Source organism: Pseudomonas sp. 05T35, from assembly GCF_056396605.1.
Window position 1 is genome coordinate 1 of record NZ_JBFTLU010000018.1, and the last position, 56,206, is coordinate 56,206.

Here is a 56,206-nt window from a genome sequence, read left to right on the forward strand (position 1 = left end):
GTTCTGGCGTCAGTTGCGGGCTCGGGGCGATCTCGATCAGCTTCTGGTTGCGACGCTGGATCGAGCAATCACGCTCGAACAGGTGCACCACGCTGCCGAAACTGTCACCCAGGATCTGCGCTTCGATGTGCTTGGGATTGACGATGCATTTTTCGAGGAAGACTTCCGCCGAACCAAAGGCCTTGGTCGCTTCGGAAATCACCCGCGGGAAAGCTTGTTCGAGCTCATCGCGGCTGTTGCAGCGACGAATCCCGCGACCACCACCACCGGAGGTGGCCTTGAGCATCACCGGGTAACCGATGCGATCGCCTTCGGCCAGGGCTTCGGCGATGTCGGCGACGTTGCCTTCAGTGCCCGGAGTGACCGGCACGCCAGCCTTGATCATGCTGCGGCGGGCTTCGGTCTTGTCGCCCATGCGGCGAATGACTTCTGCCGACGGACCAATGAATTTGATACCGCGCTCGGCGCAGATATCCGCCAGCTCGGCGTTTTCCGAAAGAAAGCCGTAACCTGGGTGCAACGCGTCGCAACCGGTTTCCACCGCGAGGTTCACCAGCTTGCGCGGGTTCAGGTAACCGGCCAGTGGCTCGGCACCAATGCTGTGGGCTTCATCGGCACGTTTGACATGCAACGCATGGCGATCGGCGTCGGAATAGATCGCGACCGAACGAATGCCCATCTCGGCGCAGGCACGTACGATTCGTACGGCAATCTCACCACGGTTGGCAATCAGGATCTTTTTTATCACTTGGAGGTTCCCTTGAGCCGGTTGCTACCCACGACCTTGGACTGGGTCGGCGCGTGACTAAATGTTTCAAGCCAGTCGCGTAGTCACACTAGCCCGCTCAAGGGATTAACAAAAATCAATAATAATTGGGTTAGGCATAAGCAAAGGCTTATAGTTGAGAGACCCGCTTGTGACCAGAGTCTCTAGATTATGCGTAAGTCTTTGATGCGTATGACATTACGCCAGCTTCAGATCTTCAATGAAGTCTGCGATTTGCGTTCCTACAGCCGCGCAGCCGACGAAATGTCGCTCACACAACCGGCCGTCAGCCTACAGATTCGTCAGCTTGAAGAGCTGATTGGTCAGCCTTTGTTCGATTACGTCGGCAAAAAGCTCTACATGACCGAAGCGGCTGAAGCGTTACAGCGCGCCAGTCGGGATATTTTCGGGCGCCTGGAAAACCTCGATATGCAGCTCTCGGACATGCAAGGTTCATTGCAAGGTCAGCTGAAACTGGCAGTGGAATCCAGCGCCAAGTACTTCGTACCGCACTTGTTTGCCGCCTTCAAGCGCCAGCACCCGGAAGTGAACCTGCAGCTGACGGTGGTCAATCGGGGACAGGTGATCCGGCGCCTGTCCGACAACCGCGACGACCTGGTGATCATGTCCATGGTGCCGCAGGACATGGGCCTGGAGTTCCTGCCCTTCCTCAACAACCCGATCGTTGCCGTCGCGCCACCGGATCATCCGCTGTGCCACATGGGACCGCTGCGCTTGCAGGATCTTGAGCCCTACACACTGCTATTGCGCGAACCGGGCTCCGGGACACGGCTGGCGTGCGAGGAGTATTTCAAAGAGAAGCGCGTGCACTTCAACCAGACCCAGGAAGTCTCGTCGGCCGAAGCCCAGCGCGAATGCGTGGTGGCGGGTCTGGGCCTGGCCTTGTTGACGCGCCACGCCCTGAACCTGGAGTTGGCGACCGGCGGGCTCAAAGAGCTGCCGGTCGAAGAGCTGCCGTTGTACCGCAGCTGGTGCCTGGTGCAGGCCAAGGCCAAACGCCTGTCACCGGTAGCGCATGCGTTCCTGGCGTTTATCCGCAGTGAACGGGTGCAGATCAGCGCGCTGGTTGAGCGTTTCGACGCGAAGCTGCCGGTTTTGCCTGCCAGTAATTAAGTTCCAGATCCGGGTATTCACCGATCTCGGCCAGAAGCTGGCGGTGCTCGCAACGATCTTCAATCGCGCGGCGAAACGCCATGCGACGCTGGTCTTCTTGCTGACGGCGGGTTTTGACTGCGCTGTTGCGTTCTTCGTAGTGCTGGGCCATTTCGAGTCTCCCAAGGCGAGTACGGGAGTTTCAAGATAGGCGCGGGGGATGACGGTTTGGCGGCGCGGGGATTACAGGGATGTGAACTTTCGGCGCTTTCGAGGACGCCATCGCGAGCAGGCTCGCTCCCACAGGTTCTGTGGTGTACGCACGAATTGCGCAACACAGCCGATCTATTTGTGGGAGCGAGCCTGCTCGCGATTAAGGTCGGAACGACCTTCCAGCAATCTCGGATCAATCGTCGAGGGCTTTGACCGACTTGGGCGACAGACGCAAGCTGCRAAGGCTACGTTTGACGCTCTTGAGGTGGTTGACCAGGCTCGGCCCACGCGCCATGGCCACGCCCATGGCCAGCACGTCGATCACCACCAGGTGCGCGATACGCGAGGTCAGCGGCGTATAGATTTCGGTGTCTTCGTGCACATCGATAGCCAGGTTGACGGTCGACAGCTCGGCCAACGGGGTCTGGCTTGGGCACAACGTGATCAGCGAAGCACCGCTTTCACGCACCAGGTTGGCGGTGATCAACAGGTCCTTGGAGCGGCCGGACTGGGAAATGCAGATCGCCACGTCCGTCGGCTTCAGCGTGACCGCCGACATCGCCTGCATGTGCGGGTCAGAATAGGCCGCAGCCGTCAGCAGCAACCGGAAGAATTTATGCTGGGCATCCGCCGCCACCGCGCCGGACGCACCAAAACCATAGAACTCGACGCGCTGAGCCTGGGACATGAGGGTCACAGCCCTCTGCAACTCCAACGGGTCGAGCTTCTCGCGAACTTCCATCAGGGTGTGCAGGGTGGTGTCGAAAATTTTCAGGCTGTAGTCGGCGACCGAGTCGTCTTCGTGAATCGCGAATTGCCCGAAACTCGCCCCTGCTGCCAGGCTTTGCGCCAGTTTCAGCTTCAAGTCCTGAAAGCCCGAACAACCGATGGCCCGACAGAAGCGCACGATGGTCGGCTCGCTGATGCCGACACTGTGGGCAAGATCGGCCATGGAACTGTGCATCACAGCCGCAGGATCAAGCAGCACATGATCGGCGACCTTGAGCTCCGACTTGCGTAACAGATGGCGTGACTGGGCGATGTGCTGCAACAGGTTCAAAGGGCAGGACTCATTGTTATTGGCTGACGCCGGGGATGTAGCAATTTTGTAGTTATACTACAAGAATTCGCTTTTTGCCTGTTCAATCCGTAACTCAATGCCTGTGCTGCCCATGGTTTTGGCCATGCATACGGGATGTAGCTGCCTTCGYACGTGACCCCACCTGCAAGCAGTCACTGCCGTTTTCAACCCCCCCGAAGCGCCTTCATCCCCATCACAGCTTGAAACAAAAACTATCACCCCTCCTCGGCCTTCACTGCTGGCACCTGCACTTACACCAAACTAACAAAGTCAACCAAGACCAAACCAACCCTCGACACACGAACACACTTACAACTTGAATAGATATACCACTCCACAAATAAAACACTTCACGCTAATAATGATCGGGCAGGAAGCACTCAAACTTTAACTTATGGAATACTAAATATGACTATTAAAAACAGTGACTGGGTAGCACAAATCAACCGTATGCCGAAGGACCTCTTCTTCCGCACTTACGGGACCGTGACCGTGGCGCATCCCGGCATTATACCGACGTTGATACTGAGCCCAATGCAGGACAAGTCTTTCAATCTGAGACTTGACCTGGAACTTAAAAACTCTGGCGACATTACAACTCAGGTCGAAACAGAAAAAGCCGTCACCTATAAAAGCCTGGGTGACTCACATGTTACCGGTGTAAGCATTTTCTTCGAAGGCAAACTTCTGCACCATATCAAAGACGTCATGATCACCCATTAAGATAAAAAGACACTCATTATCCCCAAGTCTTTTCCTGCCAGGCTAATCATATTAACTGGCAGGCTTTTTCCGTACATAAAGAAATAAAACTCACTCCGGGCGCTCCCCCCTTAACAAGTTCGCAAGCTTGAACGCCTCCACCGGACGGCTGATCAGATAGCCCTGCACCTCATCGCAGGACTCAGCCTCAAGGAATGCCAGCTGCTCCGCGGTTTCCACACCTTCCGCCACCACTTTCAGCGAAAGCCCATGCGCCATGGCAATGATTGCCCGGGTGATCGCCGCGTCTTCACCGCCCTCACCCAACCCACGGATAAACGCCTGATCGATCTTCACGTAGTCCACGGGAATGCGCTTGAGGTAGCTCAGCGACGAATASCCCGTGCCRAAGTCGTCGATCGCCAGCTTCACACCCAGATCGCGCAACTGCTGGAAGGTCGCGATGATGTGTTCGACGCTGTCCAGCAATTGGCTTTCCGTCAGCTCCAGTTCGAGGTAGTGCGGCGCCAGGCCGGTTTCTTCAAGCACCTGGCGCACCAGGCTGACCAGCTTGCCCTGACGCAACTGGTGGACCGACAGATTGACCGAAACCCGAATCGGCTCCAGTCCCTGACGCTGCCACTCGCACGCTTGCCAACAGGCCTGGCGCAGCACGAATTCGCCAATGGCGCCGATCAACCCGACTTCCTCTGCCAGACCGATAAAATCCCCCGGCGGAACCCGCCCCATGGTCGGATGATCCCAGCGCACCAACGCTTCGGCGGCGTTCAGCCGGCCAGTCGCGAGGCAGAGTTTCGGTTGGTAAAACACTTTCAACTGCTTCTCTTCGATGGCCTTGCGCAGTTGGTTCTCCAGCTGCAAGCGCTCAAGGGTGCTGGCCTGCAGGCTGTCGGTGTAAAACTGGAAATTGTTCCCGCCCAGATGCTTGGCATGTTGCATGGCCATGTTTGACTGGCTGACCAGCGCGGAAATTTCCCGCGCGTTGTCCGGCAACATGCTGATGCCCATCGACGCACTGACCACCAGCTCATGCCCTTCAACAGTCAGCGGCAAGCGCAACTTGGCCGACAATCGGGTGGCGACCCGCGCCAGGCTCGACAGGTTGCCATAAGCGTCGAACAGCACCGCGAACTCGTCGCCGGACAAACGCGCAATGGTGTCGGCCTCCGGCAGCGCATTGACCAGACGCCGAGCCATTTTCTGCAGCATCTGATCGGCGACTTCATGGCCGAGGCTGTCGTTGAGCAATTTGAAGCGGTCCAGGTTGATGTGCAGCAGCGCCAGGCTCCGGCCGCCCTGGCGCACGCGTTGATGGGCTTCATGCAGGCGCTCGCGGAACAATGAGCGGTTGGCCAGCCCGGTCAGTTCGTCGTAGTGGGTCAGGTAGCGCATGCGCTCTTCGGATTCACGGCGGGCTGACAGATCGGCGAAAAAGCCCACGATATGACTGACATTTCCCCGAGAATCGCGCACCACGTTCAGTTGCAGCCATTGTGGATAGAGCTCGCCGTTTTTGCGCGCCTCCACCAACTCACCCTGCCAACTGCCCTGCTGTTCCAGCGCCTGATGGATCACCGAGTAGTGCCGCCGGGCGTCACGACTGCACGGCAGCTCGACCACATTGCGCCCCAGCAAATCTTCAATCTGATACCCGGTGACCCGGCTGAACGCCTGATTGACCGCGATCAGGGCGTAATCCGGGTCGAAAATCACAATGCCTTCGCTGGCGGCTTCAAATACCGTCGCCGCCAGTTGTCGCTGCTCTTCAAGCCCTTTACTGACGCTGATGTCACGCCGAGTGCCGACCATCCGGATCACCCGACCATTGGCCCCCCTCTCCACTGCCCGCCCGCGGTCTTCGATCCAGACCCAGTGGCCATCGCCATGGCGCACGCGGTATTCGATCTGATAATCCTCGGTGCGGCCCTTCAAATGCTCGACCAGCGCCCGCCGCAGCGGCGGCAAGTCCTGCGGGTGCAGGCGCGGTTTCAAATGACTGAGCATCGCCGTGACGAATTCCGGCTCAATGCCGAACAACTCCTTGAGTTGGGTGTGATGCACCTCATCGGTTTGCAGGTTCCAGTCCYAGAGACCCAGCTCACTGGCCTTCAACGCCAGCGCCAGCCGCGCTTCGCTCTTACTCAGGGCCTGGTTGGCGGCGTCCAGTTCGCGGCTCCGCTGGGCCACCCTGCTTTCGAGACCGACCTGAGCCTCACGCAGTTCTTCTTCGGCGTGGCGACGCTGTTCGATTTCCCGCGCCAACTCCTGATTAAGCTGCTCGCTGTGGCTTTGTGCCTGCTGCAAGTGCTCGATCAGTGCCTGATTCTGGAAACGCCGCATCAAGCCGTGCTGGATCAGCCGGTTGACCTGCCACGCGACCACACTGAGAGAGCCCAACAGAATCAGCCCGAGCCAACCCCAGCCTTGCTGCTGTTCATCGCCGCCCCAGAACAAATAACCGATCGCCGGTAACAGACACGGCAAGGTGAACGACAGGAAGGCCGGCAGGCTCACCGCATWGGCGACACTGGCCGAGAGGGTTGCCGCGCCGATCAGGCCGAATACCCAGGCTTGTTGCAGGAAGCTGTCGGTGGGCACCAGGGCAATACCGGCACCGGCCAGCGTCAGGCCGGTCATGGCCGAACCCAGCAGAAACATTCGACGCCAGACTGGCTGCGCCTGACGACTGGGCATCGCCGAGTCGAAGGCTGCGACCTGAATCACCCGCAGCGCCACCAGCGACAGTAACCAGATCAGCCAGATGCTCACCAGGAAGTAGCGCTGCGGGTTCCAGAGCAACCCGGCGCAGACCAGACCATTGATCAACATGAACAGCGTGGGCAGCAACGAGCCCTGATACAGCAGACGCGTGCGCTCGACCGCCATCTCCATGGCGTACTGTTTGCGGATAACCCGCGGTTCCACAGAAGGGCCCGACAGGCTGGGGCTGAGGGTCATAGGCAATATTCTTGTTCTTATAAGGGTGAGCGTGATGAACCCGAAATGTCGATGGAGCATACACAAGCAATGGCCCGGACCAAACTGCTCCAGATCATAAAACCGACAAAACAAATGGCCCGTTGCCAGCGTTCAAAACCACAGAAGCGCGGCCTATCAGGGCTTGCAACGAATGACTGACCGGTCGTCCCCTGCGCTTCTTTCATCGGTTAATGCAAAGCTCGGTTTGCCCGGTGTGGCGCGGCGCCCTAGAATGCCCTGATGCGCGATGATCTCTCCCTTCTGCTGAACTCCCTCAACGATGCCCAACGTCAGGCCGTAGCTGCCTCCGTGGGTCGTCAGTTGGTCCTGGCCGGTGCTGGTTCCGGTAAAACCCGTGTGCTGGTGCACCGTATCGCCTGGTTGATCCAGGTCGAGAACGCCTCGCCACACTCGATCCTGTCGGTGACCTTCACCAACAAGGCCGCCGCCGAGATGCGCCATCGCATCGAGCAGCTGATGGGTATCAACCCGGCCGGCATGTGGGTCGGCACCTTCCACGGCCTGGCGCACCGCTTGCTGCGGGCGCACTGGCAGGAAGCCGGCCTGAGCCAGACTTTCCAGATCCTCGACAGCGATGACCAGCAACGTCTGGTCAAGCGGGTGATCCGCGAACTGGGCCTCGACGAGCAACGCTGGCCGGCCCGTCAGGCCCAATGGTTCATCAACGGGCAGAAAGACGAAGGCCTGCGCCCACAACATATTCAAGCCAGCGGCGATCTGTTCCTGGCCACCATGCGCAGCATCTATGAAGCCTATGAGGCCGCGTGCCTGCGCGCGGGCGTCATCGACTTCTCCGAACTGCTGCTGCGCGCCCTCGACCTGTGGCGCGATCATCCGGGCCTGCTGGCTCATTATCAGAAACGTTTCCGCCATGTGCTGGTGGACGAATTCCAGGACACCAACGCCGTGCAGTACGCCTGGTTGCGTCTGCTGGCCAAGGGCGGCGACAGCCTGATGGTGGTTGGCGACGACGATCAGTCGATCTACGGCTGGCGCGGCGCGAAAATCGAGAACATTCACCAGTATTCGGCCGACTTCCCGGACGCGGAAGTCATTCGCCTGGAACAGAACTACCGCTCCACCGCCGGGATCCTCAAGGCCGCCAACGCCTTGATCGCCAACAACACCGGGCGTCTGGGCAAAGAGCTGTGGACCGACGGCGGCGAAGGCGAAGCGATCAACCTGTACGCCGCGTTCAACGAACATGACGAAGCACGCTACGTGGTGGAAACCATCGAAAGTGCGCTGAAAACCGGCATGGCGCGCAGCGATATCGCGATTTTGTATCGCTCCAACGCCCAATCGCGGGTTTTGGAAGAAGCTTTACTGCGTGAACGCATTCCTTACCGCATCTATGGCGGCCAGCGCTTCTTCGAGCGGGCTGAAATCAAGAACGCCATGGCTTACCTGCGGTTGCTCGAAGGCCGTGGCAACGATGCGGCGCTGGAACGGGTGATCAACGTTCCAGCCCGTGGCATCGGCGAAAAAACCGTCGAAGCGATCCGCGACCACGCTCGTCACAGCGATGTGTCGATGTGGGAAGCCATGCGTCAGCTGGTGACCAATAAAGGCCTAACCGGCCGCGCAGCCGGCGCACTGGGTGCGTTCATCGAGTTGATCGAGCACTTGGCGACCACCACCGCTGAAATGCCACTGCACCTGATGACTCAGACCGTCATCGAGCAGTCCGGCCTGATTGCCTATCACCAAGCGGAAAAAGGCGAGAAAGGTCAGGCGCGGGTAGAAAACCTTGAGGAACTGGTCAGTGCGGCGCGCAACTTTGAAAGCGCCGAGGAAGACGAAGACCTGACGCCACTGGCCGCGTTCCTCGGCCATGCCTCGCTGGAGGCCGGCGACACCCAGGCCGACGAGCATGAAGACAGCATTCAGCTGATGACCTTGCACAGCGCCAAAGGCCTGGAGTTCCCTTACGTGTTCCTGGTGGGCATGGAAGAAGGCCTGTTCCCGCACAAGATGAGCCTGGAAGAGCCCGGCCGCCTTGAAGAGGAACGCCGTCTGGCTTATGTCGGCATTACCCGGGCCATGCAAAACCTGGTGATGACCTACGCCGAAACCCGACGCCTGTACGGCAGCGAAACCTACAACAAGGTTTCACGCTTCGTACGTGAAGTACCTAAAGGCCTTATTCAGGAAGTGCGGCTGTCCAACAGCGTCAGCCGTCCATTCGGTGGCGGCCAGAAGCAAAGCTCGAGCAGCATGTTCGCCGGCACGGAAATCCCGGAAACCGCGTTCAGCCTCGGTCAGCAAGTGCAACATGCAGTCTTCGGTGAAGGGGTGATCCTCAACTTTGAAGGCGCCGGTGCGCAGGCCCGGGTGCAAGTGAACTTCAGCGAAGGCAGCAAGTGGCTGATGCTCGGCTACGCCAAGCTCGAGGCCATCTAACGGCTATCTGTCTGATAGCTTTCTGTGGGAGCGAGCCTGCTCGCGATGAACGATGACGCGGTGCTCCGATACTCCGCAGTGCCGCCATCGCGAGCAGGCTCGCTCCCACAAAATCTTGCGTTGTATCCAACTGCAGGCTCCCACAGGTTGATCTGATAGAAGGCGCAATACACATGGGCTCGGGCTTCTTTTCTTCCTGGACATTCTGGGCCCTGTTATCCGCGGCATTCGCAGCGCTGACGGCGATTTTCGCCAAGGTCGGCATCGAAAACGTCAACTCGGACTTCGCCACGCTGCTACGCACGATCGTGGTATTAGTCAGCCTGGCCTTGATTTTGTACGCAACGGGCYAATATCAGTCATTAGGATCGATATCCGCCAAGAGCTACCTGTTCCTGCTGCTGTCTGGCCTGGCAACCGGTGCCTCGTGGATTTGCTACTTCCGTGCGCTGAAACTCGGGCCAGCCTCGCTGGTAGCACCCGTCGACAAACTCAGTGTGGTGCTGGTGGCCGTGCTGGGCGCGGTATTGCTGGGTGAGCGGCTGGACCTGCGCCAATGGGGTGGAATCGGTCTGATCACGGCAGGCGTGGTGATGTTGGCATTGCGACGTTAAGCAATGTTCCTGCTCAACCAATCCACTTGCCCTACAAACAAAGATTTAGGCGCCTACTTGTACCGACGGAGCTGAACGCAGCCTGTCAGGCAAAAGCCCGAAACACTCTGCCGCTAGCCAGTGTCACTTCACCTGTGCAACATGGCGCGCGTGCCATCCACAAATGGGAATTCCCTTTATGAAACGTTTTCTTAGCATCGCCCTGGCGCTGTGCATCGGYCTGACGATGAGCCTCGACGCCAACGCCAAGCGCTTCGGTGGCGGCAAAAGCGTAGGCGCTGCGCCTACCCACCAGACCAGCCAAATGGCGCCGTCCTCGCCAGGCATGGGTTCTGCTGCCGCGACCGCCGGTGCTGCGGGTGCCGCRGGCGCTGCCGCCAAAGCTGGCGGTGCTTCGCGCTGGCTCGGCCCTCTGGCCGGTATCGCTGCCGGCGGCCTGCTGGCCTCCATGTTCATGGGTGGCGGCTTCCAGGGCATGCAGATTTTCGACATCCTGATCATGGCGGTCATCGGGTTCGTGATCTTCCGCTTCATCGCCGCTCGTCGCCGCAAGCAACAAGAGCATATGGCCCCTGCGGGCGCGCCAATGCAGCGTGAAGTGTACGAACAGAAGCCGGCCATGGGTTCGATCTTCGGCGGTTCGGCTGCCCCTGCTGCCGCTCGTCCGGTGATTAACGCTCCGGCCTGGTTCAACGAAGAGCGCTTCGTTGAAGCCGCACGCAACCACTTCCAGTCCCTGCAACAGCACTGGGACGCCAACGAAATGGACAAGATCGCCGAGTTCGTGACCCCGCAAATGCTGGAGTTCCTCAAACGCGAACGTGCCGATCTGGGTGACGGCTTCCAGTCCACCTACATCGACAACCTCCACGTTCAACTGGACGGCGTGGATGATCGCGCAGACAAGACCATCGCCACCCTGACCTTCACGGGCGTGTCGAAAAACTCGCGCTTCGACCAGGGCGAAGTGTTCAGCGAAAGCTGGAACATGGAACGTCCGCAAGGCGAAAACCAGCCTTGGCTGGTGGCTGGTATCCGTCAGAACGGCTAATACCGCCCTCGTTTCGCATGCTGTAATAAAAACCCCGGACTTGTCTGGGGTTTTCTATTTCGCAGTTGCATCTATAGCGAGCTACTGTATAAACCGCCCCAACCAAACCGCGCCATTGAGCAAGAGGATCCCGGACGTGGAAGAAATCATCGAACAACTGCGAGAAGCCAACGAACCGGTACCGGTGCCCTTGGAGCTGCCAGACGAAGACCTGCTGGTGGAAATCGAAGAACAACTGTTCATCGATATCCCGTTCGTCTTCAGAGAATTCCTGCTGACCGTCAGCGACGTCGTGTACGGCAGCCTGGAACCGGTGACTGTCACCGACCCGCAATCGCACACCTACCTGCCGGACGTTGCCGCCAACGCCTGGGATGCCGGTGTTGATCGCAGCATGATTCCGATCTGCCAGGACGGTGACAACTACTACCTGGTCGAAGAAGACGGCACCGTGGTGCTGTGGCTGGCCGAAGAAGAGCTGTTGGCCGAAGAAACCTGGGAATCGGTGTGGCACTGGGCCCGGGACGTCTGGCTGGAAAGCTGATCTGCCGTGGTCTGTAGCAGCTGGCGTAGCCTGCGTCCGGCTGCGTAGCAGTCGTAAAATCAGGCAAAGAGGTGTTTCAGGTTAACCGAGTGGCCCGGTTTACGGTCGCTACGCAACCGGACGCAAGCTACACCAGCTGCTACGGCTCGTTAACCAGCCCTCAATGCCCGGACGAATCCTTGTGGTTATCCAGGGTTTCCAGCAGGGCGACCTGCATCCGCGTGTGTACGCGGATGAACCAGCGCCAGAGCAAGGCCGCCACTGTGGCGGTTACGACGGCAATCAGTACCAGCAACTTGTTGGTCGGCAAGATACTGGCCGACAAGGCTGCCAGCAGCAGGAAAATCACCAGCAGCGAGAGAATCGGGATCACCTCGGCGATCACCCGACGCACTCGTTGCGTGTGGCGGCCCGCCATCTCCGGCTTCACGCCCATTTCCGCCAGCAACATCGAGAGCGCCTTCAGCTTGCGATAGGCGGCAATCAGGAATGGCAGCGACAGCAGCAACGCCCCACCCCAGATCAGTGCCTTCTGCCAGCTCGGATCATTGATCCAGGCATGCAGATAGCCGGAAATCCGCTCGGCAAAAAAACTGCCCGAGAAGAAGATTGCCATCACCAGCGCCAGATTGACCCCGACCTGCAACAGAATCCGCCGAATCATCGACGCCAGCTGCGCACCCTCGCCCTGCGGTTGAATGCTGCGCAGCCACTCTCCATACATCCCCAACACGCGACCCAAACGCTGCGGGATAACTGCAGCCAGCTTCAACGAAAGCGGATCGGCGGCACGGATCAGGTACGGCGTCAGCAAGGTGGTGATGGCCGAAACAGCGACCGCCACTGGATAAAGGAAATCGCTGGTGACCTGCAAGGTCATGCCCAGCGCCGCGATGATGAAAGAGAATTCGCCAATCTGCGACAGGCCCATGCCGACTCGTAGTGAGGTGCGTCCGTCATTGCCGGCGATAAACGCCCCGAGGCCGCAGGAGAGCATCTTGCCGAGCACCACTGCGACGGTAATCACCGCAATCGGCCAGGCATACTGAAGCAGAATCTGTGGATCGATCATCAGACCGATCGCAACAAAGAAGATGGCACTGAACATGTCGCGAACCGGCTCGATCAGGCGCTCAATTTTCACCAGTTGCCGGGATTCAGCCATGATCGCGCCAATCAGAAACGCCCCGAGCACCATGCTGTATTCAAGCTTGACCACCAGCAGGCAAAAGCCAAAACACAGGCCAAGCACGGTGATCAGCAGCATTTCGTTGCTGTCGAACTTCGCCACATAGGCCAGTAAACGCGGCACCAGCAGGATGCCGATCACCAGTGCAACGATCATGAACAGCGAGAGTTTGCCGACCGTGGAAAACACCTCGCCGGAGCTCACGGTGCCGCTGACGGCGATACTCGAAAGCAAGGCAATAATGCCGATGCCGAGGATGTCTTCGACGATCAACACCCCAAAGATCAGCTGGGCAAAGCGCTGGTTCTTTATCTTCAGGTCGTTGAGCGCCTTGACGATGATGGTGGTCGAGGAAATCGCCAGGATCGCGCCCAGGAACAGCGAATCCATGGTGCTCCAGTCAAACCAGCGACCGATTTCGTAGCCGATCCAGATCATCAGCACGATTTCCAGGAACGCCGCGATAAACGCCGTGGCACCGACCTTGAACAGCTTGCGCAGGCTGAACTCCAGGCCCAGGCAAAACATCAGGAAAATCACTCCGAGTTCGGCAAGGGTCTTGATGGTTTGCTCGTCGTGGATCAATCCGAATGGCGGGGTGTGCGGGCCAATGATGAAACCGGCAACGATGTAGCCAAGGACGACCGGCTGTTTGAGCCGATGAAAAACAATGGTCACCACACCCGCAACCAGCATGATCACTGCCAGATCCTGAATAAAACTGATGGCATGCATGGCGAGGGCTCCTTGGCGGTTGGGTGTGCTGACGTCGTTGAGCGATTACCAGATCGGATGAAAGGGCCCTTGAGGTGGGCTTTTGAAGGGTAACACCGCGACTTAGGGCGCAAAGGCGGTGCAATATATAGAAACAGATCGATTCGGGCGTGACGGCCATCATCGGCGTGGCGTCCCGTTAACGGTGGTTTTGAAAAACCAGCCAGGCACCCACAGAGGTGCTCCCGCAATCCCAGCCTTGAACCGTGAGTAGTGTGCTATGGAACCCGGAAACGCCCAGCTGTCGATGACGGTATTGATGACCCCCGACATGGCCAACTTCTCTGGCAATGTCCACGGCGGCACCCTGCTCAAATACCTCGACGAAGTCGCCTACGCCTGCGCCAGCCGTTATGCCGGGCGCTACGTGGTAACCCTGTCGGTAGATCAGGTGATCTTTCGCGAACCGATCCATGTCGGTGAGCTGGTGACCTTTCTGGCCTCGGTCAACTACACCGGCAATACCTCGATGGAAGTCGGCATCAAGGTGGTGACCGAGAACATCCGCGAGCGCTCGGTACGRCACACCAATAGCTGCTTCTTCACCATGGTCGCGGTCGACGATCAGCGTAAGCCGGCGGCGGTCCCGCCGTTGCAACCGCAGAACAGCGAAGATAAACGCCGATACGCCCAAGCCAAACAGCGTCGGCAGATTCGTCAGGAACTGGATCAGCGTTATCGCGAAATCAAGGCTGACGCCTGACACCGTGCAGATCGCAGCCTCTGTAGAAACTACCGCAGGCTGCGATCTTTCCTGCCACGACGACGTTACAGACTGATCGCCGTCGCCTCGAATTTCACCCGAGGATGGGCAATACGGTCCTGAGCCCGCACCAGCTCCAGTTCATAGCTTGCGCTGGCCTGAGTCTCCAGCAGCACTTCATGCACTGCGGACGCTGCGAACTCAAAGGCCGCGACCAGACTGTCGCCCAACAATACCCGCGCCAGGAACAGACCCGACGTCAGGTCGCCCACGCCCACCGGCTGACGTGGAAACGCCAGCAATGGACGACGCAGATGCCAACTGCCTTCGGCCGTCACCAGCAACATCTCGAAGCTCTCCGCGAACTTGCCGGGATAGTCCAGATGCTTGACCAGCACCGCCTTCGGGCCACGCGCCAGCAGCGCGCGAGCCATCGCCAGGCAATCGAACAATGACTGCGGCTTGCGACCGGAGAAACTGTCCAGCTCCAACTGATTCGGGCACATGAAGTCCGCCACCGCCGCCGCTTCATCCAGCAGGAAGTCGCTGACTTCAGCCGGTACGATGCAACCTTTCTCCGCATGCCCCATCACCGGGTCGCACAGGTACAAGGCGCTGGGGTTGATCGCCTTGATCCGCGCCACACCGCTAAGGATCGCCCGCCCTTGAGCGGCACTGCCCAGATAACCGGACAGCACGGCGTCGCAATTGCCCAGCTCGCCAATCGCCGCAATCCCTTCTACCAGATCGGGAATCTGCTGCGGCGCCAGCACTTCACCGGCCCACTGGCCGTATTGGGTGTGGTTGGAGAACTGCACGGTATTCAGCGGCCAGACGTTCACCCCGACCCGCTGCATCGGGAATACCGCGGCGCTGTTGCCGGCGTGACCGAAAACCACGTGGGACTGGATGGCAAGCAGATGAGGAGTACGTTTCATGCGGGATATCCGTAAACCGATTGAAATTCGAGCCACGCAGTATGCGACTAATCGCGGCCTGTACGACAGACTAGAGACACAGTTAAGCTGATGCTAATTCGTTGGAGCACTGTTCATGCTGACCCTTGGAAATATCTTCGTGCTGATGCTGCTGGCGACCGGTGCCGCCTGGCTGTGGCACAACCATGGCTTGCGCGAGCGGGCCCTGGAACGGGTCAAGCGGCATTGCGCCAAACTCGACATCGAATTGCTCGACGGCAATGTGGCGTTGAAAAAAATCGGCTTCGTGAAGGACGCCAACGGGCGGCGACGTCTGGCACGTGTGTATAACTTTGAGTTCACCGTGACCGGAGAAACGCGTCACATCGGCACCATTACCCAATTCGGTGCCCACAGCGCGCAGATCGAATTGGCACCCTACCCGATCCCGCTTGAAGAAAAACCTGTGCTGCCCAGCGCCGAGGTGATCGAGCTGAGTCAATGGCGCCAGGACCACAACAAGCTGCGTCACTGAGCCCTGAACCGCGTTAAATCAGGCTCACCCGGCAACTCGCAAGTTTCCTCTGCAGTGATTCGGCATCCTGCGGCTTGTCAAAAATCAGCTCGATGCGCGAGTCCTGACGCCATTCACTGGGCTGCCAGCGCAGCGCGGCGTTATCCAGCGAATTGGCCGACACCCAACCCTCGGCGCGATCTTCATCGCTCAGGTGCTCGGCCTTGTTCAACAGCAACAGACCCGCGCTCGGTAGCRCTTGCTGTTGCGCCTCTGGCAGTGGTTTTCCGTCGGCCAGGGCTTGAGCGTCGAGCACCAGAACGCTTGGCTGAATCGCCAGTACGCCCTGCCACGGCACTTCGCTTAATTGCTTGAGCAACTGCGCCGGGTGTCCCAGCCCCGAAGGTTCGATAAACAAGCGGTCCGGCCGTGATTTACGCAGCAACCGCCCGAGGCCAATCTGAAACGGCGCGCCATTCACGCAACACAAACAGCCGCCAGCCACTTCTCCCAGTGCGATACCATCGGCGCCCGTGGTCAGCAACGCGGCGTCGAGACCGATCTGACCAAACTCGTTGATCAGCACCGCCCAGCGCTCGTTCGCCGGCCGCTGCGTCAGCAGATGCTTGATCAGACTGGTCTTGCCGGCGCCTAACGGTCCGGCGATGACGTGAGTAGGAATGTTCTGCAACATGTTCAGCGGTTTCTTGGGAGGAAAAGGATGCGACTGATTGGCTTGTCGTTGCTGTTGGCCTTCGCTTCGGGCGAAGCGTTGGCCCAGGCCTGCTTGGTTCACAGCCAGGCGGAGCGGCTCGACGTCAAAGTCTGTCAGCAAAACCGCAACATCCCGGAGAAAATGTTCCATGACGGCTTCTGCCAGCCCAATCTCGCGGGGCAGAAGGTCGACGTCGCATTCCTCGAGCAATGCCCCAGCGGTGCCTTCGGAGTGTGCAGCAACGCTCAAGTTGCCAATATGCCTTACCGGCAAGATATTCACTATTACGGCGTGGCTACAGACGCGGCATACCTCAAGCCGTACTGCGAAAGCCAAAGCCAGGGCGCTTGGCTCACGCCTTGAATCAACCGAGCCAGTCGAGGGTCAGGATCAGCCGGCGCTCACCCGGTGCGGGTTGTGGTGAACGATGAATCAGCCCGAAACCCTCGTTGCCGTGCCACTTCTCGCCCTTGAGCAACGCCACTTCACCACAGAGCATTTGCTCACAGCTCTGCGGCTCGGCCTCCGCTCTGGCCAGATTCTTACGATCCATGGCGCCTTCTCTGAGCCACTGACTGCCGATGCCGGCGTAGGTGGTAATCAGCCGCACCGGCACATGATCGACATGAAAACGCGGGCACATGGCGTTATCCAGCACCCGCAAACGCAAGCCGATACGCGTTGCGCCCAGCAAGCAGGCAAACGCGCTGACCAACCATGAAACATCGGCGATAAACCCTTCGTGGCCCTCCAGGTCACTGTAGCTTTCGGCCAGGCCACGCAGATTGGGTTCAGCGTCGTCAGTCGCCAATTCCACCACCAACGACTCGGCCAGCGGCTCGTTCAGCGATAACAGCAATGCGCCGAAGTCAGCGATATGTGCCGGCAAACGACGCTGCCAGAGCGCTAGGTTGGTGCCGTCTTGAAGTATCTGCGTGAAGACGTCAGGAGTTTGGTCCTGTACTTGGCGAATCACCGGGCGCGCTTTCAGGCTCGGCGCCAACATCAGGCCGCCTCCTCTTCGAGCCATGGACCAAACGGGTCTGCCATCAGGCGCCAGCCTTCGACGCCCAGGGACATTTCGTCATCATTGAGCAGGCAGTTATCGAGGTGTGCGGTGAGTTTGGCAAAGTCGATATTCTGGCCAATGAACACCAGTTCCTGACGGCAATCACCGGTGGCGGAGGTCCAGTTTTCCATGATCGCGGCGGTACTTTCCTGATCCTGTGGCCACTGTGCTTTCGGCACAAAGCGCCACCAACGACCGGCAAATCCATGACGCATCAAACCACCGGCCTGGGACCAGCTACCGGCGTCCTGGTGCTTGCTGGYCAACCAGAAAAAGCCCTTGGAACGCAGTAGTTTTCCGTTCACCCACGGCTGATCTATGAAGCTGAAAAAGCGCTGCGGATGAAACGGTCGACGCGCCCGATAAGCCATTGAAGCAATGCCGTACTCGGTGGTTTCCGGCACGTGTTCGCCGCGCAATTCCTGCAGCCAGCCCGGTGCCTGAGAGGCTTTTTCAAAGTCGAAGCGGCCGGTGTTGAGGATTTGTTTCAGCGGCACTTCGCCCATGACCATCGGGATGATGTGCGCCTGGGCGTTGAGCCGTTTGAGGATCGCGATCAACTCTTCGCGCTCGGCGCTGCTGATCAGATCGATCTTGCTGATTAGCAGCACGTCGGCGAATTCAATCTGCTCTATCAACAAGTCCGTGATCGAACGCTCGTCTTCTTCGCCAAGGGTTTCACCCCTTGATGCGAGGCTTTCGGCGGCCTGGTAATCGAGCAGAAAGTTCATCCCGTCGACCACCGTGACCATGGTGTCGAGCCGCGCGATGTCGGCCAGGCTTTGACCTTCTTCGTCGCGAAAGGTGAATGTTTCTGCCACGGGAAGAGGTTCGGAAATACCGGTGGACTCGATCAGCAGGTAATCAAAGCGACCGTCCCTGGCCAGCTTGCTGACCTCTTCCAGCAGGTCTTCGCGCAAGGTGCAGCAAATGCAGCCGTTACTCATTTCGACGAGTTTTTCTTCGGCGCGGTTCAAGGTGACATCGCGCTGAACTTCGCTGCCGTCGATGTTGATTTCGCTCATGTCATTGACGATCACCGCGACCCGAAGATTCTCGCGGTTGCGCAGTACGTAGTTGAGCAGCGTGCTTTTGCCGKCGCCGAGAAAGCCGGACAGCACGGTAACGGGGAGACGATTGGGCATCAGGTGTTCCTCATCAGGAGTGGCCGGTCGGGCGATTTTTTAATGTTATAGTATAACAACATAAAGACGCCAATCCCCTCTTGCTCCCTGCGACGAAGGACGCAATGCTTGAGCCCGTTCGCACAACGAGAAAACCCATGCACAACGCCTTGAAATGCACACTGTTGAGCCTTTCGCTGTTGGTCGCGGCAAACGCCTGCGCGCAGGCATCGAGCCAGGCGAAGTGCACGCGCAGCGCCAATCTGCTGGCCTGCGTAGACCCGGACGGCAACTCTTACAGCGTCGCTACGGCGGGCAGCACGACCTACATGCGCGGGTTTGAAGTGAGCGGTAAACGCTATTGGGCGCAGACCAGCAGCCGTTATGGCCAACTGACGTTCTTCACCGGCTTGGCGTCGGATGGCGAAGCCTGGGTCGGTTACAGCCGCCGCGTTGGCTGGACCACCCTCAATCGGTTTTCCAGCTCTGGCGGTTCCAGCGGCAAGTTCACCTGTAGCCGACTGACGGGCTGCTAGACCTGCGATTTTTGCTGCGACTGTTGCCAGGCCATGTAACTGTTTAGCGGCGGATTCTTCTGAAAATAGCGCTGCAAACCTTCAAAAAGTCCGTCGGCTACCGCCTTTTGATGCCGCGCCGTCACCAGCCTTTGGCTGTCGCGAGCATTGGAAATGAAGCCGGTCTCGACCAGGATCGATGGCACATCCGGTGACTTCAGCACTGCAAATCCGGCCTGTTCCACACGTTTCTGATGCAACGTGGTAATGCCTGCCAGGCTGCCAAGTACCGTGCTGCCAAGCTGCAAACTGGCGGCGATGGTGGCGTTCATCGACATGTCGAGTATCACTCCGGCGAGCATCGGATCCTTGTCCTTCAAGTTGAGCAGACTGCTCGCCCCCAGCAAGTCCGCGCCGTTTTCCCGTTGCGCCATGAAACGCGCCGTGGCCGAGGTCGCGCCACCTTCGGACAATGCGTAAACCGAAGCGCCAGAAGCCGTGAGCCGTGGCGCCGCATCAGCGTGCACCGAGATGAACATGTCGGCCTTGTGCGTACGGGCGATCTCCACGCGCTTGCGTAGCGGCACGAAGAAGTCGTCGTTGCGCACCAGTTTCACATCAAAACCTTTTTCACGCTTCAAACGCTTGGCCAGCAATTGTGCGATGGACAGCACCACGTCTTTCTCGCGCTCACCTTTGGCGCCAATTGCGCCGGGGTCCTTTCCGCCATGACCAGGGTCGACCACGACGATGATGTCGCGCTTGGGGTGAGCCTTGTCAGCCGGTGTTTCACGCTGGACCAAAGGTGCCGCCGCAGCGATCTGCACGGGCGCGGCGTTGAGCAGGTCGAGCACCAGACGATGACCCTGCCCGCCCTGTGGCGGCAGTTGAAAACTATTGAGCCGCACCGGACCGGTAAGGTCGAGCACGATCCGTGTATCGCCTTGCCCGAAGTGCCCTGAGCGGATCGAACGAATCACCGTGTTGGTGAGCGCCAATTGGCTGAAGTCACCACTGAGCTGCGCACCGCTCAAGTCGATGATCAGTCGCTCGGGCGCGCTCAACGAGAAGGTTTTGTACTGCACCGGTCCGCTCAGATCGAGCACAAGGCGAAGCTTGTCATCCGAACGCCAGAGCCGTGCATTGCGGATCTGCGTGGCCGACACGCCGAAGGGTAAAACCAGCGCAGCGCTGGCCAACAACAGGTTGAGCAATTGTCGCCTGTGCATAGTGAAAGACCGCTCGAGAAAAAGGTATCGTCGACTGCATTGTTATAATATAACATGGCAAAACATTTCCAACGATGGACCTGCTCATGAATGCGCTGACTCTGCCGGATATCGCCGCGCAGGCCTCACGCCAAGCCTTGCCACTCGAATGGGTGGGCATGTGCGGCATTGCTCTTCCTGTTGTATTCGACGGTCAGCGATTGAGCGCAAAAGCCGACGCTGGCGTCAGCCTCGATGATGGCGAAGCGCGTGGCATTCATATGTCGCGGCTGTATCTGGCGCTGGAAATGCTTGAGCAAGAAAGCCTCACCCCGGCGTTGTTGCGGCAAGCTCTGCAACGTTTCCTCGACAGCCACGAGGGTTTATCCAATGCCGCTTACCTGCGCATTCACGCTGATTTACTGCTCAAACGCCCAGCCTTGATCAGCCCTTTGGCCGGCTGGAAAAGCTATCCGATCAGCATCGAAGCGCGCTTGGAAAACACAGTGTTCCACGTGGAACTTAAAATTGAAGTTCCTTATTCGTCCACATGCCCCTGTTCAGCCGCGCTTTCGAGACAACTTATTCAGCAGCAATTCATCGATGACTTTGCCAACAAGCCGTTGCAGCACGCCGACGTTTTGACTTGGCTCGGATCGCCAAAAGGCATCGTTGCGACACCCCACAGTCAACGCAGCAGTGCGCAATTGCGGCTACGACTGGATGACTATCTGGACGATCTGCCCTTGATCGCGGCGATCAATGACGCCGAAGCCGCGCTCGGCACCGCCGTTCAAACCGCAGTAAAGCGTGCCGACGAACAAGCCTTCGCTCTCGCGAATGGTCAGAACCTGATGTTCTGCGAAGACGCTGCACGACGTTTGAATCTGGCGTTGAAACGCTCTCCCGGCATCAAGGCATTTCAATTGCGGGTGCTTCACGCTGAAAGTCTTCACGCTCATGATGCGGTCGCCGAAAGTCGTTGGAACTGGGAGGCCGCATGATTCGCTGCCAAGGATTACGCTGGGGGGCTCCTGGCCAACCACTAACTCCCGCCCTCGATTTCAATTTGCCCCGCGGCAGCCTGACGGCAATCATTGGTGCCAACGGCTCGGGCAAAAGCAGCTTGCTGAAAGTCATCGCCGGTCTGCAAAAGCCGCTGGCAGGTAAAGTCGTCCTCGATGTTTCACCACGAGGTGGCTTGTCCTTTTTGCCACAACAACAGCACCTCGACCGACAGTTCCCCATCAGTCTGCAAGAGTTGGTGAGCGCTGGATTCTGGGGCAGCAAGCAAACGCCGGACGTTCGCCGCCAACGCCTCGACAGCGTGCTGAACGACTGGTGTCTGAACGGTTTGGAACAACGCCCGTTGATGGCGCTGTCAGGCGGCGAATTGCAACGCGCCCTGCTCGCTCGTCTGAGCCTCGCCGAAGCGCCACTGTTGCTGCTCGACGAACCTCACGCCGCGCTGGATGAACTCGGTCAGGCGCTGCTGTGGAAACACATCCACACCTGGCACAACGAGGGCCGAACCCTGGTTGTGGTGTGTCATGACCTGGCTGCGGTTCGCCAACACATTCCTCAAGCATTGCTGATCAAAAGCTCGGGCTGCGTCCTGGCGCCTAGCCGTGAACTGATCCTCCAGCAACCACTCACGCAGGTGGCGTAATGCTTGTCGCTGCGCAACTTTGGCAACCGTTCCACGAGTTCGTGTTCATGCGCCGGGCCCTCATCGGTGGTCTGGTATTGGCTTGCAGCACCGCACCGCTTGGGGTGTTTCTGATCCTGCGACGCATGAGCCTGATCGGTGACGCCGTGGCTCACGGCATCTTGCCTGGCGCCGCGTTAGGGTTTTGGTTTGCCGGTTTGAGCTTGCCGGCGCTGACCATCGGTGGCCTCGGCGCTGGCCTGAGCATGGCCGGATTAGCGGCATGGATTACCCGCCGCACCGGCCTTCGGGAAGACGCCAGCCTGGCGGCGATCTACCCCATCTCGCTGGCCAGCGGCGTGCTGATCCTGGGGATCGCCGGCAAACGCCTCGACTTGCTCCACTTGTTGTTCGGCTCGGCATTGGCCGTCGACGGCCCAACGTTGACCGGCATGCTCTGGATCTCGGGGATCAGCCTGATCGCCTTGGCACTGATTTATCGGCCACTGTTGCTGGACACCCTCGACCCATTGTTTCTGCAAACCGTCAGCCGTCTCGGCCCTTTGGCGCACGGCGTATTTTTGACTCTGGTGGTGCTGAATCTAGTGATCGGTTTCCAGGCCATCGGCGCGCTAATGGTGGTCGGATTGATGATGTTACCGGCCGCCGCTTCACGCTTCTGGAGTCGCCGCTTGCCAATGTTGATGGCCATCGCCGGGGTGCTCGGCTGTCTCTCGGTATGGTTCGGTCTGTTGCTGTCGTTCTACTACTCGCTGCCCAGCGGCCCGGCCATCGTGCTGGTAGCCGGCGCGTTGTACCTGCTGTCCGTGGTGTTCGGTCCGGTGCACGGACTGCTGCGGCGCCCGCCTTTGCTCACGTCCCAATGAGGTGTTTCCCGATGCGCGCTCTACTCGTGCTGTTCTGTGTGTGGTTGTCGATGTCGCTTTCAACGGTATCGGCAGCAGAAAAACTGCCGGTGGTCACCAGCTTCAGCATTCTTGCCGACATGGTTCATCAGGTCGGCGGCGAGCACATCCAGATCACCAACATGGTCGGCCCGGACGCTGACGCTCACACCTACGAACCCACTCCGGACGATGCCAAGGCCCTGCTCAAGGCCAAACTGATCTTCAAGAACGGCCTCGGTTTCGAGCCGTGGCTGGACCGCATGGTTGCCAGCACCGCCACCAAAACCCCGGTAATCACCGCTAGCCGCGGGGTGATTCCAAGAACCATGAACGAGGACGGCGAGACCCTCCCCGACCCGCATGCCTGGCACAATCTGGCGAATACCGAACTCTATGTGAACAACATCACCAAGGCGCTGATCGCCGCAGACCCGACGAACAAAGCCGATTACGAACACAACAGCCAGACCTACCTGAAGCAGATCTACCGTCTGCTGGCCGAAGCCAAAACCAAGCTCGGCGCATTGCCTCCGGGCAACCGCAAGATCGTTACGTCTCATGACGCCTTCGGCTATCTGGGTCAAGCGTACGGCATCGACTTCATGGCACCTCAAGGCCTGTCCACCGAACGTGAACCGTCTGCCGCCGAAGTGGCCGCATTGATCACCCAGATCCGTCAGGCCAAGGTCAAAGCGGTGTTCATGGAAAACATCAAGGACGCCCGCCTGCTCAAGCAAATCGCCGATGAAAGCGGCGCGCACATTGGCGGCACCCTGTACTCGGATGCACTCGCCGCCGAAGGTCCGGCCAGCACCTTTGCCGGGCTGTTCGAATACAACCTCAACACGCTTTACAACGCCTTGAGCACGCCATGATCCGCAAGAACCCTTCCGGCGATTTGCCGCGGATTGCCGAGTCCGCCTACGTCGATAAAACCGCGATCATCTGCGGCAAGGTAGTGATTGGCGAGAACGTTTTCGTCGGCCCCTACGCGGTGATCCGCGCCGATGAAGTCGACGATTCGGGCGAGATGGAACCCATCACCATCAGCGCCAATTCGAACATTCAGGATGGTGTGGTGATCCACTCCAAATCCGGTGCAGCGGTGACCATCGGCGAGTTCAGCTCCATCGCTCACCGCTCCATCGTCCATGGTCCGTGCACCGTCGGTAACCGGGTGTTCATCGGTTTCAACAGCGTGCTGTTCAACTGTGCAGTCGGCGATGGTTGTGTAGTGCGGCACAACTCGGTGGTCGACGGGCGAGACTTGCCGGCCGATTTCTATGTGCCGTCCACCACACGCATCGGTCCGAAAACCGACTTGTCCCAGTTCCCACCGGTCAGCATCAGCGCCTCGGAGTTTTCCGAGGATGTGGCGCGTACCAACGTCGATCTGGTGCGTGGCTACAAAGCCCTGCAGAACGAGTTTTGAGCATGAGCAGCGTGTTGATTCGCAACGCCCGACTGGTCAACGAAGGCTGTGAGTTCGACGCCGATCTGTTAGTGGATCACGGGCGCATTGTGAAGATCGCCAGCAGCATCGAAGGTGAAAACGCGATGCTGGAAATCGACGCCAATGGTCAATGGTTGCTGCCGGGAATGATCGACGACCAGGTGCACTTTCGAGATCCGGGTGCACCGAACAAAGGCAGCATCCATACCGAATCGCGGGCGGCCGTAGCGGGTGGCATCACCAGTTTCATGGACATGCCCAACACCCGACCGGCAACCCTGACGCTCGATGCACTGGCCGAAAAAAAGCGCCGGGCAGCGATCCACTCGGTGGCCAATTACGGCTTTCACTTCGGCGTCAGCAACGACAACCTCGACACCGTCGCAGCACTCAACCCCTGCGAAGTCKCCGGGGTCAAAGTCTTCATGGGCGCTTCCACCGGCAACATGTTGGTGGATGACCCGAAAATTCTTGAACGGCTTTTTGCCGAGGTTCCGACGATCCTGCTAGCCCATTGCGAACACACTCCTAGCATTCAGATCAACGAAAACAACCTTGCCGAACTGTTCGGGGAGAACATTCCCGCTGCGGCTCATCCGCTGATTCGCGATGCCGAGGCGTGCTTTCGCTCCTCCTCAATGGCGGTCGATCTGGCCAAACGACACGGCACTCGATTGCATGTTTTGCACCTGACCACTGCTCGCGAACTGGCCTTGTTCGAAGACAAACCGCTGAAGGAAAAACACATCAGCGCCGAAGTCTGCCTGCATCACTTGCTGTTCGATGATCGCGACTATCTGCGCCTGGGTAATCTCATCAAGTGCAACCCGGCGATCAAGACTCAAGCTGACCGCGATGCATTGCGCCAAGCGTTGCTCAGCAACCGACTGGACATCATCGGCAGCGACCACGCGCCCCACACCTGGGCTGAAAAACAGTTGCCCTACCGACAGGCACCTTCCGGGTTGCCGCTGGTACAACACGCCCTCCCCGCGCTGCTGGAACTGGTGGCCGATCAGTTGATTCCACTGACCACCCTGGTGGCCAAAACCAGCCATCGCGTGGCCGATCTGTTTGCCATACCGGATCGCGGTTACCTGCGTGAAGGTTATTGGGCCGACCTCGTTTTGATCAAACCAGAGCCTGCCGGCAAAGCTGTTTCCCGGCAGCCGATTCTCGCTCAATGCGGCTGGACACCGTTCGCCGGGCAGCACTTTCGACACAGCGTCAGCACGACATTGGTTTCGGGGCAAATTGCCTGGCACGCCGAACGTCTAAATGAAGACTGTCAGGGTTTGCCCTTGCGGTTTATGCGTTGAATAGCGTTTTGCATGAGACACCCAGGAAAACCGACGATGATTCACATCACCCTGCCTGACGGCTCGCTGCGCGAGTACGACCAACCACTCTCGGTATTTGAAGTTGYGGCGAGCATTGGAATTGGCCTGGCTAAAGCGGCGGTCGCCGGCCGGGTGAATGGCACGCTGGTGGATTGTGCATTCGTGATCAGTCAGGACGCACGGGTGAACATCGTCACACCGCAGGAACCGGAAGGTCTGGAGATCCTTCGCCGGTCTTGCGTGCGCTTGTTGGCGATGGCGATCAGGCAGCTCTATACCGAGGTAAAGCTGTACGCAGGCGCGGTTGTCGGTGATGGTTTTTACTGTGAATTTGCCCACGAACAATCGTTACAACCTGACGACCTGAAGCTGATCGAAGCGCGAATGTATGCACTGGCAACCACCAACCACTCGATCAATCACGTCCTGTCGCAATCTCGGCTGGGGAACTTCGAAGATGTGCTTGATGGTCCGTACGTGCCTTCAACCAGAGTATTGCAGGCGTTCGCCCTGGCCCATCTTTGTGGAACATCACGGCAACGGATTTACGGCGTGTGCTGGGCTAATCAGCAGGAGCTCGATGAATGGCGAGCCCCACAACAGGTCGTCGTCGTGAACATCGATGAGCGTCAGATCGGCTACGCGCAGTCAGTCACCGAAGCGCTGCGTCGCGCAGGTTTTCGCGCCAACTCCGATGTGCGTAAGAAAAACATCGGGAACAAGATTCGCCACCACACTCTGCTGGCGGTGCCCTACTTGCTGGTGATCGGTGACAAGGAAATGGATGGCGGATTCGTCAGTTTGCGCAGCGGCAAGGGCGAGGATTTTGGGCGGATGAGTGTTGAAGCGGTGTGTGAGCGGCTGCGGATCGAAATGGACACTGTCGCTGGCAAGGCCGCAGCCTTGCCAGCAATAGAGATCAGGCGCGAGGTTTGACCGTTCCGCAATCCTGCCCCAACCACACGGCACGAGTATCCATGCTGCCCTTTTGCTGGATTCCGGTGGCGTTGAACGTACCGTTGACCGTGGTGTTGAACTCACGGTCGCTAAGGAACGTAGCAACGCCGGCGCCCTGGGCTTTCGGGCAGCTGAAGCGGAATTTCCACTGGTTGCCGCTGCGGTCGGTGACCTGCTGCGTGCAGCCTGACTGCGGGTCTTGCAGGGGAATGGTATCGGATTGAACCTGTGCCTGGGTCAGGCACACACGAATCCCTTTACCGCCCATGGTGATGCCTTGTTTCTCCAACGCGGCCTTTTGTGCCGGCGTCATCTGGCTGCCCAACTGGTTAAGGATCAACTGCAGATCCGGGAGGTTCTGGTCATCGACCTTCATGTTGCTTGAGGTCAATTCCCACAAACCCGGTTGCAGCATCTGTGCCTGAGCGACCACAGGAAGTGACAAGCCAACAGCCATGGCCAAACCCAGCAGACGTACGTTCATCGAGTAACTCCTAGACAATAGTGCCCGTTAGACGTCGCCAATCTACTTCGGTTGCATGTCTAATTAAATAGCGACATTCATCGTGGAACATGGTCTGTTAAGCATTGAACTGTCAGGAGCACGGTTGCCCCATGGATTTTTTTGGACCCCATCTTTTCGCGTATCTGATCGCGCTCATCCACTCACTGGGCACGATCGCCGCCATTCACGCCGTATTGACCGTCAGGACCGCTCAGGGCTCGATTGCCTGGGCCTTGTCACTGGTCTTCATACCTTACCTGACGCTTATCCCTTATCTGGTCTTCGGTCGCAGCACCTTCGACGCTTATATCAAGGCTCGTCGGCAGGCCAACGAAGAAATGCACAAGGCCATCGCCGACCTGAACTGGCGTCCGTGGATCGAGGAAGCGCTGACCGCCCGCGCCTCCAAAGCCTACACCTCGTTACGGGCGATGCCGAAGCTGGGGCGGATGCCGTGCCTGGCAAACAATCAGGTACGGCTGTTGATCAACGGCCAGGCAACCTTTGATGCGATTTTCGAAGCGATACGCACCGCCCGTGAAGCCGTGTTGATTCAGTTTTTCATCGTCCATGACGACCAGCTCGGCCGACGCCTGCAAACACTGCTGATGGAAAAATCCGCTGAAGGCGTCGCTATTTACCTGCTCTACGATCGGATCGGTAGCCACTCCCTGCCTCACAGCTATGTTCAACCCTTGCGTGATGCCGGGGTGCAGGTCGAGGCGTTTGCCACACGCAGTGGCTGGCTCAATCGGTTTCAGGTGAACTTCCGTAACCATCGCAAGATTGTCGTGGTCGACGGCGCGCAGGGCTTTGTCGGCGGGCATAACGTCGGTGACGAATACATGGGCCAGAAACCACCGCTGGCACCGTGGCGCGATACGCACATCGCCGTCAGCGGCCCCGTGGTTGCGTGCATGCAGGAGTCTTTCGCGGAAGACTGGTTCTGGGCCTCCCGAAAACTGCCACCGCTGATTCTGCCACAGAGCTACCCCGACGACGGCGTGCTCTGCCAACTACTGGCCAGCGGACCGGCGGACCCTTACGAAACCTGCTCGCTGTTTTTCGTTGAAGCCATCCACTCCGCGACCGAACGCGTGTGGATCACCAGCCCGTATTTCATACCCGATGAAGCGGTATTTGCCGCGCTACGCCTGGCGGTACTGCGCGGTGTCGATGTGCGGCTCCTGTTGCCATCTCGACCGGATCACCGGATCGTCTATGCCGCCTCCAGCCTGTACGCCTTCGAAGCCGTACGCGCCGGGGTTCGGGTGTTCCGGTACCAACCGGGCTTTTTGCATCAGAAGGTCGTGCTGATCGACAGTGAGATCACGGCGATCGGCAGTGCGAATCTGGACAACCGTTCGTTCCGGCTCAACTTCGAAGTGATGCTACTGACCGTCGACAGCGAATTCGCAGGTTTGGTGGAACACATGCTCAACGACGACTTTGCTCAGGCCCACGAAATTGCCAAAGGCGAAAGCCGGAAGACCCACCGCCTGCAACAGCTTGGCATGCGGGTCGCCCGGCTTATCTCGCCGATCCTTTAAGGGTTGTAGATATCGTCACGCGTCCACGGTAGCTCATGGCTGCCGTCGGGGTGGGTCTTGACCGCGAGGATCTGGTGCAAGTTGATCCAGCCCCGTGCGAACGCATAGGCGCAGCCTGCCAGGTACAGTCGCCAGATCCGCAACGCCTGMTCCGGCACCTCTTTGGAAGCGGCTTCAAGGTTGTCCTCCAGCCGCTCGCTCCAGTGGTCCAGCGTACGGGCGTAATGCAGACGCAGGCTTTCGACATCGACGATCTCCAGCCCCGCTTCACTGATTTCAGCCGAAATCATCGACAGGTGCGGTAATTCACCGTTAGGGAATACGTAGCGCTCGATGAAATCGCCCGCTCCGCGTCCGACCGGCCGGCCATCCGTGTGCTTGGCGGTAATGCCATGGTTCATCACCAGGCCGCCTTCACGCACGGCCCCGAACAATGTCTTGCAGTATTCCGCCAGGTTGGCGTGCCCGACGTGTTCGAACATGCCGACGCTCACGATCTTATCGAACCGCCCATCCTGAGGCAGATCGCGGTAATCGAGCAGTTGTAGCTCAACCTGATCCTGCAAACCTTCAGCGATCACCCGCTCCCGGGCCAATGCCAACTGCTCCTTGCTCAGGGTGATGCCAAATACTTTCACCCCGAACTCCCGCGCCGCATAACGCGCCAACCCTCCCCAGCCGCAGCCGACATCCAGCAGGTATTCGCCGGGTTGTAGCCGTAGTTTGCGACACAGGTGGCGGAATTTTGCTTGCTGGGCCTGTTCCAGGGTTTCGCTGCCGGTTTCGAAGTAAGCGCAGGAATACGCCATGTCACTGTCGAGCCAGAGCTGATAGAAAGCATTCGAGAGGTCGTAGTGATAGGAAATCGCCGCTGCGTCGGTGGCTTTGTCATGGACAGAGCGCACCGGCTGCTTGCCGTCGGTATCATCCAGTAGCGCTTGGCTCCACTCATCACAGACCCGGATCACATCGCTGATCTGACCTTCAAGTTCGAGCTTGCCCTCAACGAAAGCGGCGCCCAGCAGGTCGAGGCTTGGGCGAGTGAATTGAGACACTAATTGTGGGTCCTTGACCACAATCGTGACGCTGGGCGCAGGGCCCAGATTGAATTCATGGCCGTCCCACAGTCGCAAGCGAAGCGGTAATTGCAGATTCTGTAAGGCCGGTGGTAGTTGCGCGAGCATGAATAGTCCCCCTTGTTTCAGACGTCTGATTTGAGGGTAGACCATTGTGGAAAATTAGCTGGCTATCGATTTAATAGCCTTTTCCTATGAGTCACGACGGGGCAACAAACTGTCGTAAACCCACTATTTCAGCCACGTAACGGCCTGAAGAAGTGCGCCCTCTTCACAGTTGACTGTCAATTGTGCGCACAGTTCGGCGACGCTTCCGCCTTCACTGACCATGTCGATTCAGAACACGGCACATGACCCTGTAGCAGCCGAACGCAGGCTTCGCCAGCTGCTACAGGTCGCGTTACGAACTGACCGGCCACGTCCTCAACCCTCTTCTTTCAGCTTCAGCAGCGGCTCCTGGAACCGCAACAAACGCCCGGCATTGCCCAACACCAGCAACGTGCTCAGGTTATGCAGGACCGCAGCAATCATCGCCCCTCCCGCCCCCAGCCAGCCAAACGCAGCGAACGCGACGATCGCCAGCGTCCAGCCCAGACCGATGATCACATTGACCTGCAAGGTCTGTCGGCACTGGCGGCTCAAGCGCACGCAGGTACCGAGTCGACGCAGATCGCTGCCGATCAACACGATGTCGGCCGAGGCCAGGGCGATATCTGCTCCGCCTGCGCCCATGGCCACTCCGACTACGCCAGCCTTTAGCGCCAACGAATCATTGATGCCATCGCCGACCACCATCGGCCGGAAGCCATTGTCGATTTCAGTCAGGACGCGATTGAGTTTGTCTTCCGGCAAGGCTTGCGCCTCGACATCGCTAATGCCGACTTCATGGGCCAGTCTGTGGGCGACGCTCTGCCGATCGCCGGTCAACAACAACTGCCGGCCAAGACCCAACTCGCGCAGTTCTCTCATGGCAAAACGCGCTTCCGGTTTGATGCTGTCCGCCAACAACAGCCACGCAAGGAAACGCCCATCCAATGCCAGACCGGCAATCGGCCCATCGTGCACCGGCACCGTCGAGGTGGTGATGCCCAACTGCGCAAACAATTCAGGTCGGCCGAGCGCCGCTTCGCCCTGCTCGGTCATCGCCACCACACCCAAACCCTGACGTTCACGAATATCCGAAAGCAACAGGAAATGCTCCTGAGCGACCAACTCGGCCAATGCCCGACTGACCGGGTGGCTGCTGGCCGAGCCGAGGCTGGCGGCCAGTTTCAGCAAGGTGCTGCGGTCCTCGACCGGGCTGTCGATCGACTGCAAACGCAACGTGCCGAACGTCAGGGTGCCGGTCTTGTCGACCACCAACGACGTCAGGTCCGCCAATTCTTCGAGGAACGCCGAGCTGCGAATCAGGATGCCGTGGCGCGCAGCCACCGCGATCCCGGCAATCGCCGTGGCCGGGGCCGACAGCACCAATGCACATGGGCAGGCGGCAACCAGTACCGCGAGCATTGCTTGCGCATCATTGGTGACGAACCAGGTCACTGCGGCCAACAGCAACACCAGCACCATGTAGCTGCCGGCGTAGCGTTCCAGCAAACGGGTGATCGGTGGCTTGGAGCGCTCGGCACTTTGCATCAGCGCGATGACTTTGCCGAGGGTCGATTCGTTGCCGGTGCGGGTCACTTCCAACCGCAGCAAACCATCGAGGTTGATCGCCCCGCCGAACACTTGCATGCCGACGATGGCCTCAAGCGGCACCGACTCACCAGTGATCGGCGCGGTGTCCAGGCTCGCTTGACCGGACAGCACCCGCCCATCGGCAGGCACTCGATCGCCTGCGCGCACTTCAACGATGTCTCCGGCCTTCAACGCAGCGTTGTCGATTTCGATAATCGAGCCATCGGCCTGAACCTTGCGCGCATGGCTGCGCGTCAGCCGGCCCAGCGCGTGGATCGCTTCCTGAGAGCCAATCACGCTACGCTCTTCCAGCACGTGGCCGAAGATCATGATGATCGGCAACAAGGCAGCGGTCAGCAGATCGCCCGTCGCCCAGGCGCCCATCATCGCCAGAGCGATCAGTTGATCGGTGATCCCGTGCAGGCTCGGATAACGCAGGCTGTACCAGGCCGAACGCATGACCGGAACGRCCACCAGTAATGACGCCAGCCCGAGCAATAACTGGCTGACACCGGTTTGCTCCGGCGACAACCAGCGCCAGACCAGTCCCAGGCCGAGCAAGCCCAAAGCGAGCATTGCCAAGGTCAACTGGCGTGCGGCGCTGCGTTTTTCAGCCGAGCTCAACATGCTTGGCGCAGCGACGGTTTGAGTTGTCATTGTTCGGCTCCCTGAATGATCAGGCGGGAATCGTCTTTAGGGTTGACCGTGGTAACCGAGCCGGCCTGACCGAGAATTTTCGGCATACGCTCGCGATAGATCCGCAGGAGCATTTCCGGGTCGCTGCCCTTCTGCTGCGCCTGCGCCAGGCTAAGCACCGTGGCGGTGTCGGCCGACGCTTTGGCCAGACGTTCGCTCGCTTGAGCGTGAGCCACTTGCAGCGTGCGATCAGCTTGTTGGGTCGCGGTCTGAGTGAGCTTTTCGGCTTCAGTACGTGCGTTCGCTACGGCCTTATCTGCCTGCTGACTGGCGGTCAGTACCGCGTTAAAAGCATTGACCGCAGGTTCGGGCAGACTCGATTGCACGTCGACCCGGGCGACCTCGATCCCCAATCCCTGCCCCGTCGCGGTTAACTCGGCCAAGCGCTGATTGATCCCTTGCACCAGATCACCGCGCAGACGCTCGCGACGTTCGGCGGCCTGATTGTCAGCACCGATCAACTCCGGCCGAGCGACCAGAATGGTGTCCAGGTCTCGCGCAGCCGTCAGCGCCACCGCACTGCGAGTCACCAAACGGTCCAGCGCCGGCAGCACATGTTCACCCTGCAGGACGAAGGCGTAAGGCTCGGTCACTTTGTAAAACACCCGAACGTCCAGTTGCACCACGCCCGAATCGCCAGTGAGCAAATACCCAGAGCCGGCCAGCGCATCGCTCAGTGGATTGGCGAAACTCGCCACACGCTCACCTTGCAGCGCAGCATCGGAGCGCAGCAGATTTTCCACCCGCCGTTCGATCACCCGATCCGCTGCCGGCAACAAAATCACCTGCTCGAACGGACGCGGCCACGCCAACAGCAGGCCGGCGTTCTGGATGCGATCCAGCGCGCCGAAGTGCATCACCACGGCGCGATTCTGCGGATCAATCTGCCGCACATTGGAGAAAGCCCAGGCCAACGCAGCCAACACCGTTACCGCGTAAAGCGCGAGAAATGCCAGACGCCCTGCCTGAATCCACGGGCTGTCGAGTTCATTTGTTCCACGTGGAACCACACTCATGGCTGCGACCCAGATTTGTTATCCAGCGTCGGCGGTCCATCAACCAACACCCGGAATGGCGCAGCATCGGTACGCAGAATCAGCTTTGTGCCTGGCTTTATCATCGTGTCCAAGGTGTCCAGCGAACGCAGCAAGTTGTACAACTGCGGCGAACCCGCGTAAGCCTTGCCGTAGATTTGCGCGGCTTCAACCCGCGATTGGGCCTCGATGTCCGCAGCCTTCACTGTGGCGTCAGCCTGGACGATGCGCGCATCGCGCTCGGCGGCTGAACGGATTTGCGCCGCCTCCCGCTTGCCGATGGCGGTGCGTTCGGTGGCAATGGTTTCACGCTCGGCACGCATGCGATCGACGGTGGCGGTCAGGGTCACTGACGGCAGTGTCAGCCGTTCGATACCCACTTGCAGCACACGCACGCCGTAAGTGGTCAGCAGTTGCTGATCGATCTGCTTGCGCAGTTGCGCCTCGAAATCAGCGATATGCACTTGGTTGGCGTCGGTGTTCACCAGGTTGGCCAGGTCGAAACTGCTGGCAGTGGTTTCCAGCGCGGAGCCGACAAACGTACGAATCTGCCGCGCTGCTTCGTCCGGTTGGTTCTGCACCGCTCGCATGAAGCGTTGCACATTGTCTGGATCACCCTGCACCTGCCACGCGACATAAGCCTGAACGATGATCCGCAAACCATCGCGCGTGCCCACGTCCTGCAAACCGCTGGAGGTGGTGCGCAGACGCAGGTCGACCGGAATCGCCGCCTCGAACGGTGTCGGCCAGCGCCAACCGAGGCCGGGCTCCAGCAGCACCCGCGAAGGATTGCCGAAACGGGTAATCACCGTCGCCTCGCCCGAACGCACTTGCACCAGGCTCGCCGCCGCAATGGCAAACAGCACCAGCAGCGCCGCCCAGCCCATGCGTCGCCACGGGAAGGGGCCCGCCTCTTGCGGGTCACCATGGTGATGATGGTGGTGGCCGTGATGATGCCCGCCATGGCCATGGTCGTGGCCGGCGTGGTCGTGATGATCATGCGGCTCGTGGGAATGCGACGGGCTCAATTGGCGGCTCCTGACTGAACGGGTTGACGTGACGGCGAAGTGTCAGTCGGTAAGGTGGCGGGTAACGTGTAGCTGCGTAAGTCGATGGTCGGCGTACTGTTGCCACCCAAGCGATGATCAAGCACTAGTACCTTGGCGTTGGCCAGGCCTTGCGACAGCTGGGCAAAATATTGCTCCAGCACAAAGGCCCGACCGGCTACGGCGTAGGCTTTGCGCTCGGCAGCGAAACGCAGGTCGGCGGCTTGGGCCGTGGCGTTGACTTCACGGGCCGTGGCCAGCGCCTGGTCATGGGCGACACTGGCCTGCAATTGCGCCTGATTGGTCTGCTCGGCAGCCGCGCCACGCTCGCGCGCGATCAACGCTTGCGCGCCGATCTGCGCGGCTTGCACGCTGTGATAGGCGTTGGCAGCGCCGGCCGGAGGATGAATCGCTTCGACGACCGTGGCGAGGATTTCCACGCCGCTGTCGAGTTTCTGCAAATCAGCCTGCACGGCACGACCAATGTCTTCGGCGAGCCCTACCCGATCGGCCCCAAGCAAACCGTCGAGGGTCCGCGAGGCAAAGTCGTGCACCAGAATCCGGCTGGCAGTGCTGCGAATCAGTGTGGGTACATCGGTGCTGTTGTAGGTTGCCGCCAACGCGGCCTGATCACTCAGACCGATGCGGTAGACAAAACGCACGTCCATGTTGACGATCTGGAAGCTCTGTTTATCGTTGCTGCTACTGGCAATCACCTGGGACTTGTCATTCACGTGGCTGGCGTCCCACAACCGATTGGCAATGGCCGGTGCGGACCCTTCCGCAGGATCAGCCACCGTCACCGCTGGCGTGTCACCGACGCTGGTCGCCAATTCGTGAACCACGCCATTTTCAACGCTCAGCACCCTTCCCAACGGCCAAGGCAGACCGGCATGCAAACCCGGACCAAACACCTGAACCGGCTTGCCAAAGCGCTCGTAGATCCCCCGCCCTTGCAGCGGTATTTCGTGAATCCCGGTGAGCAGCCAACCCACGAACAGCACCACGCTCAGCACAGGCAAGAAGGCCCGACGCATGTAAGTGAAAGCCCAGATCTGCCGCAGATCGATGCCAAAGCGGTTATGCAATTCGTGCTGCAACGCCAACAAAGGTTGTGGCGGCCAGCGCAACATGTCCGCGACAAAACTGCGCGCCAGCAACGTCGGTTCGAGCAGATCGCGACGCGGACTGAACAACGACAACACCGCACGCAGCAACAACTCTGCGGCGACCAGCCCCGGCAGTAAACCGATCAACACCGCCAGGCGCACAGGCCAGACGGCAGTTTCGCTGCTGAACAACAGGCAGAATGCGCCGGTCACCAGACAGATGATCGCCACGCGAGTGAGCTGCGCCAACTGCCCGGCTTCGGGCCATTGCGCGGGAATTTCCTGAGTCAGTTGGCGTTCGCACACCAGCAAACCGAACGCCAGCAGCAACGATAGCGCTGCCCCAACGCTGGCCGAAAGACCCAGCGCAGCGGCGGGTAATGTCAGGTTCCAGAACTGTTCGAGGCTGAACAACGCCAGCAATGACCAACCGGCCAGCCACAACGTCGGCGCGCCGATCTGCGCCAGTAATCCGGTCCAGCGCTCACCCGCTCGCGCCAACAGTCGCTCATACCAGCCGAGCGCCTCGGTGATTTCGATCTGTTCCGCAGCCAGCACAACCACCGGTTCAGCCAGCGCCAGCGCCCGCCATTGGGTGATCCACCAGGCCGATTGCAAACCGGCCACCACCACGATCAACGCCGAGGACTGACTGACCAATAGTTTTGCAAATCGTTACGATATAACGATGGTAGTGAATTTTTGGCTCCCCGCCCATCACCCAACCCGCACATATAAAGATGAAAGCGTAGTCGGGCTGAGCAAGGGCATCAGCTCGGCAAATGCCCCAGCGGTAATGGCCCCGGGGTTTTTACCGTATGAATTGCGAAGTTGCTGCGGATATCACTCACACCCGGCAACTTGAGCAGGCTGCCGGTCAAAAAGCGCTCATAACCGCGCAAATCCGGCACCACCACTTGCAGCAGAAAATCCGATTCGCCTGACACCAGAAACGCCGAAATCACCTCGGGCAATGCCGTTACCGCCAGACGAAACGCTTCGGCCTCTTCGTCGTTGTGGCGCTCGACCTTGACCCCGACAAACACGGTCAGCCCCAGCCCCACTTCGTCGCGGTCGAGGTTCGCTTGATAGCCGCGAATCACCCCGGCCTCTTCCAGCATTCGCACCCGGCGCAGACACGGCGAAGCCGACAGGCCGATCTCGTCCGCCAGTTGCACGTTGCTCAGGCGACCGTCGCGTTGCAGCGCGGCAAGGATGCGGCGGTCGTAGGCGTCCAGTTTCATGGTTTGGCAGTTCCCGACTGTTTTTATTCATTGATTGGCAGAAGCTGCCAAGTCTAGCTGTTTCCAGGCGCGACTACGCAACCACCTGCCCTGCCCTTCGGCCCTAGACTTTGATCACCGAATCGCTAACGAATGGGGTGCAGCATGGCAGGACTCTGGATGTTCTTTTTGGCCTTGGCAGTGGTTTACCTGTTGCCCGGCCCGGACATGATTCTGCTGCTGCAAACCGGTGCCCGGCAGGGCAAAGCCGCCGCGCTGGCCACCGCCATTGGCCTGGCGATTGCCCGGGGTTGCCACGTTGCGCTGGCAGCGCTGGGCCTGGCGACGCTGTTCAAGGCTGCACCCTGGACTTTTGAAGTAGTGCGTCTGGCCGGTGCCGCGTATCTGCTGTGGCTGGGGATTCAATGCCTGCGCTCGAACCTGCTGCCGAACCTGAACACCAACGGCACAGTCGCAGCGAAACTTGCGTGGCGCGAGGCGATCCAGCGCGGCTTGTTGACCAACCTGCTCAACCCCAAGGCGCTGCTGTTTTGCTCGGTGCTGTTGCCGCAGTTTATCAACCCGCAGGCAGGGCCGGTGCTGACGCAGTTCGCGACCCTGGGCGTGTTGCTGGTGGTGGCCGGTTTGCTGTTCGACAGCGGTTACGCGCTGATCGGCGCCTGGCTCGGTCGCTGGCTGGAGCGCAGCCCCTCGGCGCAGCGCATGCAGCAATGGCTGTTTGGCAGCCTGCTGATCGGTTTTGCGCTGCGCCTGACGTTCGTTCAGCAGGCTTGACGATTGGCCTTGCGCTTGTGGCGATTGATCAGCCACAGGGCCAATGCCGTGAACACCACCACAGAACCCATTTGCAGCCACTTTTTATAGGGGCGCAAGGTTGAACGCACGGGTTCCAGGACTTGAGTCACGTAACGTTTATCGGCGTTCTGAAAGTCGGGATAAGGGCATTGATGCCCGAAGTTCACCGCCCAATCCACATAAGGTCCTTCTTTGACATAACGTTGGTAGAAGGCCTTTTCCTCCTCAACGCTGGTACCAAAACCCGCGGCGGCACACAGAACCGCCGCGAACGCCTGGCTGCTGTGGGGCAACAGGTCCGCCGCCTTGCTAGCCAGGCCAGTAGCAACGTAACGGTAGTGGAAACGTTCGTCCGGTTTGGCTGAGCTGGCTTGCTGGCGTTGCACCTCCCCTTCAGTGATCAGCGGCCCGACTTTTAACTCAGTCTTCTCAAGGCTGTAGTTGCCATCGAACGTGGCGTAATCCGGGGCCATCTCATAGCCGAGAATCTCCATTCCCCACTTGCGAGCCATCCAGGCGGCGTTGAAATAATCCGCTGCGCGACGGGTTGGCCACCAGCGCGACTCGGCGTCCTGACGCGATTGCCCGTAGGCTCGAGCTTTGGCTTGCAACTCAGGATTATCAAAGTACGCCGGCGCTTCATCGTAGCGCTCCTCGCGCAACAACCGACGCCCGAGCAAGTCGCGCAAACGTGCCGCGATCGGTACCGGCACATAACGCTCGCGCTCCTGCTGGGTCAACGGCGTTGGCGCTGGTACCTGGCGGTCGACAAACTGCTTGAGCTCATCGACCGTCAGCACCCGTTCCGCGACAACAGCCGCGTCTTCCCAGTAGAGATCCTGGCTGCGATACAGCTGCTCAAAGGCTTGCAGATAATCGCCACGTTCCAGCGCCAGCAGCGCACTTTCACCGTCGACCCGGCAGCCGGGCTTGAGCGTTTCGTAGTCACCGCTGGACGCCCTGCGACCACCCCAGTTTTCATCCTGCGGGAAGGCTTTGGCCGCCTTGGCATAGGCGCCGGCAGCCGCCGCTTTGTCACCCTCCCGCAACGCTATTTTGGCTCGCAGCCACCAGGCCAGGCCGCTGTCACCGGCATGTTCGAGCAAGGTTTTGGTGGTGGCGTAATCACCGATCTGATAATTCAGCGCCGCCAGGCGATCAGCGTTATCCAGGCTGCCAACGGTGCTCTGGACCAGCGACTTGATCATTTTTTGTTCAGCGGGTGGTTGTTCACCGTACGACCAACCGACATGGCTGATCAACGCCGCCGTGACCAATTGCTGCACCGCTTTGCCTTTGAGCACCTCGTTGAGCTGCGCCTCCGGCATCTCGCCCAGTTCATTCATCAACTGCTTGAGTGAGCTGTAACCGACTTGCGAGCCTTGCAGGCTCTGCGTCGCGTAAAGCTCGACGGCGGTGTTCCAGTCACCGGCCAGGCGTACCAGCCKCGCTTCTTCGCCGAGGCTGGCGATGCCCAATTCCTGAGGGTCGCTGAAGCCCTCGATACTCAACTGACGAGCCTGCACAAAGGCCTGCCGGGCCTGTTGCAGACTCTCGCGGCGCCCGGTTTCATCGAGGTCATTGGCCTCCTGGCTGATGGCGAACAAGGCCCGTCCCAGCGAGTAAGCCGCCCAGGTGCTGCGCAACGCACGCTGATCGGCCGGCAGCGCCAGCACTTTGCGGAAATACTCAGCCGCGACAGCATGCTCGCCCGCATTGAAGGCCACGGCACCGGCGGTGTACAGGCTGAGTTCAGGCGGCAGGCTGGCGCCCTCGGCTTGCACTTGTTGCGCGTTCTGAAGTGTTCGCAACTGCGCTACCTGCGCGCGCTGAGCGTCGCTCAAACCCGTCTGTTCAGCGGTGTTTCGCGCCTGCACATAAAGATCATTGCCTGCGCCGTAAACATAGTCGCCTGTCATTACCTGTGCAGGCTTCAAACCGGCGATGGCTTTGCCCAGGCGATTCACTTCGAACCGGAAGCTGCCTTCCGGCAATTCGCCCAGGATCTGTGTCCGGTCGCCGAGCAAGCGCAGCGGAAAATCAGGCCCACAAGCCATCGCGCAGCCCAGCGGCAGACAGAGACTTACAGCGAGCAAATGACGCGACACGTTATGGGTGGACATGAGCACTTCCTTGATCAATTTTTGTGCAGCGCGCCCAACCAAGGGAGCGTTCGGCCTCTGCCGGCAATCGGCCGTCTTTGAGGCGGGTAAAGCTGAGTTGTCCGGGTGTCTGCTGCACGGTATAGCCGTTGAGCGCATCCACCGCATCGCATTCCGTGACCGCCAACGTCACGCGCTCGGGCAGACCTGCGTCGAGGTTGCCGCGATTGCTCACCGCAATGTCGTACAGACCGTCATGGCTGGAAAGGTTCAGGTCGAGCTGACTGGCCAACCGATCACCGCGCGCCACCGCACGCAACGTTGCCAGGCTCCACGCGCGTCGGTCGCCCTTGAGTGGCAGACGAAACCAGATCAACCCGGCCAGATGGGGCGGTGGCTCGGCGCGCAATTGGCTGGCGAGTTTCGATAACTGTTGCGGATCAGCCCGTAGCTCACGGCGCTGGCCGATGCGCTCGATCGGCACTTCGCTTTCGACAATCGGCGCCCCACCGTCCCCCGGCAGCAATGCGATACCGTAGGCCGGCAACGCCAGGTAGAAGGGTTTCGCAGTGATCCGGCTCCAGCGCCCGGCCCATTGTTTCGCCTGGGCCGGATCAAACAACCCGTGTTCGGGACTGTTCACCGCGTGCACCTGCAACACGCTGCTGTCGACCACCGCCAGCAACCCCGGCAGTTCGGGACTGTCGAGCCAGGCCGGCAGTGCAGTGATGCTCAGTTTCAACGTAGCCGGCAACACGTTGCGCAACCTCGCAAGAAACTCGCGGTAGGCCGGCAGGCGCGCCGTGCCGGAATCGTGGTCAATTTCGACACCGGCCAGCGTCAGGCCCTGAGCCTGCCACTCGGCAACTACGCTCTGGATCTGCGCCGTGGCTTCGGTTTGATCCAGGGTCTTGAGCTGGCCATCGAGCCGAATCACCGCAATCAGTGGGCGACCATCATTTTTCAACAGCGCAGGGTTGATTCGCGCGCGACGCCAGCCAGCCTGTGGATAAGTCTGCAAGGCCAACACCCGCAACGTTGAAAAGTCCCCGCGCGATTGAGCCAGGGCGTCGTCATGAGCATCAGTCCATTGCCGCTGCCAGACGTAAAGCTGTTGATCGAGCGGCGGCGCGTCCTGCGGCTGGCAACCGTTGAGCAGCACAGCGACTAGCAATAGCGCGCAACGGACGAAAAAAGTCGCTGACATAAAGGCCTGTGGCTGAGTTAATCCCTTAACGCAAAAAGGGCCTCTCAGGGCCCTTGTTGCTCAGCACGTTAGCCTACGCAGCCATAGGCTTGCGGGCAATGATCACCTGACTTTTCGCCACAACTGCGTCCAGCGCCTGCTTGATCTGCGCCCCGCGTGGCGAATCCAGCACGGCCTGCCAGGTGTCAGCCCAGWGATTGAGCAGTGGATGATCAGCGTTGCTGAAATCGACCTTGGCTTCCCAGAACAGCAGCATCCACATCGACCAGTAAAAACCGTACTGGCTGTGACTGATCAGTTCCAGGCCGGCATCGCTGACCATCTGCTTGAACTGCTCTTCGCTGATGATCCGGATGTGGTTGGGCTTCTGGAAATACTCGGGAGCGGCGATGTCTTTTTGCAGGTCTTCCGAGCTGGGATGCGGGACGCTGAGCAAATACAGCGCGCCAGGCTTACCTACGCGCACCAGTTCGGCGAGGAACTGTGCCGGATCGTCGACGTGTTCGATGACCTCGGTGGAGACCACCCGCGTCGCGGTCGCAGTGGCTATCGGCAGTGGATTGCAGTCGGTGACGTGACACTCGACGCTGGGCGCGATGGTGTCGCTGAGACGCTGACGGGTCGCCTCGACCTTGGCTGCATCGATATCGGCAATGATGATCTTTGCACCGCGCGTGGCACAGAAATGCACGTTACCACCGTCACCGCAGCCGACGTCGAGCAACGTGTCCTCGGCGGTCACCGGGAAACCGGTGAACAGCTCGCCGGTTTGCTGGTTGAACCAGCCGCTGAGGATCGCATCGTGCAGCCCCAGCATGTACGGATCGACCTTGGTCGCGGGCGCCTCTGGCTGCACGGGTGCAGGGACGGGCGCACCCGCCGTGAGTTTCTTCAAAAGGCTCAGCATGAGGTCACTCCAGAGGATGGGACGGAGGTTCGGGACGTGCCCAGGCGTAGCACCAGCGCGGCACCGCGATTACGCATGGGCATTTCGATGCAGCGGTAATTGAGCTCACTCAACAGGGCGATCACCCCGCCAGCGATCAGCAGGGTCAGGATTGGATGCCCGGCCGGATTGGGCAGATTGACCGCCTGCAAGCGGAAGATGAATTCACGGACCAGCGAATAGGCCGGAATATGAATCAGGTAGATACCGTAGGAGCGACTGCCGATCCAGGTCATCAGACTCTTCAGCAACCCCCGAGGCATCAAGTAATCACGGTTGTAGGACGCCACCCAGACCAGCACCGCACTGAGCACGGCAATCGCGCCGATTCGGTAGTTGGTGAACGTGAAGCGGTCGGTGGCTAGCACGCTCAACGTCAACGAAATAACCACCAGCGCCGACACCCCGACCCATGGCCGGCGTAAGAACGTCGGTTCCCAGCGCACATAACCGGGTCGCCCACTCCACATGGCCAACAGCACGCCAAGGGCCAATGCGTCGGTTCGGACCACCATCAGGATCGGCGTGCGCAACGTCAGCAACTGCACCGCGACCAGCGCCAGCAGTGCCCACACCAGGTGTTTGCGACAGACCAGAATCAGCAACGGAAACAACAGGTAGAACTGCTCCTCCAGCGACAGGCTCCAGTAGACGAAACTGGTGCCGTACTCATAGTGGTAGAAGCTGTCGGCAAAGCGAAAATTGGCGTACTGCGCAATCCCCGCCAAGGTCGCCTGCACATTCGCGTGCAGCGTGCCGAAGGCCCCGGAGCGGTTGAGAAACACACAGGCCAGCAACATCAGCGCCAGCCACAGCCACGCCGACGGCAACAGTCGAAAGGCTCGGCGCAGCCAGAAGTTGCGCGTCTGCTGCCAGTATTCCTGACGCGTGCTGCAGCCTTRCAACGCCGGTATAAGACTGCGAGCGATGACAAACCCCGAGATGGCGAAAAACAGATCGACGCCCCACCAGGGTTGGCCAAACGCAGTGATGGTTTGCAGCAGTGGCACCGTGTCGGTGAACAGACTGCCTTGCAGGTGATGGAACAACACGCCGAGCACCGCAATGCCACGCAACAACTCGATGTCCATGATCCGTTTGCTGCTCATGCCGTCCTCCTGGACATTGCATCGGTATCCACCGGTTTGCGGGCAATGATCACCTGGCTCTTGGGCATGAATTGATCAAGCACCTGCTTGATCGCCAGCCCGTTGGGTTGCGCCAGCAGGTCTTGCCAGGTTCGCGCCCAACTCTCCATCAACGGCGGGTACGGCGCCTGGATCCGGTCTCGCACCGCGCCCCCGGGATCGCGCCCGGCTGCCCGCTCGCTGGCCCAAAAAAAGATCATGCCCATGACCCAGAAAAAGCCTGTGGCCTGACGATGCTCGATCACCAGCCCAGCGTCTTCAACCAACGCGGCAAAGCGCTCCGGGGTAAAGATCTGTACATGGTTGGGTGACTGGWAATAGCTGGCGGGTGCGATGCCCTGCTGCAAATGTTCACCCACCGGCGCCGGCACACTCAGCAGGTACAACGCCCCGGGGCGTCCCATGCGCACCAGTTCGGCCATGAACGGCTCGGGCTGATCGATGTGCTCAAGCACTTCCATGCACACGACCTTGCTGGCGCAGCCATCGGCCAGCGGCAGCGGCAGGCTGTTGCTGACCAGCCCCAGGCTCGGCTGGTCCGACTGGGCTTCTACTTGCCGGGCGAGGTCGCGGACCTTGTCGTGTTCGCTGTCGGTGAAGATCACCGAGGCGCCCTGACGTACCGCAAACAACGTCGCCACACCTTCACCGCAACCGACGTCCAGCAAGGTGTCGTCCGCCGTGATGGCGAAGCCCTTGAGCAATTCACCGCTGTCACCCAGAAACCAGCCGTCGAGCACGGCGTCACATAAGCCCACATCCCTGGGTGATACAGGGCTTGCCGGAACGGTCACCGGGATGGGGGCAGGTGTCGGACGCAACCACCTGAGCAGCCCGCGAATCATGCTTGGACGGTTTGCGCGGTGAGCGCCTTGGTGCGCTGCAACAGCTGCGCGAAAAAGCTCTCCAGACGCTGTTCGGTACTGGCCTGGCTGCAGAATTTCTCCAGGCTGTTCACGGCATGGGCCGACATGCGCTCATAACGCTCGTCATCCGCCTTCGCCACGTCGTAACTGGCCTGGTACGCCGAACACAGCGAATCCCAGTTGGTGATGTAACGCAGGGTCCGGTAGGCCGCACGCGGATCGTGGGGCCAGGCCGTCAGCTCGTCCGTCGAGTCGACAATGAAGGCGTTGTCGCAGTCAATGTAGTCCGCCATCGCCGTGTTGCAAGGAGCAACGGCCGGTTTGCCGCAGGACATGAACTCCATCAACGGCAGGCACTGACCTTCACCAAACGAGCTGTTGGCCACGTAACTGGTGGCTTCGACCAGACGCTCATAATCCGCATCGGCAAGGAAGCCGTGAATCAGCACAATGCGGCAGCGGTACGACTGGTTCTTGTAAAGATGATGCAGCATGTCGTTCAGCGCATCGGCGATATCGTGGTGCGTCAGCTTCAGTACCAGTGTCGCATCGGGCGTATTGCGGAACGTGGTGCAGAACGCGCTGAGCATGTCCTGCCAGTTTTTGCGGCCATCGTAAGGGTTGAAGACCGAGGTATAGATCACACCGTCGAGCACCAGCTCGCAATCACGCACCGGCCCATCGAACGCCACCGCCTCACCTTCGCGCAACGCCTCGGGTCCGTAAGGCCGCAGGTCCAGTTCACGACTGTCGATCAACAGGCCGCGCAGGTTGAGTTTCACCTGTTCGGCCTGGGGCTTTTTGCTCAAGCCCCGGCCCCGTCCGGCAAAACGGTCCCAGACCGGTGCCGGGATGGCACTGATCGGGTAGTCCGGCCCCATCACGTCGCGCACGGCGTTTACCGTGAAACTGGAATGGGTAATCGCCGCACCCGATGCACCCAGCACCAGGCGCCAGTCATGCCGAGGCTCGCCCTGCCAGCTTTCGGTGGGAATGGTACTGAACTCCCAGGCGAATACCGGGATGGTCGGGCAGGCGTAATGCATCGGAGTGCGATGCGGGGGCGAAAAGGACAGGAACACACAATCCTCGCCACGGCTTTGGCAATCGAAATATAAACGGTCGACCAGTTCGTCGGGATTGCTGACTTCGATGACCTGCCCCAGCCGCTCCAGCACCGGGCGGAACTCCTTGAGCACAAAGTAGTAGCTGTACTCGGGGCGGCCGAGGTTCTGCAGGATGTTACTTTTGTTGGTTTCTGAATGAATGATGATCAGCATGATGCCGTACCCGCTACGGCGGCAGTCGATGCCGGCGTAGGCTCAGTGACCTGGGCCAATTCGAAAAAACCCGTCAGGCGTTTTTGCACCGCCGCGAAACTGCAGTAATCGCGCATGCGTTCGCTCGCCGCCACGGACATCGCCTGATAGCTGGCCGGTTGCTCCTTGGCCATCCGGTAACTGTTCTGATAGGCGGTTTTCAGCGAGCCCCAGTCCGGTCGGTGGCGCAAGGTGCGGAACAGGATGCGCGTGTCCTGCGGCCAGACGGCCGGTTCCTGACTGGACTCGACGATAAAGGCCACGCGGTCGTCGATGTAATCCTGCATCGCCGTATGCGCCGGTGCGATCACCGGTTTTGCGCACGCCATGAACTCCATCAGTGGCAGGCATAGCCCTTCACAGCGCGAGGCATTGACGTAGAAACTGGCGGCCCCGTACAACCGGGCAAACTGCTGGTCATCCAGATAGCCATGCATGACGACCACGCGACAGGCAAAGGGCGACAGTTGCGACAGCAGGGTCAGCATTTCGACGTAGTAGGTGGACAGGTCACTCTGGGTCATTTTCAGCACCAGCGTGGCATCTTCGACGTCACGCATGGCCCAGCAGAACGCGGTAATCAGTTGGTGCCAGTTCTTGCGACCGTCATCAGGGTTGAAAACGCTGACGTAAATCACTCCATCGACCCGGGTTTCGACCACCGCTGTGGTATCGGGAAGGCTGGCTTGCKGGTGCGGGTCTTTAGGCGGCGCCTCGACGGTCACTTCCACTACAGGCTCTGCCATCACCGGACGCTCGGGTCGCAGACTGGCGATCAGCGTACGCAGGCGCTCGGGCAGCAGATCGCGAAAGGCTTCACGATAGGTCTGCCGCACGTAGTGCTTGACGATGAACGCACGTCGACGCCAGGTCAGAGGGGGCGCCTCGTTAACGATTTCGGGTTCTGCTGGCGCTGGCAGTTGCGCCGGTTCGGGCTCTGGCGCAGTGACGATCGGTGCAATCAGCCCGTCAGCCGAAAGACCCAAAACGCGACTGTCGATGATGCAGCCCTTGGTCTGCAACGTCGTGCCCGGGTTGATCGGTACATTCGCAAACTGGTTGCGAACCTCGGCGAAGGTTTCCCACAGCGGTGTCGGCAGGACCAATACCGGGAAGTCCTCGCCCAATGCCCTGCGCACAGCCTGCGCAGTATGGCTGGACAAGGTAATCACCCGCCCATGGCGTGCCAGCGTACGGCTCCAGTCCTGCTGCGGGTCGTTATCCCATGGCTCGTTCGGGATCGAGTCGAACTCCCAGGCAACCACGCAGACTGTCGGGCAGTGCAGGTTGCTCAGGGTTTTGTGGGGGGGCGTGAACGAGAGGAACAGGCTCTCTTCGCCATTGAGCTGAAGCTGCCGATACAGCGGGTCGATCTCGGTGGTCGATTCAACCACGTGGACCCGCCCAAGGCTTTCCAGCACCGGGCGATAAGCCTTGAGGACGAAGTAGTAACTGTATTCGGGACGGCCGAGGCTCTGGCTGATCGAGCGGTCGTTCACGTCCGAGTAAAGAATGAAATTCATGGCATCCCACGATGAAACCGCCGTCCCGGCAGTCTCATTCTTATGACGGTAGCGCCACAGGTCGAGCCGGTATACCGATGCTCGCCCATCCTCTGCCTGCCCGCCTGCGTTCTTGTTTTAGTGGTCAGCTTCGCCTGGTCGGATTACCGCCATGCTGATCGCTGGGCAATCGTGATGAGGGGCATTCTAAACACATCCGCCAGGGCTTCGTGAACCGTCTGGCGAGAATAAATCAGGCTACTAAAACGAGAACTGACCGGTCACGGTGGGACCTGTTGAAATTGCCGCACAATTGGCACAGATTGGCTACCAAACAACTACAACAACGACTTCGCATGTCTGATATGACCGAGAAAGCAGCCCATGCTTTCCGGTTTACCCAGCAAAGACTGGAGGTTGCCGAAGTTTGCTCATTGAGGGGGCCGCTGTTTGAAAAAACGTCTGTTCATTACGGGTCTCAGTGGATTCGTAGGACGTCACATCCAATCCCGTCTGAACACAGACGACTCGGGGTGGGAATTGTCGCCCGTTCCATCCCGTTATGATCTTTGCGAACCCAAGAGCCTCGAAGGCCTGTGGCCGCAAATGCCTGATGCCGTGATTCACCTGGCTGGACAAACCTTTGTCCCCGAAGCCTTTCGTGACCCGGCGAAGACTTTTCAGGTCAACCTGCTGGGTACCCTGAACCTGCTGCAAGCCCTCAAGGCCCGAGACTTCAACGGCACCTTTCTGTATGTCAGCTCCGGCGACGTCTACGGCCAGGTCAGCGAAAGCGCCTTGCCGATCGACGAGCACCAGCCGCCCTGCCCGCGCAACCCGTATGCCGTGAGCAAGCTTTCGGCGGAAATGCTGTGCCTGCAATGGGGCATGACCGAAGGCTGGCCGGTGCTGGTCGCACGCCCCTTTAACCACATCGGTGCCGGGCAGCTGGACAGCTTTGTCATCGCCAGCGCCGCCCGGCAAATTTGCCGGATCAAGCACGGCCTGCAAGCGCCTGAACTGGAAGTGGGTGACATTGATGTAACGCGCGATTTTCTCGATGTCAGCGATGTCGTCTCCGCCTACCTGGCATTGCTTGAACGCGGTGCGCCCGGACAGGTCTACAACATCTGCTCCGGTGTCGAGCAGAGCATCCGCGCCCTGATCGAGCAACTGGCCGATCTGGCCCAGGTCGATATGCAACTGATTCAAGACCCTGCGCGTCTTCGCCGCGCAGAGCAGCGTCGCGTCTGTGGCAGCCATGCCAAGCTGCACCAGGCCACAGGATGGGCGCCTGAACTTACAACACAACAATCCCTGCGGGCGATCCTGTCCGACTGGGAGTCACGGGTACGACAAGAATGACAAAAAGTGCATTGATCACAGGGATCACCGGACAAGACGGCGCCTACCTCGCCAAACTGCTGCTCGACAAGGGCTATAAAGTCCACGGCCTGGTAGCACGGCGCAGCAGCGACTCGCGCTGGCGTCTGCGCGAAATGGGCGTCGAAGGTGACATTGTCTATCTGGACGGCGACATGGCAGACGCCTGTTCGGTGCAGCGCGCGGTGATCAAGTCGGCTCCCGACGAAGTCTACAACCTGGCCGCGCAAAGCTTTGTCGCCGCGTCCTGGGACCAACCCGTGACTACCGGGATCGTCGACGGGCTGGGTGTGACCCACCTCCTCGAGGCGATTCGTCAGTTCAGCCCGCACACGCGTTTCTACCAGGCTTCGACCAGCGAAATGTTTGGCCTGATCCAGGCCGAGCAACAGGACGAAAACACTCCGTTCTATCCGCGCAGCCCATACGGTGTGGCCAAGCTCTACGGTCACTGGATCACCGTGAACTACCGCGAAAGCTTCAACCTGCATGCCAGTAGCGGCATCTTGTTCAACCACGAATCACCGCTGCGCGGAATCGAATTCGTGACCCGCAAAGTCACCGACGCCGCCGCCCGCATCAAACAGGGCAAGCAGCAGGAGTTGCGCCTGGGTAACATCGACGCCAAGCGCGATTGGGGCTTTGCCGGCGACTACGTCGAAGCCATGTGGCTGATGCTGCAACAGGACAAGGCCGATGACTTCGTGGTCGCCACGGGCGTGACGACCACGGTGCGCGAGATGTGCCAGATCGCCTTCGAACACGTCGGCCTCGATTACCGTGATTTCGTGAAGATCGATCCGGCGTTTTTCCGCCCGGCCGAAGTCGACGTGCTGTTGGGTAATCCGGCCAAGGCGAAACGGCTGTTGGGCTGGGAGCCAAAAACAGATTTGCAGACCCTGATCCGCATGATGATGGATGCGGACATGAAGCGCGTCGCCAAGGAGTAGGCCATGCTGATTCCCGTGATTCTTTCCGGTGGTACCGGGACAAGGCTGTGGCCGGTTTCGCGTGAAGGTCACCCCAAGCCGTTCATGACCTTACCCGATGGCCAGACACTGCTGGGCAAGACCTATCAGCGCGCGGCCGGGCTGCTCGGCACACACGGCGATATCGTCACGGTGACCAACCGTGACTACTACTTTCAAAGCAAGGATCACTATCAGGACGCCCATCTGGGTCATCACCGCGGCCACTTCGTGCTGGAACCGGTAGGCCGCAATACCGCGCCGGCCATTGCCACCGCGGCCCTGTCGCTGCAGGCATTGCACGGCAACGAAGCGATTCTGGTGGTGATGCCGGCTGACCACCTGATCCAGAATGAAAAGGCTTTCAAGACCGCCGTCAGCCATGCCGTGAAACTGGCCGAGGCCGGACATTTGGTGACCTTCGGTGTAATCCCGACGGCGCCGGAGACCGGTTTCGGTTACATCGAACGCGGTGAGTCGCTGGACGAGCAAGGCGCGGCCAAGGTCGCACGCTTCGTCGAAAAACCCGACCTGCAAACCGCCATGCACTACCTGGAAAGCGGCAATTTCCTGTGGAACTCGGGCATGTTCTGTTTCTCGGTCGGCACTTTGCTGGCGCAGTTGCAGCTCCACGCCCCGCAACTGCTCGAACAGGCCGACGCGTGCCTGGCGGCCAGCACCACAGTCGAGACCGGCGGCTGCCTGCAACAGGAATTGTCGGCGACACATTTCGCCGAAATGACTGATATTTCTATCGACTATGCCTTGATGGAGCGTTCCGACAAGGTGGTGGTGGTGCCTGCCGGCTTCGATTGGAGCGACATCGGCTCGTGGGGGGCTGTCAGTGCCCTGGTTGCGGCCGACGCACAGAACAACCGCGCCAGCGGCGAAGCGCTGTTCATCGACAGTCACAACAACTTCGTCCAGAGCGATGGCCGCATGGTCGCGACCGTTGGCGTGGATAACCTGATCGTCATCGACACTGCCGACGCCGTACTCGTGGCCCACGCCGACCGCGCACAAGACGTGCGCAAGGTGGTCAAGCAGCTCAAAGAGAAAGAACACGAAAGCTATCGCCTGCACCGCACCGTCAGCCGGCCGTGGGGCACTTACACCGTGCTGGAGGAAGGCCCGCGCTTCAAGATCAAACGCATCGTGGTCAAACCTGGCGCCAAGCTGTCGCTGCAAATGCACCATCACCGTAACGAACACTGGGTGGTGGTCGAAGGCATGGCCAAGGTCACCAACAACGGTTCGGGGTCGCATCTGGTGGCCAAAAACGAGTCCACCTTCATTGCCGCCGGGCACAAGCATCGTCTGGAAAACCCGGGGGTGATCGATCTGGTGATCATTGAAGTTCAAAGCGGTGAGTATCTGGGAGAGGACGATATCGTCCGCTTCGAAGATCAGTACGGCAGGACGGTCTGAATGTTGCTCAATTTGTATCGCTCGCTGTGGAGCTACCGGGGCTTCATCCTCGGTAGTGTCAAGCGAGAGTTCCAGTCGCGGTATCGCAACTCACTGTTCGGTGCGCTTTGGACCGTGCTCAATCCGCTGTCGATGATCGTCGTCTACACGGTGATTTTTTCCCAGATCATGCGCGCCCGATTGCCCGGTGTGGAAGACGGGTTGGCCTACAGCGTGTACCTCTGCGCCGGTCTGCTGACCTGGGGGCTGTTCTCCGAAATCACCCTGCGCAGCCAGGGCATGTTTCTGGAAAACGCCAATCTGCTGAAGAAAATCAGCTTCCCGCGGATCTGCCTGCCGGTGATCGTATTGCTCAACGCGGGGATCAACTTCGCGATCATCCTTGGCTTGTTCCTCGGCTTTTTGCTGATCTCCGGGCGCTTGCCGGGCATGGCGATGCTGGCACTGGTGCCGCTGCTGATACTCCAGGTGATCTTCTGCGCCGGGCTGGGGATGATTCTCGGGGTGCTGAACGTATTCTTCCGCGACGTCGGACAGTTCTTCGGGATTTGCCTGCAGTTCTGGTTCTGGCTGACACCGATCGTCTATCCGATGTCGATCCTTCCCGAGCCCGTTCAACGGCTGTTGGGGCTCAACCCCATGACCGCCTTGATGCAAAGCTACCAGAATCTGTTTCTCTACAACCAATGGCCGGTCTGGAGTTCGCTGACTCCGCTGTTGGTGATTGGCGTGCTGTTCTGCGTGATGGGGCTGCGGCTTTTCCGCCAGCGTGTCGGTGAAATGGTGGACGAGCTCTGATGGGACATATACGCGTCAGTGGCCTGGGCAAGGCCTATAAACAGTATCCAAACCGCTGGAGCCGGCTGTTTGAATGGCTGGTGCCGTTTTCCCGATCCCGTCATCACTTGCACTGGGTCCTGCAAGGTGTCGATTTTGAAATCCAGCCGGGTGAAGCAGTCGGCATTGTCGGGGTCAACGGCGCCGGCAAAAGTACTTTGCTGAAGATGATCACCGGCACCACCCAGCCCACATGCGGGCAGATCCATCTGCACGGGCGCGTCGCCGCGTTGCTTGAGTTGGGCATGGGCTTTCACCCCGATTTTACCGGACGCCAGAACGCTTTCATGGCCGGTCAGTTGCTGGGGATGCAGGTCGAAGAGATCGAAGCGCTAATGCCGGAAATCGAAGGGTTTGCCGAAATTGGCGACGCCATCGACCACCCGGTGCGCACCTACTCCAGTGGCATGCAGATGCGGCTGGCGTTCAGTGTCGCTACGGCGCGGCGGCCGGACATCCTGATCGTCGACGAAGCGCTGTCAGTCGGTGACGCCTACTTCCAGCACAAGAGTTTCGAACGCATCCGCAGCTTCCGTCGGGCCGGGACTACCTTGCTGATCGTGTCTCACKACCGCTCGGCGATTCAGTCGATCTGCGACACCGCCATCCTCCTGGAAAAGGGTCGCATGGCCATGCACGGCAAGCCGGAAGAGGTGATGGACTATTACAACGCCATGCTCGCCGAACGCGAAGGCCAGATCGTACGCCAGGAAATGCTCGCCAATGGCCAGGTGCAAACCATCTCCGGCACCGGCGAAGCGACCATCCACAGCGTGCGCCTGCTGGATCAGCGCCAGCGCTCGGTGGAAGTGGCCGAAGTCGGCCAGCCGATGGTGCTGGAGGTGCAAGTTGACGTCCGCCAGGACATCGAACGACTGGTGTTGGGTTTCCTGATCAAGGATCGCCTGGGCCAGGCGATGTATGGCATCAACACCCATCGGCTCGAACAGGCGTTGACCGACCTGAGCGCTGGCGAACGGGTGACCTACCGCTTTGCCTTTCCCATGCGCCTGGGCAAGGGCAACTACTCCGTCGCCCTGAGCCTGTCGCGCCTGGACTCGCACCTGGACCGAAATTTCGAATGGCGCGATTACGGCCTGGTATTCCATGTCATCAACAACCGTCAGGAAGACTTCGTCGGCTGTTCCTGGCTTGAGGCGCAAACCAGCATTACGCGCTCGTCGGACACCCCAGTAGAACCCATCACCCCGGAGACAGCACCATGACGCGGTTACTGGTCGAATGCACCTATGTGTTCGAACACCCCCAGGCCAACTCCGGAATTCAACGCGTAGTGCGCAATGTCATCCGCGAGTTACCGAAAAAAGATCCGTCGGTGGAATGCATTCCGGTAGTGATGCTCAACGGTGCACTGTATCGAGTGACAAGCCTGGCTCCCCTGCCGACACCGAAGCTGGACCTGATGAGCCTGCGCGTACGGATGGAGCAAGTCGCCAACCACTTCTGGCTGCGCCAGCGAACCCTTGAACGCCGCCGGCCGTTCCGCCAATCGCTGTTTGCCCGTCGCGTGCTGTACATCGGTTGCCGACTCCTTGCGTTTGCCTGCTTGAGTATTCCCCTGCGGATTCTCGATCGCTGTCTGAAGAACCAGGAAATCCCGACCCGTTGCACGCCGCTGCAACACCAACCGGGCGATCAACTGGTGCTGCTGGACTCTTCCTGGCATGCGGATTTTTTCCCCTTGGCCGAACAGCTCAAACGTGACGGCGTGGGTATCGTTTCAGTGATCTACGACCTGATTCCGCTGACCCATCCGCAGTATTGCGACGCCGGGCTCGTCAGGGTGTTCAATGACTGGTTCGACTGGATTGCCCGCACTGCGGATGGCTATATCGCCATTTCCGCGACCATCCGCGATCAGGTTTGCGATGAAATGCTGCGCCGGGTCGGGGCCGAGCAAGTCCGACAACGCTGGTTCGACTACTTCCACCTGGGCAGTGAACTGGACTTGTGCGATGACGCGTCGAAGGTGAACGCAGACCTTCAGCAGATGTTCAAGAGCAAGGACCCGGTGTTCCTGATGGTCAGCACCATCGAGCCACGCAAGAACCACGATTATCTGCTCGATGCGTTCGAACTGGCCTGGGCAAAAGGCTCGCGGGCGCGTCTGTGTATTGCCGGGCGCATTGGCTGGAAGTGCGAGGCACTGATTGAGCGAATTCGTAAACACCCGGAACTCAACACGCGCTTGTTCATGTTCAACTCTCTCTCGGACAAAAGCCTGGAGTACGCATACACCAACGCCACGTCGCTGGTGTTTCCGTCCTACGTCGAAGGTTTCGGCCTGCCGCTGGTGGAAGCAATGCAGCGCGGCCTGCCGGCGATGGGCAGCGACATTCCGGTGTTCCGTGAAATTGGTGGTGAGTTCATGGCCTATTTCGATCTCGCGGCCCCGCAAAGCCTGGTCGACCTGATCACCCACATGGAAAACACCGGGACCTTCCCGGCCGCGCGCAAGGTGAGCGAATGGCGCTGGCTCGGTTGGCGCGAGGCCAGCGCACAACTGGTCGACCGAGTCTTGCGCAACCTGAAGAAGACTCCGGTGGCCGTCGAGAGGCAGCATGCAGATTGCCCTTAACGCACGAATTCTGCAGGCACCCCGAACCGGTATCGGCCACTATCTGGCCGAACTGGTCAATGCACTGACCCATGAACCTGACCTGGAATTGTCATTGTTCCACGGCTGGGGCTGGAGTTCGTCGCTACCGGCAGCAGCAATGCCCGGCTACTCACGGCTGACCCCGTTGCTGCGGCAGATCCCCGGTGCCTATCAGGCACGTCGCTGGCTGGAACAACGGCGCTTCGACCGAGGACTGCCGGCGGCCATCGACCTCTACCACGAGCCGAGTCTGTGGCCCTTGGCGTTCAAGGGCCCGACCATCATCACCCTGCACGACCTGACCCATCTGCACTACCCGTCGACCCAACCGGCAGCGCGGTTACGGGAAATTGAACGTCGACTGGGCCAAGGCGTGCGACAGGCACGTCTGATCCTGACCGACTCACAGTTTATCGCCGACGAAGCCCAGCGCTATTTCGGCCTTGGGCCCGAGCGTTTCGTGGTTGCCCCACTGGGGGCCGCGGCGCGTTTTCATCCACGTTCGAACAAGTCCTTGCAGCAGGCGCTGCAACCTCACGGCGTGCAGCCACAAGGGTACTTTCTGTGTGTCGGTACTCTGGAGCCGCGCAAGAACCTGTCGCTGGCATTGCGTGCTCACGCGCAACTGCCGCTGGCACAGCGTCAGCGTTTTCCGTTGCTGGTAATCGGCATGACCGGGTGGAAGGGTGAGCAACTTGATGATGAACTGCACAAGGCCCTGGCAACTGGCCATGTCCGCCTGTTGGGGTACCTGCCTGATGAGCACGTCGCACAGCTGGTAGCTGGCGCCCGAGCGCTGGTTTTCCCCTCTGTTTATGAAGGTTTTGGTCTGCCGGTTCTGGAGGCCATGACCAGCGGCACACCCGTGATATTGACCCGACGCTCAGCCATGCCCGAAGTCGCAGGCACCGCGGGCAATTATATTGAACCTGATGATGTGCATGGGTTGTGTGAAGTCATGAGTCGTTTGGTCGACGATGAAACGCATCGGCAGGTATGYCGAAAAGCGGGATTGCAACGGGCGAAGCTATTTTCCTGGGAACGCTGCGCGAATCTGACAGTTCACGCCTACCGCCAGGCTTTGGGAGGTTGAATGCGTGTTCTTCATTTTTACAAAACGTATTTGTCAGAATCTGTCGGAGGTATCGAACATGTCATGTTTGAACTATGCGAAAGCGGCGCACCGCATGGCATTCAGAGCAAGGTTCTGACGTTAAGCGCCAACCCGACACCAGCAGTCATCCCGTTTTATCAGCACGAGGTCCATCGCGCCAAACTCGATGTGCAATTCGCGTCTACCGGTTTTTCCTACAGCGTCTTCAAGCAGTTTCGGGAATTGGCCGCAGAAGCCGACGTGGTCAACTATCACTTTCCCTGGCCGTTCATGGATGTGGTGCATTTCCTCAGCGGCATGAACAAACCCTGCGTAGTGACGTACCACTCGGACATCATTCGGCAAAAGCATCTGCTCAAACTCTACCGGCCGTTGATGATGCGCTTTCTTGCCAGCGCTGACCGGATTGTCGCGGCGTCGCCAAACTACCTGCATACCAGTGACGTCCTGAAAAACTTCTCGGACAAAACCCGGGTCATTCCCTACGGCCTGAATAAATACTCTTATCCAAAACCTGACACCGAACGTATGGCTCGTTGGCGCGAGCGCCTGGGTGAGCGCTTTTTCCTGTTTGTGGGCGTCATGCGCTATTACAAAGGCCTGCACATCCTGCTCGATGCGCTCAAAGGCGTCGATTACCCGGTGGTGATTGTCGGTGCCGGGCCTCTGGAAAATGAGCTGCACGCTCAGGCCGCAATGCTGGGTCTACGCAACCTGCATTTCCTCGGGCGCCTGGACGACGAAGACAAAGTCGCACTGTTGCAACTGAGCTACGCGATTGTGTTCCCGTCACACCTGCGCTCCGAAGCATTTGGCATCTCCCTGCTCGAAGGGGCGATGTACGGCAAACCAATGATTTCCAGCGAAATCGGCACCGGCACCAGTTACATCAATATTCACGGTGAGACCGGGCTGGTGGTACCTCCGAGTCATCCACGCCGCAGGAACCACCGCGGCAGCTGAACTCTGGTCGCAACCCCCGACTCTCCGCCAACTCCAGCAAACTGCCGCTGCCTGGCTGCCAGCGAGCATCGACGGCCGAACGCTGAAACATGACTGCGACCGGAGTGGTGGCCGCTGGAGGCTGCTCGATGACTACCACCTCCGGATCCGGCTGCCGACGCAGCGTTGAAGGACCAAAGGTTTCGGCGTGAATCCGCTGATCGCGGATATCCAACCCACGTAAATCGTCGTACAGCCCTTGAGTGAAACTGCTCGGACCACACAAGACGAAATCCAGCTGATCGTAGTCTTCCACCAGCAGGATGGTTTTGAGCAGCGCAAGGTCGATACGCCCGGCCAGGTCAAAATCCTCGCCCTCCCGGACCTGATCTTCCGGCTGGCTGAGCAGTCGAACGACCCGCACAGCGCCATCCGTACCGTCCAGCAAACGGTCCAGCTCAGCCCGAAACGGTTGATCGGCCAGGCTGCGCGAACTCTGGAACAACCAGCTCGGCCGCGTACGTCGGGTGCGCCGGCCCTGGTAAACCAC

Annotated in this window: 51 protein-coding genes and 1 pseudogene; 28 read left to right on the top strand and 24 right to left on the bottom strand. The window is 59.6% G+C overall.

The window, feature by feature from the left end; all coding sequences use genetic code 11:
- The coding region (locus AC1DH9_RS02340; RefSeq protein ID WP_477807744.1) for a biotin carboxylase N-terminal domain-containing protein at window positions 1-748 on the bottom strand (748 nt) is incomplete at its 3' end.
- Window positions 749-937: 189 nt separating this feature from the next.
- On the opposite strand from AC1DH9_RS02340, the gene AC1DH9_RS02345 reads away from it, so the two are divergent.
- Window positions 938-1,900: a LysR family transcriptional regulator gene (locus tag AC1DH9_RS02345; RefSeq protein ID WP_427541276.1), complete on the top strand. Its 963-nt coding sequence runs from the start codon at window positions 938-940 to the stop codon at window positions 1,898-1,900.
- On the opposite strand, the gene AC1DH9_RS02350 is transcribed toward AC1DH9_RS02345, so the two are convergent.
- Together AC1DH9_RS02350 and hexR are read right to left on the bottom strand one after the other, a co-directional pair.
- Window positions 1,842-2,051, bottom strand: a complete 210-nt coding sequence (locus tag AC1DH9_RS02350) for a PA3496 family putative envelope integrity protein (protein ID WP_427541279.1) — start codon at window positions 2,049-2,051, stop codon at window positions 1,842-1,844. The genes AC1DH9_RS02345 and AC1DH9_RS02350 overlap by 59 nt on opposite strands.
- Before the next feature lie 234 nt (window positions 2,052-2,285).
- Window positions 2,286-3,152, bottom strand: a complete 867-nt coding sequence (gene hexR, locus AC1DH9_RS02355; protein ID WP_477807745.1) for a transcriptional regulator HexR — start codon at window positions 3,150-3,152, stop codon at window positions 2,286-2,288.
- 429 nt (window positions 3,153-3,581) lie between these two features.
- Between hexR and AC1DH9_RS02360 the strand changes: the two genes are divergently transcribed.
- Window positions 3,582-3,896: a hypothetical protein gene (locus tag AC1DH9_RS02360; protein WP_427541282.1), complete on the top strand. Its 315-nt coding sequence runs from the start codon at window positions 3,582-3,584 to the stop codon at window positions 3,894-3,896.
- A gap of 90 nt (window positions 3,897-3,986) precedes the next feature.
- Here the strand turns inward: AC1DH9_RS02360 and AC1DH9_RS02365 are convergent, their stop codons facing one another.
- Window positions 3,987-6,854 carry a putative bifunctional diguanylate cyclase/phosphodiesterase gene (locus tag AC1DH9_RS02365; protein WP_477807746.1) on the bottom strand — a complete coding sequence of 956 codons (2,868 nt, stop codon included), beginning with the start codon at window positions 6,852-6,854 and terminating at the stop codon, window positions 3,987-3,989.
- Window positions 6,855-7,115: 261 nt separating this feature from the next.
- On the opposite strand from AC1DH9_RS02365, the gene uvrD reads away from it, so the two are divergent.
- From uvrD to AC1DH9_RS02385, 4 genes are all read left to right on the top strand, one after another.
- The gene (gene uvrD, locus AC1DH9_RS02370; protein ID WP_427532878.1) at window positions 7,116-9,299 is read left to right on the top strand and encodes a DNA helicase II; all 2,184 of its coding nucleotides are present in this window, start codon (window positions 7,116-7,118) and stop codon (window positions 9,297-9,299) included.
- 173 nt (window positions 9,300-9,472) lie between these two features.
- Window positions 9,473-9,913, top strand: coding sequence for an EamA family transporter (locus AC1DH9_RS02375; protein WP_477807747.1), 441 nt, complete (start codon window positions 9,473-9,475; stop codon window positions 9,911-9,913).
- Window positions 9,914-10,091: 178 nt separating this feature from the next.
- A complete protein-coding gene (locus AC1DH9_RS02380; RefSeq protein ID WP_123584394.1) occupies window positions 10,092-10,964 on the top strand; it encodes a Tim44 domain-containing protein in 873 nt (290 codons plus the stop codon).
- Window positions 10,965-11,100: 136 nt separating this feature from the next.
- Window positions 11,101-11,508 (top strand): SMI1/KNR4 family protein, encoded by a 408-nt coding sequence (locus tag AC1DH9_RS02385; RefSeq protein ID WP_019694340.1) that lies wholly within the window; start codon window positions 11,101-11,103, stop codon window positions 11,506-11,508.
- A 160-nt stretch (window positions 11,509-11,668) separates the two neighbouring features.
- Here the strand turns inward: AC1DH9_RS02385 and AC1DH9_RS02390 are convergent, their stop codons facing one another.
- Complete coding sequence (locus tag AC1DH9_RS02390; protein WP_427541289.1) at window positions 11,669-13,432, bottom strand: cation:proton antiporter; 1,764 nt, start codon at window positions 13,430-13,432, stop codon at window positions 11,669-11,671.
- Between the two features lie 259 nt (window positions 13,433-13,691).
- Here AC1DH9_RS02390 and AC1DH9_RS02395 point away from each other — a divergent pair, with 259 nt between their 5' ends.
- Entirely contained in the window at window positions 13,692-14,174 is a 483-nt protein-coding gene (locus tag AC1DH9_RS02395) for an acyl-CoA thioesterase (RefSeq protein WP_019694342.1), read from the top strand.
- A gap of 65 nt (window positions 14,175-14,239) precedes the next feature.
- Here AC1DH9_RS02395 and pdxY read toward each other — a convergent pair whose 3' ends face one another.
- Window positions 14,240-15,112: a pyridoxal kinase PdxY gene (gene pdxY / locus AC1DH9_RS02400; RefSeq protein ID WP_427541292.1), complete on the bottom strand. Its 873-nt coding sequence runs from the start codon at window positions 15,110-15,112 to the stop codon at window positions 14,240-14,242.
- A gap of 115 nt (window positions 15,113-15,227) precedes the next feature.
- Here pdxY and AC1DH9_RS02405 point away from each other — a divergent pair, with 115 nt between their 5' ends.
- A complete protein-coding gene (locus AC1DH9_RS02405) occupies window positions 15,228-15,626 on the top strand; it encodes a DUF3301 domain-containing protein (RefSeq protein ID WP_427541295.1) in 399 nt (132 codons plus the stop codon).
- A 13-nt stretch (window positions 15,627-15,639) separates the two neighbouring features.
- On the opposite strand, the gene AC1DH9_RS02410 is transcribed toward AC1DH9_RS02405, so the two are convergent.
- Complete coding sequence (locus AC1DH9_RS02410) at window positions 15,640-16,299, bottom strand: CobW-like GTP-binding protein (protein ID WP_477807748.1); 660 nt, start codon at window positions 16,297-16,299, stop codon at window positions 15,640-15,642.
- A gap of 27 nt (window positions 16,300-16,326) precedes the next feature.
- Here AC1DH9_RS02410 and AC1DH9_RS02415 point away from each other — a divergent pair, with 27 nt between their 5' ends.
- Window positions 16,327-16,683, top strand: coding sequence for an NADH:ubiquinone oxidoreductase (locus tag AC1DH9_RS02415; protein WP_427541300.1), 357 nt, complete (start codon window positions 16,327-16,329; stop codon window positions 16,681-16,683).
- 1 nt (window position 16,684) lies between these two features.
- On the opposite strand, the gene AC1DH9_RS02420 is transcribed toward AC1DH9_RS02415, so the two are convergent.
- On the bottom strand, window positions 16,685-17,326 hold the full coding sequence (locus AC1DH9_RS02420; protein ID WP_427541303.1) for a DUF1826 domain-containing protein: 642 nt from the start codon (window positions 17,324-17,326) through the stop codon (window positions 16,685-16,687).
- Window positions 17,326-18,534: a zinc metallochaperone GTPase ZigA gene (gene zigA, locus AC1DH9_RS02425; protein ID WP_477807749.1), complete on the bottom strand. Its 1,209-nt coding sequence runs from the start codon at window positions 18,532-18,534 to the stop codon at window positions 17,326-17,328. The genes AC1DH9_RS02420 and zigA overlap by 1 nt, the downstream gene beginning before the upstream one ends.
- A 137-nt stretch (window positions 18,535-18,671) precedes the next feature.
- On the opposite strand from zigA, the gene AC1DH9_RS02430 reads away from it, so the two are divergent.
- Complete coding sequence (locus AC1DH9_RS02430; protein ID WP_103314824.1) at window positions 18,672-19,049, top strand: glutamine synthetase; 378 nt, start codon at window positions 18,672-18,674, stop codon at window positions 19,047-19,049.
- Here AC1DH9_RS02430 and AC1DH9_RS02435 read toward each other — a convergent pair.
- Window positions 19,046-20,257, bottom strand: coding sequence for an N-acetylmuramoyl-L-alanine amidase (locus tag AC1DH9_RS02435; protein ID WP_427541309.1), 1,212 nt, complete (start codon window positions 20,255-20,257; stop codon window positions 19,046-19,048). The two genes, AC1DH9_RS02430 and AC1DH9_RS02435, sit on opposite strands and share 4 nt — an antisense overlap.
- An 86-nt stretch (window positions 20,258-20,343) precedes the next feature.
- Between AC1DH9_RS02435 and folE2 the strand changes: the two genes are divergently transcribed.
- Genes folE2 through AC1DH9_RS02470 form a run of 7 tightly spaced genes read left to right on the top strand, consistent with a single transcriptional unit; the run spans window position 20,344 to window position 26,521 of the window.
- Entirely contained in the window at window positions 20,344-21,240 is an 897-nt protein-coding gene (gene folE2, locus AC1DH9_RS02440; protein ID WP_427541312.1) for a GTP cyclohydrolase FolE2, read from the top strand.
- Entirely contained in the window at window positions 21,237-21,905 is a 669-nt protein-coding gene (locus AC1DH9_RS02445; protein ID WP_427541315.1) for a metal ABC transporter ATP-binding protein, read from the top strand. Before folE2 ends, AC1DH9_RS02445 begins: the two co-directional genes overlap by 4 nt.
- Window positions 21,905-22,771 (top strand): metal ABC transporter permease, encoded by an 867-nt coding sequence (locus tag AC1DH9_RS02450; protein WP_427541318.1) that lies wholly within the window; start codon window positions 21,905-21,907, stop codon window positions 22,769-22,771. Before AC1DH9_RS02445 ends, AC1DH9_RS02450 begins: the two co-directional genes overlap by 1 nt.
- Window positions 22,772-22,782: 11 nt before the next feature.
- Window positions 22,783-23,667 carry a metal ABC transporter substrate-binding protein gene (locus AC1DH9_RS02455; protein WP_427541321.1) on the top strand — a complete coding sequence of 295 codons (885 nt, stop codon included), beginning with the start codon at window positions 22,783-22,785 and terminating at the stop codon, window positions 23,665-23,667.
- Entirely contained in the window at window positions 23,664-24,224 is a 561-nt protein-coding gene (locus AC1DH9_RS02460) for a gamma carbonic anhydrase family protein (RefSeq protein ID WP_427541324.1), read from the top strand. The genes AC1DH9_RS02455 and AC1DH9_RS02460 overlap by 4 nt, the downstream gene beginning before the upstream one ends.
- 2 nt (window positions 24,225-24,226) lie before the next feature.
- Window positions 24,227-25,564, top strand: coding sequence for a dihydroorotase (locus AC1DH9_RS02465; protein ID WP_477807750.1), 1,338 nt, complete (start codon window positions 24,227-24,229; stop codon window positions 25,562-25,564).
- A gap of 36 nt (window positions 25,565-25,600) precedes the next feature.
- Complete coding sequence (locus tag AC1DH9_RS02470) at window positions 25,601-26,521, top strand: His/Gly/Thr/Pro-type tRNA ligase C-terminal domain-containing protein (protein WP_477807751.1); 921 nt, start codon at window positions 25,601-25,603, stop codon at window positions 26,519-26,521.
- On the opposite strand, the gene AC1DH9_RS02475 is transcribed toward AC1DH9_RS02470, so the two are convergent.
- Window positions 26,505-27,026: a DUF3617 domain-containing protein gene (locus tag AC1DH9_RS02475; protein ID WP_054594808.1), complete on the bottom strand. Its 522-nt coding sequence runs from the start codon at window positions 27,024-27,026 to the stop codon at window positions 26,505-26,507. The two genes, AC1DH9_RS02470 and AC1DH9_RS02475, sit on opposite strands and share 17 nt — an antisense overlap.
- A gap of 131 nt (window positions 27,027-27,157) precedes the next feature.
- On the opposite strand from AC1DH9_RS02475, the gene cls reads away from it, so the two are divergent.
- On the top strand, window positions 27,158-28,597 hold the full coding sequence (cls, locus tag AC1DH9_RS02480) for a cardiolipin synthase (RefSeq protein WP_427541333.1): 1,440 nt from the start codon (window positions 27,158-27,160) through the stop codon (window positions 28,595-28,597).
- On the opposite strand, the gene cfaB is transcribed toward cls, so the two are convergent.
- The 6 genes from cfaB to AC1DH9_RS02510 form a co-directional block, all read right to left on the bottom strand.
- Window positions 28,594-29,781, bottom strand: coding sequence for a C17 cyclopropane fatty acid synthase CfaB (gene cfaB, locus AC1DH9_RS02485; RefSeq protein ID WP_477807752.1), 1,188 nt, complete (start codon window positions 29,779-29,781; stop codon window positions 28,594-28,596). The two genes, cls and cfaB, sit on opposite strands and share 4 nt — an antisense overlap.
- 315 nt (window positions 29,782-30,096) lie before the next feature.
- Entirely contained in the window at window positions 30,097-32,007 is a 1,911-nt protein-coding gene (locus AC1DH9_RS02490; RefSeq protein ID WP_477807753.1) for a cation-translocating P-type ATPase, read from the bottom strand.
- On the bottom strand, window positions 32,004-33,062 hold the full coding sequence (gene hflK / locus AC1DH9_RS02495) for a protease modulator HflK (protein WP_427541342.1): 1,059 nt from the start codon (window positions 33,060-33,062) through the stop codon (window positions 32,004-32,006). The genes AC1DH9_RS02490 and hflK (AC1DH9_RS02495) overlap by 4 nt, the downstream gene beginning before the upstream one ends.
- The gene (gene hflC, locus AC1DH9_RS02500; protein WP_427541345.1) at window positions 33,059-34,108 is read right to left on the bottom strand and encodes a protease modulator HflC; all 1,050 of its coding nucleotides are present in this window, start codon (window positions 34,106-34,108) and stop codon (window positions 33,059-33,061) included. The genes hflK (AC1DH9_RS02495) and hflC overlap by 4 nt, the downstream gene beginning before the upstream one ends.
- Window positions 34,105-35,895 carry a protease modulator HflK gene (gene hflK / locus AC1DH9_RS02505; RefSeq protein WP_477807754.1) on the bottom strand — a complete coding sequence of 597 codons (1,791 nt, stop codon included), beginning with the start codon at window positions 35,893-35,895 and terminating at the stop codon, window positions 34,105-34,107. Before hflK (AC1DH9_RS02505) ends, hflC begins: the two co-directional genes overlap by 4 nt.
- Window positions 35,896-36,005: 110 nt before the next feature.
- Complete coding sequence (locus tag AC1DH9_RS02510) at window positions 36,006-36,479, bottom strand: Lrp/AsnC family transcriptional regulator (protein ID WP_054594814.1); 474 nt, start codon at window positions 36,477-36,479, stop codon at window positions 36,006-36,008.
- A gap of 144 nt (window positions 36,480-36,623) precedes the next feature.
- Here AC1DH9_RS02510 and AC1DH9_RS02515 point away from each other — a divergent pair, with 144 nt between their 5' ends.
- On the top strand, window positions 36,624-37,253 hold the full coding sequence (locus AC1DH9_RS02515; protein ID WP_427541351.1) for a LysE family translocator: 630 nt from the start codon (window positions 36,624-36,626) through the stop codon (window positions 37,251-37,253).
- On the opposite strand, the gene AC1DH9_RS02520 is transcribed toward AC1DH9_RS02515, so the two are convergent.
- The 7 genes from AC1DH9_RS02520 to AC1DH9_RS02550 form a co-directional block, all read right to left on the bottom strand.
- A complete protein-coding gene (locus tag AC1DH9_RS02520; protein ID WP_427541354.1) occupies window positions 37,241-39,397 on the bottom strand; it encodes a hypothetical protein in 2,157 nt (718 codons plus the stop codon). The genes AC1DH9_RS02515 and AC1DH9_RS02520 overlap by 13 nt on opposite strands.
- On the bottom strand, window positions 39,384-40,583 hold the full coding sequence (locus AC1DH9_RS02525) for a DUF3142 domain-containing protein (RefSeq protein ID WP_427541357.1): 1,200 nt from the start codon (window positions 40,581-40,583) through the stop codon (window positions 39,384-39,386). The genes AC1DH9_RS02520 and AC1DH9_RS02525 overlap by 14 nt, the downstream gene beginning before the upstream one ends.
- Before the next feature lie 73 nt (window positions 40,584-40,656).
- Window positions 40,657-41,490, bottom strand: coding sequence for a class I SAM-dependent methyltransferase (locus tag AC1DH9_RS02530; RefSeq protein ID WP_477807755.1), 834 nt, complete (start codon window positions 41,488-41,490; stop codon window positions 40,657-40,659).
- Window positions 41,484-42,638, bottom strand: a complete 1,155-nt coding sequence (locus tag AC1DH9_RS02535; protein ID WP_477807756.1) for an acyltransferase family protein — start codon at window positions 42,636-42,638, stop codon at window positions 41,484-41,486. Before AC1DH9_RS02535 ends, AC1DH9_RS02530 begins: the two co-directional genes overlap by 7 nt.
- Window positions 42,635-43,522 carry a class I SAM-dependent methyltransferase gene (locus tag AC1DH9_RS02540; RefSeq protein WP_477807757.1) on the bottom strand — a complete coding sequence of 296 codons (888 nt, stop codon included), beginning with the start codon at window positions 43,520-43,522 and terminating at the stop codon, window positions 42,635-42,637. The genes AC1DH9_RS02535 and AC1DH9_RS02540 overlap by 4 nt, the downstream gene beginning before the upstream one ends.
- Entirely contained in the window at window positions 43,519-44,823 is a 1,305-nt protein-coding gene (locus tag AC1DH9_RS02545) for a glycosyltransferase (protein WP_427541369.1), read from the bottom strand. The genes AC1DH9_RS02540 and AC1DH9_RS02545 overlap by 4 nt, the downstream gene beginning before the upstream one ends.
- A complete protein-coding gene (locus tag AC1DH9_RS02550) occupies window positions 44,817-46,385 on the bottom strand; it encodes a glycosyltransferase (RefSeq protein WP_477807758.1) in 1,569 nt (522 codons plus the stop codon). The genes AC1DH9_RS02545 and AC1DH9_RS02550 overlap by 7 nt, the downstream gene beginning before the upstream one ends.
- Window positions 46,386-46,814: 429 nt before the next feature.
- On the opposite strand from AC1DH9_RS02550, the gene AC1DH9_RS02555 reads away from it, so the two are divergent.
- From AC1DH9_RS02555 to AC1DH9_RS02595, 9 genes and pseudogenes are all read left to right on the top strand, one after another.
- A complete protein-coding gene (locus AC1DH9_RS02555) occupies window positions 46,815-47,729 on the top strand; it encodes a GDP-mannose 4,6-dehydratase (protein ID WP_427541375.1) in 915 nt (304 codons plus the stop codon).
- Window positions 47,726-48,697 (top strand): GDP-mannose 4,6-dehydratase, encoded by a 972-nt coding sequence (gmd, locus tag AC1DH9_RS02560; RefSeq protein WP_427541378.1) that lies wholly within the window; start codon window positions 47,726-47,728, stop codon window positions 48,695-48,697. Before AC1DH9_RS02555 ends, gmd begins: the two co-directional genes overlap by 4 nt.
- Window positions 48,698-48,700: 3 nt before the next feature.
- Window positions 48,701-50,143, top strand: a complete 1,443-nt coding sequence (locus AC1DH9_RS02565) for a mannose-1-phosphate guanylyltransferase/mannose-6-phosphate isomerase (RefSeq protein WP_427541381.1) — start codon at window positions 48,701-48,703, stop codon at window positions 50,141-50,143.
- A complete protein-coding gene (locus tag AC1DH9_RS02570) occupies window positions 50,144-50,941 on the top strand; it encodes an ABC transporter permease (protein WP_427541384.1) in 798 nt (265 codons plus the stop codon).
- On the top strand, window positions 50,941-52,206 hold the full coding sequence (locus tag AC1DH9_RS02575) for an ABC transporter ATP-binding protein (RefSeq protein ID WP_477807759.1): 1,266 nt from the start codon (window positions 50,941-50,943) through the stop codon (window positions 52,204-52,206). Before AC1DH9_RS02570 ends, AC1DH9_RS02575 begins: the two co-directional genes overlap by 1 nt.
- Window positions 52,203-53,579, top strand: coding sequence for a glycosyltransferase family 4 protein (locus AC1DH9_RS02580; RefSeq protein ID WP_427541390.1), 1,377 nt, complete (start codon window positions 52,203-52,205; stop codon window positions 53,577-53,579). Before AC1DH9_RS02575 ends, AC1DH9_RS02580 begins: the two co-directional genes overlap by 4 nt.
- Window positions 53,563-54,693: a glycosyltransferase family 4 protein gene (locus tag AC1DH9_RS02585; protein WP_427541393.1), complete on the top strand. Its 1,131-nt coding sequence runs from the start codon at window positions 53,563-53,565 to the stop codon at window positions 54,691-54,693. The genes AC1DH9_RS02580 and AC1DH9_RS02585 overlap by 17 nt, the downstream gene beginning before the upstream one ends.
- Window positions 54,694-55,846 (top strand): annotated as a pseudogene (locus tag AC1DH9_RS02590) (glycosyltransferase family 4 protein). It abuts the gene before it with no gap.
- 69 nt (window positions 55,847-55,915) lie between these two features.
- Window positions 55,916-56,206 (top strand): hypothetical protein (locus AC1DH9_RS02595; RefSeq protein WP_477807760.1); only part of this gene is annotated, 291 nt, incomplete at its 3' end.

Excerpts from the sequence above, each read along its gene's own strand:
- AC1DH9_RS02345 (WP_427541276.1), top strand. The coding sequence starts at position 938 with ATGCGTAAGTCTTTGATGCGTATGACATTACGCCAGCTTCAGATCTTC.
- AC1DH9_RS02350 (WP_427541279.1), bottom strand. The coding sequence starts at position 2,051 with ATGGCCCAGCACTACGAAGAACGCAACAGCGCAGTCAAAACCCGCCGT.
- AC1DH9_RS02360 (WP_427541282.1), top strand. The coding sequence starts at position 3,582 with ATGACTATTAAAAACAGTGACTGGGTAGCACAAATCAACCGTATGCCG.
- uvrD (WP_427532878.1), top strand. The coding sequence starts at position 7,116 with ATGCGCGATGATCTCTCCCTTCTGCTGAACTCCCTCAACGATGCCCAA.
- AC1DH9_RS02390 (WP_427541289.1), bottom strand. The coding sequence starts at position 13,432 with ATGCATGCCATCAGTTTTATTCAGGATCTGGCAGTGATCATGCTGGTT.
- pdxY (WP_427541292.1), bottom strand. The coding sequence starts at position 15,112 with ATGAAACGTACTCCTCATCTGCTTGCCATCCAGTCCCACGTGGTTTTC.
- AC1DH9_RS02405 (WP_427541295.1), top strand. The coding sequence starts at position 15,228 with ATGCTGACCCTTGGAAATATCTTCGTGCTGATGCTGCTGGCGACCGGT.
- AC1DH9_RS02415 (WP_427541300.1), top strand. The coding sequence starts at position 16,327 with ATGCGACTGATTGGCTTGTCGTTGCTGTTGGCCTTCGCTTCGGGCGAA.
- AC1DH9_RS02420 (WP_427541303.1), bottom strand. The coding sequence starts at position 17,326 with ATGTTGGCGCCGAGCCTGAAAGCGCGCCCGGTGATTCGCCAAGTACAG.
- AC1DH9_RS02430 (WP_103314824.1), top strand. The coding sequence starts at position 18,672 with ATGCACAACGCCTTGAAATGCACACTGTTGAGCCTTTCGCTGTTGGTC.
- AC1DH9_RS02435 (WP_427541309.1), bottom strand. The coding sequence starts at position 20,257 with ATGCACAGGCGACAATTGCTCAACCTGTTGTTGGCCAGCGCTGCGCTG.
- folE2 (WP_427541312.1), top strand. The coding sequence starts at position 20,344 with ATGAATGCGCTGACTCTGCCGGATATCGCCGCGCAGGCCTCACGCCAA.
- AC1DH9_RS02445 (WP_427541315.1), top strand. The coding sequence starts at position 21,237 with ATGATTCGCTGCCAAGGATTACGCTGGGGGGCTCCTGGCCAACCACTA.
- AC1DH9_RS02450 (WP_427541318.1), top strand. The coding sequence starts at position 21,905 with ATGCTTGTCGCTGCGCAACTTTGGCAACCGTTCCACGAGTTCGTGTTC.
- AC1DH9_RS02455 (WP_427541321.1), top strand. The coding sequence starts at position 22,783 with ATGCGCGCTCTACTCGTGCTGTTCTGTGTGTGGTTGTCGATGTCGCTT.
- AC1DH9_RS02460 (WP_427541324.1), top strand. The coding sequence starts at position 23,664 with ATGATCCGCAAGAACCCTTCCGGCGATTTGCCGCGGATTGCCGAGTCC.
- AC1DH9_RS02475 (WP_054594808.1), bottom strand. The coding sequence starts at position 27,026 with ATGAACGTACGTCTGCTGGGTTTGGCCATGGCTGTTGGCTTGTCACTT.
- cls (WP_427541333.1), top strand. The coding sequence starts at position 27,158 with ATGGATTTTTTTGGACCCCATCTTTTCGCGTATCTGATCGCGCTCATC.
- hflK (WP_427541342.1), bottom strand. The coding sequence starts at position 33,062 with ATGAGTGTGGTTCCACGTGGAACAAATGAACTCGACAGCCCGTGGATT.
- AC1DH9_RS02510 (WP_054594814.1), bottom strand. The coding sequence starts at position 36,479 with ATGAAACTGGACGCCTACGACCGCCGCATCCTTGCCGCGCTGCAACGC.
- AC1DH9_RS02515 (WP_427541351.1), top strand. The coding sequence starts at position 36,624 with ATGGCAGGACTCTGGATGTTCTTTTTGGCCTTGGCAGTGGTTTACCTG.
- AC1DH9_RS02525 (WP_427541357.1), bottom strand. The coding sequence starts at position 40,583 with ATGTCAGCGACTTTTTTCGTCCGTTGCGCGCTATTGCTAGTCGCTGTG.
- AC1DH9_RS02545 (WP_427541369.1), bottom strand. The coding sequence starts at position 44,823 with ATGCTGATCATCATTCATTCAGAAACCAACAAAAGTAACATCCTGCAG.
- gmd (WP_427541378.1), top strand. The coding sequence starts at position 47,726 with ATGACAAAAAGTGCATTGATCACAGGGATCACCGGACAAGACGGCGCC.
- AC1DH9_RS02565 (WP_427541381.1), top strand. The coding sequence starts at position 48,701 with ATGCTGATTCCCGTGATTCTTTCCGGTGGTACCGGGACAAGGCTGTGG.
- AC1DH9_RS02570 (WP_427541384.1), top strand. The coding sequence starts at position 50,144 with ATGTTGCTCAATTTGTATCGCTCGCTGTGGAGCTACCGGGGCTTCATC.
- AC1DH9_RS02580 (WP_427541390.1), top strand. The coding sequence starts at position 52,203 with ATGACGCGGTTACTGGTCGAATGCACCTATGTGTTCGAACACCCCCAG.